The sequence below is a fragment of the Caldimonas tepidiphila genome (genome assembly GCF_003569765.1).
Classification (GTDB): Bacteria; Pseudomonadota; Gammaproteobacteria; order Burkholderiales; family Burkholderiaceae_C; genus Caldimonas; species Caldimonas tepidiphila.
In genome coordinates, this window is the sequence record NZ_QXMG01000010.1 from 54,826 (window position 1) to 109,639 (window position 54,814).

The 54,814-nt window shown below is 73.3% G+C and carries 49 protein-coding genes (1 of these 49 cut by a window edge); 21 read left to right on the forward strand and 28 right to left on the reverse strand.

Annotation, left to right across the window (positions count from 1 at the left end; genetic code table 11):
- Together D3A59_RS09420 and D3A59_RS09425 are read right to left on the reverse strand one after the other, a co-directional pair.
- Positions 1-331, reverse strand: partial view of a methanobactin export MATE transporter MbnM gene (locus D3A59_RS09420; protein ID WP_119154665.1) — the 5' portion only. The gene continues 863 nt to the left of window position 1, outside the view; the window shows 331 of its 1,194 coding nt (coding positions 1-331); the start codon lies at positions 329-331; its stop codon lies beyond the left edge, outside the window.
- Entirely contained in the window at positions 331-1,269 is a 939-nt protein-coding gene (locus D3A59_RS09425; protein ID WP_119154666.1) for an MbnP family copper-binding protein, read from the reverse strand. The genes D3A59_RS09420 and D3A59_RS09425 overlap by 1 nt, the downstream gene beginning before the upstream one ends.
- Positions 1,270-1,969: 700 nt before the next feature.
- Between D3A59_RS09425 and D3A59_RS09430 the strand changes: the two genes are divergently transcribed.
- The gene (locus tag D3A59_RS09430) at positions 1,970-2,629 is read left to right on the forward strand and encodes a DUF1028 domain-containing protein (RefSeq protein ID WP_119154667.1); all 660 of its coding nucleotides are present in this window, start codon (positions 1,970-1,972) and stop codon (positions 2,627-2,629) included.
- Between the two features lie 255 nt (positions 2,630-2,884).
- On the opposite strand, the gene D3A59_RS09435 is transcribed toward D3A59_RS09430, so the two are convergent.
- The 3 genes from D3A59_RS09435 to D3A59_RS09445 form a co-directional block, all read right to left on the reverse strand.
- Complete coding sequence (locus tag D3A59_RS09435; RefSeq protein ID WP_119154668.1) at positions 2,885-3,190, reverse strand: putative signal transducing protein; 306 nt, start codon at positions 3,188-3,190, stop codon at positions 2,885-2,887.
- Between the two features lie 61 nt (positions 3,191-3,251).
- The gene (gene fdh / locus D3A59_RS09440; RefSeq protein WP_170162330.1) at positions 3,252-6,467 is read right to left on the reverse strand and encodes a formate dehydrogenase; all 3,216 of its coding nucleotides are present in this window, start codon (positions 6,465-6,467) and stop codon (positions 3,252-3,254) included.
- Between the two features lie 76 nt (positions 6,468-6,543).
- The gene (locus D3A59_RS09445) at positions 6,544-6,798 is read right to left on the reverse strand and encodes a hypothetical protein (RefSeq protein ID WP_119154669.1); all 255 of its coding nucleotides are present in this window, start codon (positions 6,796-6,798) and stop codon (positions 6,544-6,546) included.
- Positions 6,799-7,020: 222 nt separating this feature from the next.
- Here D3A59_RS09445 and D3A59_RS26310 point away from each other — a divergent pair, with 222 nt between their 5' ends.
- The 3 genes from D3A59_RS26310 to D3A59_RS09455 are packed head-to-tail and all read left to right on the forward strand — an operon-like array spanning position 7,021 to position 9,275.
- Positions 7,021-7,572 carry a c-type cytochrome gene (locus D3A59_RS26310; protein ID WP_240636008.1) on the forward strand — a complete coding sequence of 184 codons (552 nt, stop codon included), beginning with the start codon at positions 7,021-7,023 and terminating at the stop codon, positions 7,570-7,572.
- Positions 7,569-7,979, forward strand: coding sequence for a c-type cytochrome (locus tag D3A59_RS26315; RefSeq protein ID WP_240636009.1), 411 nt, complete (start codon positions 7,569-7,571; stop codon positions 7,977-7,979). Before D3A59_RS26310 ends, D3A59_RS26315 begins: the two co-directional genes overlap by 4 nt.
- A 48-nt stretch (positions 7,980-8,027) precedes the next feature.
- Positions 8,028-9,275: a cation:proton antiporter gene (locus tag D3A59_RS09455; protein WP_119154670.1), complete on the forward strand. Its 1,248-nt coding sequence runs from the start codon at positions 8,028-8,030 to the stop codon at positions 9,273-9,275.
- A gap of 60 nt (positions 9,276-9,335) precedes the next feature.
- Here the strand turns inward: D3A59_RS09455 and D3A59_RS09460 are convergent, their stop codons facing one another.
- From D3A59_RS09460 to D3A59_RS09475, 4 genes are all read right to left on the reverse strand, one after another.
- The gene (locus D3A59_RS09460; RefSeq protein WP_119154671.1) at positions 9,336-9,887 is read right to left on the reverse strand and encodes a dihydrofolate reductase; all 552 of its coding nucleotides are present in this window, start codon (positions 9,885-9,887) and stop codon (positions 9,336-9,338) included.
- Positions 9,884-10,774 (reverse strand): DMT family transporter, encoded by an 891-nt coding sequence (locus tag D3A59_RS09465; protein ID WP_119154672.1) that lies wholly within the window; start codon positions 10,772-10,774, stop codon positions 9,884-9,886. Before D3A59_RS09465 ends, D3A59_RS09460 begins: the two co-directional genes overlap by 4 nt.
- Before the next feature lie 50 nt (positions 10,775-10,824).
- On the reverse strand, positions 10,825-11,685 hold the full coding sequence (locus D3A59_RS09470) for a thymidylate synthase (protein ID WP_119154673.1): 861 nt from the start codon (positions 11,683-11,685) through the stop codon (positions 10,825-10,827).
- Between the two features lie 677 nt (positions 11,686-12,362).
- Positions 12,363-12,704, reverse strand: coding sequence for a hypothetical protein (locus D3A59_RS09475; protein ID WP_119154674.1), 342 nt, complete (start codon positions 12,702-12,704; stop codon positions 12,363-12,365).
- Between the two features lie 289 nt (positions 12,705-12,993).
- On the opposite strand from D3A59_RS09475, the gene D3A59_RS09480 reads away from it, so the two are divergent.
- Complete coding sequence (locus tag D3A59_RS09480; protein ID WP_119154675.1) at positions 12,994-13,557, forward strand: peroxiredoxin; 564 nt, start codon at positions 12,994-12,996, stop codon at positions 13,555-13,557.
- Positions 13,558-13,605: 48 nt separating this feature from the next.
- Here the strand turns inward: D3A59_RS09480 and D3A59_RS09485 are convergent, their stop codons facing one another.
- Positions 13,606-15,534: an ABC transporter transmembrane domain-containing protein gene (locus tag D3A59_RS09485; RefSeq protein WP_119154676.1), complete on the reverse strand. Its 1,929-nt coding sequence runs from the start codon at positions 15,532-15,534 to the stop codon at positions 13,606-13,608.
- Positions 15,535-15,819: 285 nt separating this feature from the next.
- On the opposite strand from D3A59_RS09485, the gene D3A59_RS09490 reads away from it, so the two are divergent.
- Positions 15,820-16,236 carry a CopD family protein gene (locus tag D3A59_RS09490; RefSeq protein WP_119154677.1) on the forward strand — a complete coding sequence of 139 codons (417 nt, stop codon included), beginning with the start codon at positions 15,820-15,822 and terminating at the stop codon, positions 16,234-16,236.
- Here the strand turns inward: D3A59_RS09490 and D3A59_RS09495 are convergent.
- Positions 16,209-16,757 (reverse strand): DUF2231 domain-containing protein, encoded by a 549-nt coding sequence (locus D3A59_RS09495; protein ID WP_205665154.1) that lies wholly within the window; start codon positions 16,755-16,757, stop codon positions 16,209-16,211. The genes D3A59_RS09490 and D3A59_RS09495 overlap by 28 nt on opposite strands.
- A 12-nt stretch (positions 16,758-16,769) precedes the next feature.
- Here D3A59_RS09495 and D3A59_RS09500 point away from each other — a divergent pair, with 12 nt between their 5' ends.
- The 7 genes from D3A59_RS09500 (at position 16,770) to D3A59_RS09530 (ending at position 23,701) form a co-directional block, all read left to right on the forward strand.
- Positions 16,770-17,519 (forward strand): cytochrome c oxidase subunit II, encoded by a 750-nt coding sequence (locus D3A59_RS09500; protein WP_205665155.1) that lies wholly within the window; start codon positions 16,770-16,772, stop codon positions 17,517-17,519.
- Entirely contained in the window at positions 17,516-20,116 is a 2,601-nt protein-coding gene (gene ctaD, locus D3A59_RS09505; protein ID WP_119154678.1) for a cytochrome c oxidase subunit I, read from the forward strand. Before D3A59_RS09500 ends, ctaD begins: the two co-directional genes overlap by 4 nt.
- Positions 20,113-20,472, forward strand: a complete 360-nt coding sequence (locus tag D3A59_RS09510; protein ID WP_119154679.1) for a hypothetical protein — start codon at positions 20,113-20,115, stop codon at positions 20,470-20,472. The genes ctaD and D3A59_RS09510 overlap by 4 nt, the downstream gene beginning before the upstream one ends.
- Positions 20,463-21,335, forward strand: coding sequence for a cytochrome c oxidase assembly protein (locus D3A59_RS09515; protein WP_119154680.1), 873 nt, complete (start codon positions 20,463-20,465; stop codon positions 21,333-21,335). The genes D3A59_RS09510 and D3A59_RS09515 overlap by 10 nt, the downstream gene beginning before the upstream one ends.
- A complete protein-coding gene (locus D3A59_RS09520) occupies positions 21,332-22,339 on the forward strand; it encodes a zinc-dependent alcohol dehydrogenase family protein (RefSeq protein ID WP_119154681.1) in 1,008 nt (335 codons plus the stop codon). The genes D3A59_RS09515 and D3A59_RS09520 overlap by 4 nt, the downstream gene beginning before the upstream one ends.
- Positions 22,340-22,428: 89 nt before the next feature.
- A complete protein-coding gene (gene gloA / locus D3A59_RS09525; protein WP_119154682.1) occupies positions 22,429-22,965 on the forward strand; it encodes a lactoylglutathione lyase in 537 nt (178 codons plus the stop codon).
- 67 nt (positions 22,966-23,032) lie between these two features.
- Positions 23,033-23,701: a septal ring lytic transglycosylase RlpA family protein gene (locus D3A59_RS09530; RefSeq protein ID WP_119154683.1), complete on the forward strand. Its 669-nt coding sequence runs from the start codon at positions 23,033-23,035 to the stop codon at positions 23,699-23,701.
- Between the two features lie 3 nt (positions 23,702-23,704).
- Here the strand turns inward: D3A59_RS09530 and D3A59_RS09535 are convergent, their stop codons facing one another.
- Positions 23,705-24,757 carry a ribonuclease Z gene (locus D3A59_RS09535; protein WP_119154684.1) on the reverse strand — a complete coding sequence of 351 codons (1,053 nt, stop codon included), beginning with the start codon at positions 24,755-24,757 and terminating at the stop codon, positions 23,705-23,707.
- Between the two features lie 289 nt (positions 24,758-25,046).
- On the opposite strand from D3A59_RS09535, the gene D3A59_RS09540 reads away from it, so the two are divergent.
- Positions 25,047-27,470, forward strand: a complete 2,424-nt coding sequence (locus D3A59_RS09540; RefSeq protein ID WP_170162331.1) for an ATP-binding protein — start codon at positions 25,047-25,049, stop codon at positions 27,468-27,470.
- On the opposite strand, the gene D3A59_RS09545 is transcribed toward D3A59_RS09540, so the two are convergent.
- From D3A59_RS09545 to leuC, 3 genes are all read right to left on the reverse strand, one after another.
- A complete protein-coding gene (locus D3A59_RS09545) occupies positions 27,465-29,201 on the reverse strand; it encodes a methyl-accepting chemotaxis protein (protein ID WP_336470412.1) in 1,737 nt (578 codons plus the stop codon). The genes D3A59_RS09540 and D3A59_RS09545 overlap by 6 nt on opposite strands.
- Before the next feature lie 642 nt (positions 29,202-29,843).
- Complete coding sequence (leuD, locus tag D3A59_RS09550; RefSeq protein WP_119154687.1) at positions 29,844-30,497, reverse strand: 3-isopropylmalate dehydratase small subunit; 654 nt, start codon at positions 30,495-30,497, stop codon at positions 29,844-29,846.
- Positions 30,494-31,936, reverse strand: a complete 1,443-nt coding sequence (gene leuC, locus D3A59_RS09555; protein ID WP_119154688.1) for a 3-isopropylmalate dehydratase large subunit — start codon at positions 31,934-31,936, stop codon at positions 30,494-30,496. Before leuC ends, leuD begins: the two co-directional genes overlap by 4 nt.
- Positions 31,937-32,058: 122 nt before the next feature.
- Between leuC and D3A59_RS09560 the strand changes: the two genes are divergently transcribed.
- A complete protein-coding gene (locus D3A59_RS09560; protein ID WP_119154689.1) occupies positions 32,059-32,997 on the forward strand; it encodes a LysR family transcriptional regulator in 939 nt (312 codons plus the stop codon).
- 70 nt (positions 32,998-33,067) lie between these two features.
- The gene (locus tag D3A59_RS09565) at positions 33,068-34,036 is read left to right on the forward strand and encodes a CAP domain-containing protein (RefSeq protein ID WP_205665156.1); all 969 of its coding nucleotides are present in this window, start codon (positions 33,068-33,070) and stop codon (positions 34,034-34,036) included.
- 16 nt (positions 34,037-34,052) lie between these two features.
- On the opposite strand, the gene D3A59_RS09570 is transcribed toward D3A59_RS09565, so the two are convergent.
- The 6 genes from D3A59_RS09570 to D3A59_RS09595 form a co-directional block, all read right to left on the reverse strand.
- Positions 34,053-35,192 (reverse strand): lipocalin-like domain-containing protein, encoded by a 1,140-nt coding sequence (locus D3A59_RS09570; RefSeq protein ID WP_119154690.1) that lies wholly within the window; start codon positions 35,190-35,192, stop codon positions 34,053-34,055.
- Complete coding sequence (locus D3A59_RS09575; RefSeq protein ID WP_419187245.1) at positions 35,192-37,747, reverse strand: FtsX-like permease family protein; 2,556 nt, start codon at positions 37,745-37,747, stop codon at positions 35,192-35,194. The genes D3A59_RS09570 and D3A59_RS09575 overlap by 1 nt, the downstream gene beginning before the upstream one ends.
- 85 nt (positions 37,748-37,832) lie before the next feature.
- On the reverse strand, positions 37,833-38,600 hold the full coding sequence (locus D3A59_RS09580; protein ID WP_119154691.1) for an oxygen-binding di-iron domain-containing protein: 768 nt from the start codon (positions 38,598-38,600) through the stop codon (positions 37,833-37,835).
- 130 nt (positions 38,601-38,730) lie between these two features.
- Entirely contained in the window at positions 38,731-39,402 is a 672-nt protein-coding gene (locus D3A59_RS09585) for an ABC transporter ATP-binding protein (protein ID WP_119154692.1), read from the reverse strand.
- Positions 39,399-40,382 (reverse strand): tRNA (adenosine(37)-N6)-dimethylallyltransferase MiaA, encoded by a 984-nt coding sequence (gene miaA / locus D3A59_RS09590; RefSeq protein WP_119154693.1) that lies wholly within the window; start codon positions 40,380-40,382, stop codon positions 39,399-39,401. The genes D3A59_RS09585 and miaA overlap by 4 nt, the downstream gene beginning before the upstream one ends.
- Positions 40,379-41,620: a multidrug effflux MFS transporter gene (locus tag D3A59_RS09595; RefSeq protein ID WP_119154694.1), complete on the reverse strand. Its 1,242-nt coding sequence runs from the start codon at positions 41,618-41,620 to the stop codon at positions 40,379-40,381. Before D3A59_RS09595 ends, miaA begins: the two co-directional genes overlap by 4 nt.
- Before the next feature lie 162 nt (positions 41,621-41,782).
- Between D3A59_RS09595 and D3A59_RS09600 the strand changes: the two genes are divergently transcribed.
- The 3 genes from D3A59_RS09600 (at position 41,783) to D3A59_RS09610 (ending at position 43,658) form a co-directional block, all read left to right on the forward strand.
- The gene (locus D3A59_RS09600) at positions 41,783-42,199 is read left to right on the forward strand and encodes a PA2779 family protein (RefSeq protein WP_119154695.1); all 417 of its coding nucleotides are present in this window, start codon (positions 41,783-41,785) and stop codon (positions 42,197-42,199) included.
- Positions 42,196-43,149 (forward strand): PA2778 family cysteine peptidase, encoded by a 954-nt coding sequence (locus D3A59_RS09605; RefSeq protein ID WP_119154696.1) that lies wholly within the window; start codon positions 42,196-42,198, stop codon positions 43,147-43,149. The genes D3A59_RS09600 and D3A59_RS09605 overlap by 4 nt, the downstream gene beginning before the upstream one ends.
- 92 nt (positions 43,150-43,241) lie before the next feature.
- Positions 43,242-43,658 carry a PA2779 family protein gene (locus tag D3A59_RS09610; protein WP_119154697.1) on the forward strand — a complete coding sequence of 139 codons (417 nt, stop codon included), beginning with the start codon at positions 43,242-43,244 and terminating at the stop codon, positions 43,656-43,658.
- Between the two features lie 61 nt (positions 43,659-43,719).
- On the opposite strand, the gene D3A59_RS09615 is transcribed toward D3A59_RS09610, so the two are convergent.
- The 4 genes from D3A59_RS09615 to mutL all read right to left on the reverse strand — a co-directional run bounded on the left by D3A59_RS09615 (position 43,720) and on the right by mutL (position 50,028).
- Complete coding sequence (locus D3A59_RS09615) at positions 43,720-45,129, reverse strand: amidase (protein ID WP_119154698.1); 1,410 nt, start codon at positions 45,127-45,129, stop codon at positions 43,720-43,722.
- A gap of 121 nt (positions 45,130-45,250) precedes the next feature.
- The gene (locus D3A59_RS26855; RefSeq protein ID WP_205665157.1) at positions 45,251-47,014 is read right to left on the reverse strand and encodes a pseudouridine synthase; all 1,764 of its coding nucleotides are present in this window, start codon (positions 47,012-47,014) and stop codon (positions 45,251-45,253) included.
- Between the two features lie 99 nt (positions 47,015-47,113).
- Positions 47,114-48,004 (reverse strand): alpha/beta hydrolase, encoded by an 891-nt coding sequence (locus tag D3A59_RS09625; protein ID WP_119154699.1) that lies wholly within the window; start codon positions 48,002-48,004, stop codon positions 47,114-47,116.
- A 98-nt stretch (positions 48,005-48,102) separates the two neighbouring features.
- A complete protein-coding gene (gene mutL, locus D3A59_RS09630; RefSeq protein WP_119154700.1) occupies positions 48,103-50,028 on the reverse strand; it encodes a DNA mismatch repair endonuclease MutL in 1,926 nt (641 codons plus the stop codon).
- A 90-nt stretch (positions 50,029-50,118) separates the two neighbouring features.
- On the opposite strand from mutL, the gene D3A59_RS09635 reads away from it, so the two are divergent.
- Entirely contained in the window at positions 50,119-50,790 is a 672-nt protein-coding gene (locus D3A59_RS09635) for a DedA family protein (RefSeq protein WP_119154701.1), read from the forward strand.
- Positions 50,791-50,844: 54 nt separating this feature from the next.
- On the opposite strand, the gene D3A59_RS09640 is transcribed toward D3A59_RS09635, so the two are convergent.
- Both D3A59_RS09640 and tsaE read right to left on the reverse strand, forming a co-directional pair.
- A complete protein-coding gene (locus D3A59_RS09640) occupies positions 50,845-52,179 on the reverse strand; it encodes an N-acetylmuramoyl-L-alanine amidase (protein ID WP_119154702.1) in 1,335 nt (444 codons plus the stop codon).
- On the reverse strand, positions 52,176-52,673 hold the full coding sequence (gene tsaE, locus D3A59_RS09645) for a tRNA (adenosine(37)-N6)-threonylcarbamoyltransferase complex ATPase subunit type 1 TsaE (protein ID WP_119154703.1): 498 nt from the start codon (positions 52,671-52,673) through the stop codon (positions 52,176-52,178). Before tsaE ends, D3A59_RS09640 begins: the two co-directional genes overlap by 4 nt.
- On the opposite strand from tsaE, the gene queG reads away from it, so the two are divergent.
- On the forward strand, positions 52,668-53,789 hold the full coding sequence (gene queG / locus D3A59_RS09650; protein WP_119154704.1) for a tRNA epoxyqueuosine(34) reductase QueG: 1,122 nt from the start codon (positions 52,668-52,670) through the stop codon (positions 53,787-53,789). The two genes, tsaE and queG, sit on opposite strands and share 6 nt — an antisense overlap.
- A gap of 7 nt (positions 53,790-53,796) precedes the next feature.
- Here queG and D3A59_RS09655 read toward each other — a convergent pair whose 3' ends face one another.
- Positions 53,797-54,696, reverse strand: a complete 900-nt coding sequence (locus D3A59_RS09655) for an AEC family transporter (RefSeq protein WP_119154705.1) — start codon at positions 54,694-54,696, stop codon at positions 53,797-53,799.
- Positions 54,697-54,814 lie beyond the last annotated feature (118 nt).

A 54,814-nucleotide genomic window follows, 5' to 3' on the forward strand; every position in this document is an offset into this window, starting at 1 on the left:
CGCCCGTCGCTCCCAGGGAGCGAGCGAGGCCGTCGCTGAAGGCCTTCTCCTGGACATGGCAGCCGGCGCAGGCCAGCCGCCCGTTGCCCGACAGGCGCTTGTCGTAGAAGAGGTAGCGGCCGAGCTCGACCTTCTGCGCCGACATCGGGTTGTCCGCCGGCACCCGGGGCTCCGGGAACCTCGCCGGCAGCGACCAGGTCCAGGGCTCGACCGCGGTCGGGGGCTCGCCCGCTGCGCTGCCGCCGCCCCCTGCTCCGCCACCGCAGGCAGCAAGGCCGGCCACCACGGCGGCGAGCGCGGCGCCCGTGGCGATCCGGGATGCGGCCCGCATCACTTCGCCACGGCCCTGAACAGGGTCTGGGCCGCGCCGCCCGCGATCGGCCGCCCGGTGCCGCTGCCGTCGGGCTTCCAGTCGATGGCGAGCGCCTCGAACACGCGCAGGCACTCCGGGTCCGTGCCGCCGGACATGCAGCCCGGCCCGCCGCCCCGGTTGACCGTGATGTCGGTCCCCGCGAGCAGCGCCTGCAGATCGATCGCGATCCTCTGCGTGGCGGGATCGAAGTTCGCCAGCGTGAACTCCATGCGGTTCGGCGCCGCGCACGACACCGTCTCGCCGCTGGCCGGGTTGCCACTGCAGCCCGTCGAGCCGAGGTGGAAGAGGAATGAGCTCGTCGTCCAGGGGCGGGACGTGCCGGCCGGCTCGGTGAGCTCGATGTTGGCGAACTTGCGGCCGGACTGCCAGCTCCAGGCCATCCCCTGGAGGTCGAGCGGCCGGGGGGCCATGGCGTAGTCGCTGTGGTTCAGCGCGAAGGGCACGCCCATCGTCAGCTTCACCCCGGTGTAGTCGCCTGCCGGCACGGTGCCCCGGATCGTGGCGTTGGTCGCGGCGGTGCCCTCGCTGCACGCGCCGCTTCCGTCCTCCAGGTCGATCAGGGTCAGGCTGTCGCTGCCCGCGGTAAGGTTCCAGTCGTCGTTGGCGCCCAGCGCGAGGGCCACTTCGCTGCCATCGGACCTGAGCAGCCTGACGTTCGAGATGTAGAAGCGCAGGTCCTGGAGCTGCGCGTCGACGCCGCCGCTGCCCAGCCCGCTCACCAGGGTGCCGCAGCTCACCGGCGCGCTGCCGGCCCGGGCGACGAACTCCAGGGTGACGCCCTGGGCAAGGCCCTGGCCGGCCTCCCTCTCACCGCCGCCTCCACCGCAGCCGGCAAGGGCGGCGACGGTCGCGAGTGCCAGGGTCGGGAGCAGGCGGAGCTGGAATTCTTTCTTCATGGGAGGTTTCTTGTCCTGGTGGGTAGGCATCGAGGATGGGCAAGGGGCGCCGGTTCGACAGCTTGCGCCGGGCGCAAGGCTCGTTCGCCCGTGCGGCGTCCCGTCGCGCAAGCTGCGCCCGGTCGCGCCGGGCGAGACGTCAGGGCATGGGGTCCGGGGGGCTCCCGCCATCCGGGGGCGGGCGGCGCCGGACAAGGCGAGACAGATGCGAAGCTCCTGCGTTCGCGCCGCAGTGGAGTGGACGCTGCTGCGGCCGATCGGGCGCCGAATGAATGGAGAGGATCGCTCGACAGTACATCGAGGAAAGCGGCGACGGTAATCGGAATCCGCTCATGATTCCGTCTTCTCCAAGCATGGCAGGCATCGGATGAGCGTCCGATGCCTTATTACGGGAATATCGTGCAACTCCATGATTGATTCGCCTTGGCCTTGCTCGGAAACCTGCCTCGGCTGGAAGCGGGTTCCGGACGCCAATCAAAGCTGAAGGATCCCGACGTTACTTGAACGCGAAAGACGGATAGACCCCTCGTCCTGGGGTGCTCACCAATTCCGGGGGTAAGCGCCTCTCATTTGCTGCAGCGGGAAATTCCTTCGGGGCAGAGGATTCGAGGGGCGAGAATCTATACTGGGACGGCTTGGCGTGTCACGGCGAGTCTCGTGTGTGACGGAGCCGGCATTCAACCACTTCAGAATACGTCCCGTGACCTTTTCGATAGTTGCCCGGTGCGCGCGCACCAACCAGGTTGGCGTCGCGGCAGCGACTGCGGTCCAGGCGGTCGGCAAGCTCGCATGCCATGCCATCGCCCATGTCGGCGCCATTGCGTCGCAGGCGCTGACCAACCCCTACCTTGCCTACGACGGCCTGCGCCTGCTGGAGCGTGGCGCCTCGGCTGAAGAAGCCTTGCGGCGTGTGCTGGCCACCGACCCCGATGCGGACAAGCGGCAAGTCGGCGTGGTCGACATCCAAGGACGCACCGCGGCCTGGACCGGTTCCGAAGCCATTCCCTGGGCAGGCCACCTCGCGGGGCGAAACTGCTCTGTTCAAGGTAATCGACTGGCCGGGCCGCAGGTGCTCGAAAGGGCGCTGGCATCGATGCACGGTACGGAACACCTCGATCTTGCGGAGCGACTGACACTCGCCCTGCTGGAAGGTGATTCAGCGGGCGGTGATCTCAAGGGCGAGCGTTCGGTCAACGTGCTGGTCTTTTCGTCCGAGGAATACGCGCTGTGCGATATCCGGATCGACGACCACGAGGCCCCCCTGGATGAACTGCGTCGATTGTTCGCGGTGTACCAGACCAGGATATTGCCGATCGTGCGCACCCTTCCGAAGCGGTCCGATATCCCGCGGCCGGACTGAGCGGCAGCAGGCGCCGCGCATGCCGGCGCAACGCCGGCACAGGCCCGGACCGGCGCAGCCCCGGGCCTATCCGGCGATATTGCCGAGTGGCAAGTCCGCATATCGCTTGAACGACAGGCGCGTGCCCCAGGCGGCCCCTCCCGCCAAGGCACGCCGTCCTCACTGCACCCCGAGCCCGGCCGTGCGAGCGGCACGCACGCGGGCAGCCGTTCCGGGGAGGACGCATCGCGGCTTTCCGGAACGCCGCCCCGCGCCTCAGCCGGGCCGCATCGCGCCGCAGTTCCAGCACTGCTCGAACGGCCCCTCCACCGCCTCGCCGCAGCCGCGGCAGAGCCAGCGCCGCTGCGGCAGGTGGCGCAGTTCGTGCAGCAGCGCGGTGGCGCGGTCGAACTCGGCGTCGTCGAGCACCCAGACCTCGGGCTGCGCCTGGTCGGGCGGGATCTCGCCGGCGATGCCGCTGGCATAGAAGCGCTGGACCACCGCCTCGATGCCCGCCTGCGTCAGCATGTCGGCCCAGAGCGCGGCGATGGCGATGTTCGGGGCATGGATCAGACGCTTCATCGTGGGCCCATGGTGCCACGCCGGGCCGCCGGCCGCGACGCGGGCGCCACGTGCCCGGGCTTCAACCCCGCGCCAGCCGCCCCTTGTCGATGCGGCAGGTCAGCGCCTTGCCCTCGTGGATGCTGGTGTTGGGGTCCATCACGATGCTCGTCAGCGTGTTGGCGATGTCGCCGGTGGCGTAGCCCTTGTAGCCGAAGTGCCAGGGCATGCCGATCTGGAACACGCGGCGGCCGTCGATCGTGAAGGGCGTCAGCCGCTGCGTGACGAGCGCGCGGGTCTCGATCGCGCCGCGCGCGGTCGAGATCGTCACCCAGTCGAGCGAGCGCACGCCCAGCTCCTCGGCGAGCTCGGGCGGGATCTCGCAGAAGCCCTCGGGCTGCAGCTCGGCCAGCAGCGGCGCGCCGCGCGTGGGCGCCGCGCCGCAGTGGTGCTCGGTGAGCCGGTAGGTGGTCAGCACGTGCGGGTGCTGCGGGTCCGGACTCGGGTGGTAGGGGTTGTCGGGGCGCTCGCGGGTGCCGGCGGCGGGGTTGTGGCGCTGGCCGTACAGCAGGTTGCGCACCGGCGACTCCATCGGCTCGTAATGCGTCGGCAGCGGCGCGTCCTTCAGCCCCGAGGGCGCGAACAGCGCCGCCTTGCCGTCGGCCATCATCACGAAGGGATGGTGGCCGGCATGCGCGGCCATGCCGCGCGGCTTCTTGTCGTCGGCGGGCGTGTAGCCGGGCTCCTTGCTCTCGTCGAAGTCGATCTCGTCGGTGCTCTCCCACTGCTGCGCCTCGGCGTTCCACCACACCAGCTTCTTGCGCTCGCTCCAGGGCTTCCCTTGCGGGTCGGCCGAGGCGCGGTTGTACATCGTGCGGCGGTTGCCCGGCCATGCGAAAGCCCAGCCGAGGTGCGTGCCCGGGCCGCCCGGCGGGTCGGCCTGGCGGGAGCGCGCGCGGTTGTCGCGCTCGCCGGGGAAGATGCCGCTGTAGGCCCAGCAGCCGCAGGCGGTCGAGCCGTCGTCGGCCAGCTCCTTGAAGCCGGCGAGCTGCCGGCGGTCGGCGACCGTCCAGCCGTTGATCTCGCGCAGCACGTCCTCGGCGTCGGGCTCGCCGCGCTCGTCGGCCTCGCGGTAGTCCCAGGTCAGTGCCTGCAGAGCGCGGTCCTCGGGGCGGGTGCTGCCCGCATACAGCGCCTTCAGCCGCTTTGCCAGGTGGTGCATGAACCACAGCTCCGAGCGGTTGTCGCCCGGCGCGTCGACCACGTGGTCGTGCCACTGCACGAGGCGGTGCTCGTTGGTGAAGGTGCCGGCCTTCTCGCCCGCGAGCGAGGCCGGCATCAGGAAGACCTCGGTCCTGATCCGGTCGGGCGTTAGGCCCTCGGCCCGCACCGCCGGGCTGTCCTTCCAGAAGCTCGCGCTCTCGGTCTCGGAGGTGTCGCGCACGACGAGCCAGTCCAGCCGCGCCAGCCCCTGCTGCACCAGGGCCGAGTTGCTGCCGCCCATCACGACGTTCTGCCCGAGCAGGAAGAGGCCGCGGATCTGCCCGTCCTTCATCGCCAGCGTCATCGGCAGCTGCGAGTGGTCGCCGACGTTGCGCGGCAGCCAGTCGTAGCCCCAGCCGTTGGCCGGGCTGCCCGCCTCGCCGTACCAGGCGCGCATCAGGCTGACGATGTACTTCGGGAAGTGGTGCCACCAGCCGGTGTGCGTCGTCTCGGCGCGGATGTAGGACTCGAGCGTCTCGTGCGGCTTGCCGGCCTTGGGGCTTGGCAGGTAGCCGGGCAGCATGTCGTAGAGCGTCGGGATGTCGGTGCTGCCCTGGATCGAGCAGTGCCCGCGCAGCGCGAGGATGCCGCCGCCGGGCCGGCCCGTGTTGCCGAGCAGCGCCTGCAGGATGCCGGCGGCGCGGATCATCTGCACGCCATTGGTGTGGTGCGTCCAGGCCACCGCGTAGCAGATCGCGCCGGTGCGCTCGGGGCCGGAGTTCTCGGCGAGCGTGCGGGCCACCTGCACGAGCGTCGCGGCCGGGCAGCCGGTGATGCGCTCGACCGTCTCGGGCGTGTAGCGCGCGTAGTGGCGCCGCATGATCTGGTAGACGCAGCGCGGGTGCTGCAGCGTGCGGTCCTGCGCGACGGGGAAGTCGAGCTGCTCGTCGTCGGGCGCGAGCGGCCCCGAGGTCTCGACGTGCTTCTCGGCGAGCGGCGGCTTCACGAGGCCGCTCTCGTAGCGCCAGGACTCGTGCGTGTAGCCCTTCATCTCCTCGTCCCAGCCGGAGAAGAAGCCGTCGCCGTCCTCGGCGTCGACGTACTCGTCGGTGATGATGGTCGCGAGGTTGGTGTAGTTCAGCGCGTAGTCCCTGAACCACAGGTCGTGCTCGAGGATGTGGTGGATCAGCCCGCCGAGGAAGGCGATGTCGGTGCCGGAGCGGATCGGCGCGTGCAGGTTCGACAGGGCGGAGGTGCGGGTGTAGCGCGGATCGACATGGATGATCTTCGCGCCGCGCTCCTTGGCCTGCATCACGAAGCGGAAGCTGATCGGGTGGTTCTCGGCCATGTTCGAGCCCATCACCATCACCCAGTCCGAGTTCGCGAGGTCCCACTGCGCGAGGGTCGAGGCGCCGCGGCCGTAGGTGGCGCCGAGGCTCGGCACCGAGGAGCTGTGGCAGATGCGCGCCTGGTTCTCGATCCAGACCATGCCCAGGCCGCCGCCGAACAGCTTCTTGATGAGGTAGTTCTCCTCGTTGTCGAGCGTGGCGCCGCCGAGCGAGGCGAGCGCGAGCGTGTGGTTCAGCGGCGTGCCGTCCTCGCCGCGCGCGACGAAGGTCTCGTCGCGCACCTGCCTGGTGAGCTGCGCGATGCGGTCCATGGCCCAGTCGAGCGGCTTGCGCTCCCAGCGGTCGCTGTAGGGCGCGCGGTACATCACGTGGTGGATGCGCTCGGGGCTCGTCATCGTGTCGAAGGTCGCCGCGCCCTTGGGGCAGAGCGTGCCCTGGTTGATCGGGCTGCGCGGGTCGCCCTCGATGTGGATCACCCGGCCCTCTCGCGCGTAGACGAGCTGCGCGCAGCCCACCGCGCAGAAGGGGCAGATGCTGGTGCCGACGCGGTCGGCGGAATCCAGCCGCGCCTGCGCGAGCTCCGACTCCCGGCTGCGCGCGGCCTCGCGCAGCGAGTCGGCGCCGCGCATCTGGCGCGGCAGCGACCACTCGCGCCAGAACTCGGCCAGCAGCGCCGGGATGCGCTTGAGCGGGTTGCCGTTGACCGGCTCGGCGCGCGAGCCGCGGTCCTCCAGTCGCGCGCTCATTGGGGCACCCTCGCGCTGCGCGCGGTCCCTCCGCGAGGGACAGAGCGCTTCCTTCGGAGCGGCCGTGCGGAAGCGCTCATGCCCGGTCTCCTTGCGTGTCGCGCAGGCGCCAGAGCCCGCTGACCACCTGCGCCCGGGTCGTCGGCGAGGGATGCAGCCGCACGCGCACCGGCGCCGCCTCGTCCATCAGCCGCCGCAGGTCGCCGGGCCCGGCCGGCACCGAGGGCGCGAGCGTGCACTCCACGCGCTCGCCGCCCTCCTTGACCAGCTGGAATCGGTGCTCCTGCACCCGCACGATGGTGCCGTGTTCGTGGCGTTCGGATCTGCTCATGGCGTGGGCCTCGGAGAAAAGGAGGGGGCGGGAACATCGGTTGCACTGGGCGGCCATGGCCCGCTTCCTCGATGTCCGCCCCTGCCCGACGGGATCAATCGGCGTTCCCGGCAGCACGCGTGCTTTCCCGCACCGGGGCCTTGCACTTTCGTGTCAGCGCTGCGGCATGTTTTCTCATCCTTGCGGCAATGGCGCCGGCCGGCCGGCACGGCGGGACCCGCGATGAGCCGTCGCCGTCTGGTCGTGCTGACGGCACTCGCGACCACGGCGCTGCTGGGCCTGCTCGGACTGGTCGGAGCGGCGGCCTTCGTCTGGAGCGGGCTCTACAACGTCGCGGCCACGACGCAGCACCTGCAGCTCACCTACTCGGTGCTGGAGCGGGCGATGGCGCAGTCGGTGAAGCTGCGTACCGGCGACATCAAGGTGCCGCCGCTCGAGGACGAGCAGCTCGTGCAGCGCGGCGCGCTGTGCTTCCAGGCCAACTGCGTGCAGTGTCACGGCGCGCCCGGAGTCGCGCCGGATCCGATCGGCCGCAGCATGCAGCCGCTGCCCGGACCGCTCCACGTCGCGACCCAGCGCTGGAGCAGCGCCGAGCTCTACTGGATCACCCGCAACGGCATCAAGATGAGCGGCATGCCCGCCTGGGCTTTCCGCATGGAGGACGAGGACCTCTGGGCGGTCGTCGCCTTCCTGAACCGGATGCCCGAGTTGCGGCCCTCGGAGTACCGGGCGCTGGTGGCGCCGATGGCGGGGATGCAATGCCGGCGCGAGTGAAGAGGGCGACAAGGGGCGCGTGGCCCGGCGGCCGGCGCCTGCCGTTGCGGCTCGGCGCGGCGCTGCTCGCGGCGGCGCTGGTCGCCGGCTGCGGCAAGCCGCCGATCGACGATCCCCGCGCAGGCCAGGGAGACCCGGAGCGCGGCATGCTCGTGATGCACCAGCACGCCTGCAACGCCTGCCACGTGATCCCGGGCGTCACGGGGCCGGACATCCATGTCGGGCCGCCGCTCGAAGGCATGGCGCGCCGCCAGAACATCGCCGGGGCGATTCCCAACACGATCGAGAACATGGTGCGCTGGCTGCGCGACCCGCAGGCCATCGACCCGAAGACCGCGATGCCCGACATGGGTCTCACCGAGAACGACGCGCTCGACGCGGCGGCCTACCTGGCCACGCTGCACTGAACCCGCGCCGGGGCCGCCCGCGGCCCGGCTGGACCTGCCGGAGGCACGATGAACGACTTCAACGTGATCGTCACCCTGCTCGGCGGCACGATCCTGCTGCTGGGGCTGGCGTCAAAGCGGCTGGCGGCGAGCCCCTTCCCGCCGACGCTGCTGGCCCTGCTGCTGGGCGTCGGCATCGGGCCCGAGGCGCTGAACCTGATCGATCTCGACCGGCTCGGCGACCGGGCGGACCTGCTGGAGAAGGCGGCGCGGCTTGCGCTGGGCATCGGGCTGGTCGGCGTGGCGCTGCGCATCCCGTCCCGGTTCCCCCGCGAGCACTGGCGCTCGATGCTGACCCTGATCGGCCTGGGCATGCCGCTGATGTGGGCGATCAGCGGCCTGCTGGTCTACCTGATCCTCGGGCTGCCCTTCTGGCTGGCGGCGCTCATCGGCGCGGTGATCACGCCCACCGATCCGGTCGCCGCCAGCCCGATCGTCACCGGCCCGGTCGCGGAGGAGAACATCCCGGACCGCGTCCGCCACGCGATCTCCTTCGATTCGGGCGCCAACGACGGGCTGGGCTACCTCTTCGTCTTCCTGGCCTACCTGATGCTGACCCGGCATGCGGGGGAGGCCCTGTCGCACTGGGTGCTGACGACGATGCTGTGGGAGGTGGGTGTGGCGACGCTGTCCGGCCTGCTGCTCGGCTACGTCTGCGGCAAGCTGCTCAGGGCCGCCGAGGGGCTCGGCTCCATCAAGAGCGACTGGCGCCTCGTCTACACGGTGGCGCTCGGTTTCCTCGCCGTGGGCGCCGGCAAGCTGATCCACAGCGACGAGGTGCTCGTCGTGTTCGCCGCGGCCGCGGCCTTCGACCAGGTGGTGAGCGCGCAGGACCGCAAGAACGAGGAGCAGGGCCAGGAGGCGGTCAACCGCTTCTTCGCGATCCCCATCTTCGTGCTGCTGGGCGTCGCCATCCCCTGGGGCGGCTGGCAGGCGCTCGGCTGGAAGGGCGCGCTGCTCGCGGTCGCGGTGCTGCTGCTGCGCCGGCCGCTGACGCTGCTCCTGCTGCGGCGTTTCCTGCCGGAGGTCCGCAACGTCAAGGACGCGCTGTTCGTCGGCTGGTTCGGCCCGATCGCCGTGGCCGCCATCTACTACGCGTCGCTGATGGAGAAGAAGCTGGGCCAGCCGCTGGTCTGGGACGTGGTGAGCCTGGTGGCCTGCGCCTCCGTCGTGGCGCACGGCCTCACCGGCGCGCCGCTCACGCGGCTGTACGGGCGCGTCGCCGGCAAGCGCAGCAAGGCGGGTCCGCAGGCTTGATCACGACCACGACCACGACCACGACCACGACCACGACCACGACCACGCCCGGCATGCCCCTCAAGGCGCCTCGGGGACCGTCCTGCGCCGGTAGGTGACGAAGGCGTAGCCGAAGCCGTGCGGCGCCTCGGCCTCCCGCACCTCGCGCGAGACCTCGTCGAATGCCTCGCGCGGCCACGCGGGGAAGGCGGCGTCGCCGTCGAAGTCGCGGTCGAGCTCGGTCAGCACCAGCTCGTCGGCGCGCGGCAGCGCCTCGGCGTAGAGCTGCGCGCCGCCGATCACGAACACGCGCGGCTCCTGCGCGACGAGCGCGAGCGCGGCCTCGATCGAGTGCGCCGCCTCGGCGCCCGGGGCCTGCCACTGCGGGTTGCGCGTGACGACGATGTTGCGCCGCCTGGGCAGCGGGCGGAACGCGTCGGGCAGCGAGTCCCAGGTGCGCCGGCCCATGATCACCGGGCAGCCGAGCGTGACGCGGCGGAAGTGCTTCATGTCCTCGGGCAGGTGCCACAGCAGCGCGTTGTCGCGGCCGATCACGCCGTTGCGCGCCACGGCGGCGATCAGCGCCACGACGGGGCGGGCGGCGGGGGAGGTGTTCGGGGCGTCGGGGTTCATGAGGGAACTTTCTTTCTTACGGGCAGCAGCGCGCTGGCGATCGCGATCGTGATGCAGGCGGCGGCGGCATGGTCGAGCGCGTGCGGCACCTCGCCGACGATTCCCGCCGCCGAGAGCGTGCCGACCAGCGGCACCGCCATGATCGAGAAGGCGCTCGCCGCCGGCGGCAGCCGGCGCGCCATGCCGAACCAGATCACCTGCGCCCAGCCGTAGTTCAGCAGCACGCCGTAGGCGAGCGAGCCCCACATCGGGCCGCTGAAGGCGCGCGGATCGGGCAGCGGCTCGGTCGCGAGCGCGGCGAGCCAGAAGCCGGCCGCGCCCATCGCCATCATCCACACCGTCACCGCCTCGGTCGGCATTGCGAGCTTCGTGCGGCGCATCATCAGCGTGCCGGCGGCCCAGCTGAGCGCGGCAAGCTGCATCAGCACGACGCCGACGGGGCTGCCGGCCAGCCGCGCGAGCTCCTGCGCCGACAGCAGCCCGACCGCGGCCAGCGCGGCCGCGACCGACAGAAGCACGCGGGCGGTGAGCCGCTCGCCGGTGAGCAGCACCGCGAGCAGCACCGTCCACACCGGCATCGTGAAGCCGAGGATCGCGGCGCGCCCCGACGCGAGCTGCGCGAGCCCGAGGATCGAGAACAGGTGCCAGCCGAGGATGTTGGGCAGCGCCAGCCACGCCACCGCGCCGCGCGAGCCGCGCGGCAGCCGCATGTCGGTGCCGCGCCAGCGGAAGAAGAGGTAGAGCAGCAGCGCGCCGCCGCTCATCGTGACGGCGCGGAAGTACAGCGGCGTGAGCTCGCGCAGCGAGAACTTCATCATCGGCCAGTTCACCCCCCACATCAGCGTGAGCGCGACGAGCAGGCCGATGTCGCGCGGCCGCATCAGCATGGCGCGGCCGGGCGGCGACGGGCCGCGGCCGGTGCGGCGGCGCGCCGCACCTACACCGCCACCGGCGCCTTGATGGCCGGGTGGTGCTGGTACTCCAGCACCTCGAAGTCCTCGTACTCGTAGCCGAAGATCGAGTCCGGGCGGCGCCTGATGTTCAGCACCGGGTAGGGGTAGGGCGTGCGGGTGAGCTGCGTCGCGACCTGCTCGGCGTGGTTGCTGTAGATGTGGCAGTCGCCGCCGGTCCAGACGAAGTCGCCCACGTCCATGTCGCACTGCTGGGCCAGCATGTGCGTGAGCAGCGCGTAGCTCGCGATGTTGAAGGGCACGCCGAGGAAGATGTCGGCGCTCCTCTGGTAGAGCTGGCACGACAGCTTCGGGCGCTCGCCCTCGGCTTGCGGCGGCGCGACGTAGAACTGGAACAGCGCGTGGCAGGGCATCAGCGCCATCTTCGGCAGGTCGGCGACGTTCCAGGCGCTGACCAGGATGCGGCGCGAGTCGGGCTGCGTCCTGAGCAGCCGCACGGCCTCGGCGATCTGGTCGATCTGGCCGCCGTCAGGCGTCGGCCACGAGCGCCACTGCACGCCGTAGACGGGGCCCAGCTCGCCGTCCTCGCGCGCCCATTCGTCCCAGATCGTGCAGCCGCGCTCCTGCAGCCACTTCACATTGCTGTCGCCGCGCAGGAACCACAGCAGCTCCAGGATGATGGACTTCAGGTGCACCTTCTTGGTCGTCACCAGCGGGAAGCCCTCGGACAGGTCGAAGCGCATCTGGTGGCCGAACACGCTCTTCGTGCCGGTCCCGGTGCGGTCGGTCTTCTGCACGCCGTTGTCGGCGACGTGGCGCATGAAGTCTTCGTACTGGCTGCGCACCGGGCGCGAGCGGGGATGGTGGTCGGTGGTCACTGCGGTCATTCGGTGGGAGGGTGGGTCCGGTGCGGCCGCCGCGGGAGGCGGGCCGCGGATCCGGCGGGGGGCGCGGCACCTTCCGGAAGGCCGGGGGCATCGCGACGCGCCGGGGAGCACCCGGGGCCGGACAAGCGCCCGATTCTAGGCGGCGGCGGCCGTGTCCCGGGGGCGGTCGGGGAAGAGGGCCTGAAAGCTGCGGGCGAGTTCCGGAGAGGCCGCGCCGTGCCGGGAGGTGCAGGCGCCGGGTCCGGGGGACGCCTCTGCGGCATGCGCCGTGCGGGATTCGCCAGGCCGCTGCCTGTGGCCCTCGATGGGCCGGAAGGAAGCGGCACGCGAGGAGAAACAGCATGTGTCTCATTCCTGCAGGGATTATCCAGGCTGCCTTCCATTTCAGATGGAGCGGGCGGAGTGAAGGAAAACTCCCCGGTGGAAAGGTGATTTCTGCTGCAGCATTTCTCCTGGCGGAGCAGCAGAATGAAATGTCTGGTTGCGCAAGTAGCAGGGGGTCTCGTTTTCTATTTGAATTCTTACGAAGGCGAGGTAATGCGGTCTTTTCCATCCCGGCGCTCTGGAGGGCGCGATCGCCTGCACCGAATCGCGTCCTGCCGAGGTTTTCCGCTTCGGCATAAAAAGCGCCCCGGCGCGGAATCGCTACCGGGGCGCGGTCGGAGGAGGGAGGGAACTTAGTTGCGGTCGGCGCGTGCAGCGCGTGCGTTGCGCTCGCTCTCGACCTCGGTCGTCGTGGTGGTCGTGGTCGTCGCGGAGGTGGACGTGTCGGAGCGGGCGGCATCGGTGCTGCGCTCCGCGGCACGCTCCGTCGAGTTAGCGGCATTGCCGGCCGCATCCCGGGCTTCACGGGCTTCCTCGCGCACTTCCGCGCCGGCTTCACGGGTTTCCTGCCGCACTTCCGCCCCGGCTTCGCGCGCATTCTGGGCGGCGCTATCGGAGGTGGAGGACTGACCGAAGGAGAAGGTCGAAACGGTCACGGTGGCTGCGGCGATGATCAGGTTGCGAAGGGAAGTCATGGTATCGGACTCCGGTTGTTGAGGATGCAGGTTTACAGCAATCGACGTGCCGAAGCCGGCTCGGCTGCAGAAGATCCAGGTAAGGACCGAGTTGCTCCCGGGCGGCCCGCATTCGAGAAACCCGGGGCGGATCGAATCAAGTAACGGCTGACCCCGGTTTTTCCGGAGGCCTTGCCGCATATTCGACACGGGCCGGGTGGAACCTGCGGCAGGTGCCGCGAAGATGCTTCAGAATCCCTGCATCACGCCGCGTGAAAGCCGCGGCGCCTCCGAGAAAGGAACCGCCGCCATGCCCACCCGCCGCCAGGCCCTCGCCGCCTCCCTTGCGCTTGCCGCCGCCGCGCTCGGCCCGGCCGGCGCCGCCCGTGCCGCGCTCGCGGTCGGCGCTGCCGCGCCCGACTTCAGCGCCGAGGCCGCCGTCGGCGGCGAGGTGTTCCGCTTCACGCTGTCCGAGGCGCTGAAGCAGGGGCCGGTGGTGCTCTACTTCTATCCCAAGGCCTTCACCAGCGGCTGCACGATCGAGGCCAAGCTCTTCGCCGACGCGAGCGAGGACTTCAAGGCGCTCGGGGCGACCGTGATCGGCATGTCCAACGACCCGATCGACACGCTCCGGAAGTTCTCGGTGGAGGCCTGCCGCAGCAAGTTCGCGGTGGCGGCCGACCACGGCGCGAAGGTCATGAAGGCCTACGACGCCGCGCTGCGCATCGTGCCCGGCATGGCCGACCGCATCTCCTACGTGATCAGCCCGCAGGGCCGCGTGCTTCACGTCCACGACAGCATGAGCCCCGAGGGCCATGTCACGAGCACGCTGAAGGCCGTGCAGGCTTGGAAGGCGGGCACCGCGACGCGCTGAGGCGCTGCGGCCCCGCGAGGCCGGCGCGGGCGCCGGGGCCGGGCGGCTTCAGCCGTCCTCGTCCGGCGGCTCCAGCCCGAACTGCATCTCGGCCAGCCGCGCGTAGAGGCCGCCGCGCGCGACCAGCTCGGCGTGCGTGCCGCTCTCGGCGATGCGGCCGTGGTCGAGCACGACGATGCGCCCGGCGCGCTGCACGGTGGACAGCCGGTGCGCGATGATCAGCGTGGTGCGGTGCCGCATCGCCGCCTCCAGCGCCGCCTGCACCATGCGCTCGCTCTCGGTGTCGAGTGCGCTGGTGGCTTCATCCAGCAGCAGCAGCGGCGGGTCCTCCAGCATCGCGCGCGCGATCGCGATGCGCTGGCGCTGCCCGCCCGACAGCCGCACGCCGCGCTCGCCGAGGAAGGTGCGGTAGCCCTCGGGCATGCGCTCGATGAAGTCGTGCGCGAAGGCGGCGCGCGCCGCGGCGACCACCTCCTCGTCGCTCGCCTCGGGGCGGCCGTAGCGGATGTTCTCCATCACGTCGGCGGCGAAGATCGTGCTCTCCTGCGGCACGATGCCGATGCGCCGGCGCAGTTGCTTCGGGTCGGCCTGCGCCACCGGCACGCCGTCGATCTCGACGCGGCCGGACTGCGGGTCGTAGAAGCGCAGCAGCAGCTGGAAGACGGTGCTCTTGCCGGCGCCGCTCGGGCCGACCAGCGCCACCGTCTCGCCCGGTTGCACCTCGAGCGTGAAGTGCGACAGCGCGCGGTGCTCGGGCCGCGAGGGGTAGTGGAAGCACACGTCGTGCAGCACCAGCGAGGAGCCGCCGCGCGCCGGCGGCAGCGGCCGCGGCTCGGCCGGCGGCTCGAGCTTGCTGCGCAGCGCGAGCAGCTCCATCAGCCGCTCGGTGGCGCCTGCGGCGCGCAGCAGCTCGCCGTAGACCTCGGACAGCACCGCCACCGCGCCGACCAGGATGATCACGTAGACCACGGTCTGCCCGAGGTGGCCCGCGCTGATGCGGCCCGCGACCACCGCCTGCGTGCCCTGGTAGAGGCCCCAGAGCATCGCGGCGAAAGTGGCGGTGATGATGAAGGCGACCAGCAGCGACCTCGCGCGCGTGCGCTTCACCGCGGTGCGGAAGGCGACCTCGGTCGCCTCGGCGAAGCGCCGCGTCTCGCGCTCCTCCTGCACGTGGCTCTGCACCACCGGCACCGCGGCGAGGATCTCGGCGGCGATCGCGCTCGAGTCGGCGACGCGATCCTGCGCCTCGCGCGACAGCCGCTGCACGCGCCGGCCGTAGATTGCCGAGGGCAGCACGATCAGCACCACGATGCCGAGCACCTGCGGCATCACGGTCGGGTTGGTCCACACCAGCATGCCGAGCGCGCCGATGCCGGTCACGAGGTTGCGCAGCCCGAGCGAGAAGCTCGACGTGACCACCGTCTGCACCACCGTCGTGTCGGTGGTCAGCCGCGACAGCACCTCGCCGGTCTTGGCGGTCTCGAAGAACTCGGGGCTCTGCTGCAGCACGTGGCGGTAGACGGCCTCGCGGATGTCGGCGGTGATGCGCTCGCCGAGCCAGGTGACGACGTAGAAGCGCGCCGCGGTGAACACGCCGAGCGCGACGCCGACGCCGAACAGCGCGAGGAAGTGGTCGCGCATCGCCATCACCCGCGCGCCGGGGTCGCTCGCGATCAGCCCGCGGTCGATCAGCATGCCCATCGCCACGGGGAAGGCGAGCGTCGCCGCCGCCGCGAGCATCAGGAACAGCGCCGCGAGCAGCAGCACGCCGCGGTAGGGGCGCATGAAGGGCAGCAGCATGCGCAGCGTCAGGAAGCGGCGCCGGCCGTTGGGGGGCTGCGCGTCGGCGGGGGGACTCCCGGCGCGGTCGAGCGCGTCGAGCGGCGTGTGCGCCGGCTGCGGCGCCGCCTGCCGTGGCGCCTGTTGCGGCGCGGGCGCCACCGGCTCGATACGGTGCGGAATCTCGGTGCGTCTCATCGTGGCAGCTTAGCGGCAGGCCTGCCGCGGTCCGCTGCGGACCCGGCGCCGGCCGGGCGCAGGTGGCTCTGTGGGGCAGGCGCCATGCCCGGAGCGCGTCGCCGACGCGGCCCGGCCCGGTCTGCACCTCGCTATCCCGCGCGGCCAACCCGGCAGCGACGCCGCGACCGGGGCGCATGAAGGGGGTGGGTGGCGATGGCCCCCGCGGGTATCGAACTTGCCTGCACCGGGCAGGCGTCCGTCGGTTTCCTGCGGCGGTCGTGCCGACCCGCCCCGGAGGAAACCATGCCCTGGCTGAAAGTCGTCCACATCATCGCGCTGGTGAGCTGGAGCGCCAGCCTCATCTACCTGCCGGCGCTGGTCGCAGCCCAGACCGGCCGCGGCGATCACGCGATGGCGCAGCCCTTCGGCGGCTCGCTGATCCGCGACGTGTTCACGCTGGTGGCGACGCCGCTGGCGCTGCTGACGATCGCCTCGGGCACCGCGCTCTTCCTCGTCGAAGGCGCGCTCGGCCTGTGGCTGATCCTCAAGCTCACGCTGGTGGCCGGCATGGTGCTGCTGCACGTGTGGTGCGGCGCGCTCATCCTGCAGGCCGAGCACGACCCGGCGATGCCGCTCGGCGGCCGCTGCGTCATGATCGGCGTGACCACGGCGCTGCTGATCTCGGGGGTGCTCTACCTCGTGCTCGACAAGCCGGCATGAGGGGCGGCGTCCTCCTGGCCGCTCGGCGCGCCGACATGGACGCCGATCGCGTGCTCGTAGACCAGGCGCCCGCCGAGGTAGCTGGCCACGCTGACCAGCGCCGCGACCAGCAGCGACAGGTAGAGGCCCCACGGCAGGATGCCGGCCTGCGCGTCGTGCAGGCGCAGCACCCAGTTCAGCGACCCGAGCGACAGCATCATCACCGCGATGATCGAGTGGCTCCAGCCGGTCACGAGGCGGCGGATGTTCCTCACCATCACCAGGTCGTAGAGGCCGAACAGGCTCGCGCCCCAGCCGCCGAGCGCGCCCACGCCCGCCAGCCACAGCCCGGCGCGCGCCCAGAACGGGTCGCGGGTCCACCACCATGCCAGATCGGTCGCCACCAGGCCCAGCAGCGCGGCCAGCGGCAGGTGGATCAGCATCGGGTGCAGCGGGTGGCCACGGATCGCGGCGCGGCTGTGGATCGGCTCGGGCACCGCCTTGCTCATCTCGGCTTCGCGTTCGGTCGGGCTCTGGCTCATCGGCATCTCCTGGTGGCGGGACTCGTCGCGGCTTCGGCGCCGCTGCTCGGGGGCTGCGAGGGCGTGCAGTCGACGCTGCACCCGGCCGGCCCGGCCGCACGCGCGATCTCGTGGCTGTGGTGGGGCATGTTCGCCGCCTTCACCGCGATCTCGATCGGCGTCGTCGCGCTGTGGCTGCACGCCCAGCGCCGGCGAGCGCGCGACTGGTCCGAGGAGGAGGCGCGCCGCGCCGGGCGACGCTTCGTCGTCGCGGGCGGCCTGCTGCTGCCGGGCATCAGCGTCGCGGTCATCTTGGCATTCGGCATACCTATCGGGAACCGGCTGCTGCCGCAGCCGCTGGCCGCGGGCGCGCCCGAGCCGCTGCGCATCGTCGTGACCGCGCGGCAGTGGCAGTGGGAGGTGCGCTACCCGGAGACGGGCGAGGTGCTGTTCGACGAGCTGCACCTGCCGGCGGGCCGGCCCGCCGACGTGCAGGTGCGCAGCGAGGACGTCATCCATTCCTTCTGGGTGCCGCGGCTGCACGGCAAGATCGACGCGGTGCCGGGGCGCACGCACGTCGTGCGGCTGCTTGCCGAGGCGCCGGGCGAGATGGGCGGGCAGTGCGCCGAGTTCTGCGGCCGCGACCACGCGCACATGGTGCTGGCGGTGCGGGTGCACCCGGCCGAGGTCTTCGAGCGCCGCCTCGCCGAAGCCGCCGCAGCGGGCAGGCCGCCGCGTCAGGCGGCAGTTCCTGCCGAGACGGCGACGGAGGTTCGGCAATGAGCACGCCGCCGCACCCGGCCGGCGCGCTCCGGCACGCCGAATCTGCAGTCCCCGCAGTCCCCGCCGACCGGCTCGACGCCGGGGCACCGCGCGGCGCCCCCGAGGCCGAGCGGCTGCACGAGCAGTTCGAGCGCGTGTGGGGCAACCCGCGCGGCTGGCGTGCGCTGACGATCGTCAACCACACCACGATCGGCCGGCGATTCATCGTCACCGGCGTCGGCTTCTTCCTCGTCGGCGGCCTTCTCGCGATGCTGATGCGCTCGCAGCTCGCGATGCCCCTGCACGACTTCATGGACGCCGAGGCCTACAACCAGGCCTTCACGATGCACGGCACCGTGATGATGTTCCTGTTCGCGGTGCCGATCCTGGAGGGCCTGGCGGTCTACCTGATCCCGAAGATGATCGGCGCGCGCGACCTGGTGTTCCCGCGGCTGTCGGCGCTCGGCTACTGGTGCTACCTGTTCGGCGGGCTGATCCTGCTGTCGAGCCTGTTCCTCGGCATCGCGCCCTCGTCGGGCTGGTTCATGTACCCGCCGCTGTCGAGCGAGTACACGCCGGGGCGCAACAACGACTTCTGGCTGCTGGGCATCACCTTCGTCGAGATCTCGGCGGTGGCCGCCGGCGTCGAGCTCGTCGTGTCGATCCTGCGCACGCGCGCCGCCGGCATGGCGCTGCACCAGATGCCGCTGTTCGCCTGGTACATGCTCGTGACGGCGCTGATGATCGTGATCGGCTTCCCGCCGCTGATCCTCGGCTCGATCCTGCTCGAGCTCGAGCGCGCCGCCGGCTTCGCCTTCTTCGACACGGCGCGCGGCGGCGACCCGATCCTGTGGCAGCACCTGTTCTGGCTCTTCGGCCACCCGGAGGTCTACATCATCTTCCTGCCCGCGGCCGGCATCGTCTCGACGGTGCTGCCGGTGTTCGCGCGCCGGCCCATCCTCGGCTACCGCTGGGTGGTGCTGGCGGCGGTGGCCACCGGCTTCATCAGCTTCGGGCTGTGGGTGCACCACATGTTCGCCACCGGCATCCCGCACCTCTCGCTCGCCTTCTTCTCGGCGGCGAGCATGGCGGTGGCGATCCCGACCGCGGTGCAGTTCTTCATCTGGATCGCGACGCTGTGGACCGGGCGGCCGCGCTTCTCGCTGCCGATGCTGTGGCTGTTCGGCTTCGTCGTCACCTTCGTGCTGGGCGGACTGACCGGCGTGATGCTCGCGCTGGTGCCCTTCGACTGGCAGGTGCACGACACGCACTTCGTCGTCGCGCACCTGCACTACGTGCTGATCGGCGGCATGGTGTTCCCGCTGATCGCGGGGCTGTACTACTGGCTGCCGCACTTCTCGGGCCGCATGCCGTCCGAGCGGCTCGGCCGCTGGGGCTTCTGGCTGAGCTTCGCGGGCTTTCACCTGACCTTCCTCGTGATGCACTGGACCGGGCTGCTCGGCATGCCGCGGCGCGTCTACACCTACGACCCCGGCCTCGGCTGGCACCTGCCGAACCTGCTGTCGTCGATCGGCGGCTTCATCTCGGCGGCAGGCTTCGCCATGGTGATCCTCGACGTCTGGCTGCACTTCCGCCGCGGCCCGAAGGCGCCGCCCAATCCCTGGGAGTCCGACGGGCTGGAGTGGGCGATGCCGCTGCCGCCGCCGTCCTACAACTTCGCGAGCCTGCCGCGCGTGAGCAGCCGCAACCCGCTGTGGGACGAGCCGCGGTTGCTGCACGGCATCCGCGCCGGCGAGCACGGCCTGCCCTCGGTCGCGCACGGGCGGCGCGAGACGATGGGCACCGACGCCGTCAGCGGCGAGCCGCGCGAGGTGATCCACCTGCCCGGCAACTCCTGGCTGCCGCTGTGGGTGGCGCTGTCGCTGGCGGTGATGTTCGTCTCGCTGCTCGCGAAGTTCTACTGGGTGGCGCTGGCCGGCGCGCTGCTGGCCTTCGCCTTCACGCTGCACTGGAGCTGGGTCAACGGCGCGCACCCGCTCGCGGTGCCGCAGGGCGAGACCTCGCCGGGCGAGCCGCCGCTGCACTCGCGCACCTTCGACAGCCCCGGCCGCTGGGGCATGGGCGGCACGCTGCTGGCCGACGCCTCGCTCTACCTGTCGCTGGTGTTCGGTTGGTTCTACCTGTGGACGGTGGGGCCCGGCTGGAATCCGCCGCAGCGCAGCCCGCTCGACGGCACGCTGCTCGCGCTCGACGGCGCGCTGCTGACGGCGGCGGCGCTGTGGTTCGGCCGGGTGCTGCGGCGGCTGCGCCGCGGCGACGGGCGCGGCCTCGCGCTGCAGCTGGGCGGCATCGCGCTGCTCGGCCTCGCGCAGCTCGCGCTGCTGCTGTGGCTGCTGATCGAGCCGCCGCTCGCGCCGCGCCGGAACGCGCACGACGCGGTGCTCGCGGTGATGCTCGGCTTCCTCGCCTTCCACGGCTTGCTCGCCACCGTCGCCACCGCGCTGCAGGCCTGGCGCGCGCGCATCGGCTACGTCAGCCCGGCCACGCCCTACGAGCTGCCGGTGCTCGCGCCGCTGTGGCACTTCAACCTCGCGACCTTCTGGATCGGCTACGCCTCGCTGATCCTGTTCCCCGCGAGCTTCGGGAGCCTGCGATGAGGCGCGTGCCCGTCCCCTCGCACCCGGCGCACCTGGTGCTCGGCCTGCTGGTGTGGAGCGTCTGGTTCGTCGTAGTCTACGGCGGCGTCACGGTCGGCTGCGTGCTGCTCGAGCCGGACCCGGCGCTCGGCGCGCGCACGCCGGTCAACCTGCTGCTGGCGGCGCTGAGCGCCGGCGTGGCGCTGGCGCTGGGGCTCGCGGCCTGGCTGTGCTGGAAGGCGGCGCGTGGCCCGCTCGCCGGCGGCCCGCGCCGCGAGCTCTTCATCGCCCGCACCTCGGCCGCGCTCTACCTGATCTCGGCCGCGTCGACCGCCTTCGTCGGCTGGCCGCTGCTGATCCTGCCGCCATGCCTCTGACGCGCCGTCTCCCCGTGCCGGCGCTGGCGGCGGCGCTGCTGCCCGGCGCAGCGCAGGCGCACGGCCTCGCGCTCGACGGCCACCTGCCGGAGGCGCCGACGCTGCTGAACGCGCTGCTGCTCGCGCTCGCCTGGGCCGGCTGGGGATTCGGCGCGCGGCGCGTGCCGCCGCGTCGCGGCGAGCGGCTCGCGCTGCACGCCGCGGCGGGGCTGTCGGCGCTGGCGCTGTTCGGGCCCTTCGACGACGGCGCGCCGGCGCTCGGGCTCGCGCCGGGCGCGGCGCTGCACATGGCCCAGCACATGCTGCTGATGGTCGTGATCGCGCCGCTGTGGGTGATTGCGCGGCCGCTGCCGCAGTGGCGCGCGCTGCTCGGGGCGCGCGCCGACCCGCTGTGGAAGGCGGCGCTGCGGCCGGCGCGCAGCCCGATGGCCTGCGCGGTGCTGCACGGCGCGGCGGTCTGGGCCTGGCATGCGCCGGCGGTCTACGACCTCGCGGTCACCGGTCCGTGGTGGCACCTGGCCGAGCACGCCTGCTTCCTGTTCACCGCGTGGCTCTTCTGGTGGTCGGTGCTGCGCGCGCCGGCGCGGCGGCAGGCGCAGGCGCTGTTCGCGCTGCTGTTCACGCTGATGCACACCGGCATGCTCGGCGCGCTGCTGAGCTTCGCGCGCGCGCCGTTCTACCTCGACGCGCCCGACCTCGCCGACCAGCAGCTCGCCGGGCTGCTGATGTGGGTGCCGGGCGGTCTGGCCTATGTCGGCGCCGCCGCGGGGTGCGGCTGGCGCTGGTTCTCGCGGCTCGAGGCGCGCGGCCTGCGGCCGGCCCCGGGCCCGCATCGCAAACCGAACCTGGAGAGACATTCATGAAAGGTATTTCCCTGCGCGCCCCCGGCGGGCTGGACCGGCTGGAGCGGGTGGAGCTGCCGGACCCGGGCGCGCCCGGGCCGGGCGAGATCCGCGTGCGGCTGCACGCCAGCTCGCTGAACTTCCACGACTACGCCGTCGTCAGCGGCCGCATGCCGGCCGCCGACGGCCGCATCCCGATGTCCGACGGCGCGGGCGTGGTCGAGGCGGTGGGCGAGGGCGTCACGGAGTTCGGCGTCGGCGAGGTGGTGGTGTCCTGCTTCTTCCCGACCTGGCAGGACGGCCCGCCCACCGTGGGCGACTTCTCGACGGTGCCGGGCGACGGCGTGGACGGCTACGCGCGCGAGGCGGTGGTGCGGCCCGCGGACTGGTTCACGCGCGCGCCGGCGGGCTTCAGCCCCGCCGAGGCGGCCACGCTCACCACCGCCGGCCTCACCGCCTGGCGCGCGCTGGTCGTCGACGGCGCCCTGAAGGCGGGCGACAGCGTGCTCGTGCTCGGCACCGGCGGCGTGTCGATCTTCGCGCTGCAGCTCGCCAAGGCGATGGGCGCCACCGTCATCGTCACCTCCTCGTCCGGCGAGAAGCTCGAGCGCGCGCGTTCGCTTGGCGCCGACCACACCATCAACTACCGCGAGCAGGCCGACTGGGGCGTGCTCGCGCGCGAATGGACCGGCGGGCGCGGCGTCGACCACGTCGTCGAGGTCGGCGGGCCGGCGACGCTGCCGCAGTCGATCGCGGCGGTGCGCGTCGGCGGGCACATCTCGCTGATCGGCGTGCTGACCGGCGCCGCGGGCCCGGTGCCGACCGCGGCGCTGATGGCGCGGCAGGCACGGCTGCAGGGCTTGATCGTCGGCAGCCGGCGCGAGCAGGCCGACTTCGTGCGCGCGATCGAGGCGACCGCGCTGCGGCCGGTGATCGACCGCGCCTTCGCGCTCGACGACATCGCCGCGGCCTTCCGCCACCAGGAGTCGGGCGCGCACTTCGGCAAGATCTGCCTGGAGTTCTGAAGAACCCGGCTCCGGCAGCCATCGCCGCGGCCGGACAGAATCCGGCCCCCATCAATCCTTTCCTTCCTCCCCACCAGAGGACGCATCCCATGAGCTTCGACTCCGAACAGCACCCCGGCGTCGCCGCCGAGGCGCCCGCCGCCACGCGCGGCTTCACCCTCAACCACTCGATGCTGCGCGTGAAGGACCCGGCGGTGTCGCTGGCCTTCTACAGCGGCGTGCTGGGCATGCGCGTGCTGCGCAAGCTCGACTTCCCCGAGATGAAGTTCTCGCTCTATTTCCTGGCCCACCTGCCCGAGGGCGAGGCGGTGCCCGAGGACGAGGGCGAGCGCACCGCATGGACCTTCGCGCAGCGCGGCGTGCTCGAACTCACGCACAACTGGGGCACCGAGTCGGACCCCGAGTTCAGGTACCACGACGGCAACGCGCAGCCGCAGGGCTTCGGCCACATCTGCATCTCGGTGCCCGACCTCGACGCCGCGATGGCCTGGTTCGATGAGCACCAGGTGCCTTGCGTGAAGCGCCCGGAGCAGGGAAAGATGCGCGACGTGGCCTTCATCAAGGACCCCGACGGCTACTGGATCGAGATCGTCGAGCCGGGGCGGCTGAAGGCGCTGGGGCGCTGAGCGGCGGGGGTGGCACGGCCGCTGCGGATAGCATCGGCGCGTTCCGTCCCGACGTTCCACGCGCTCCATGGTGCCTCTTCAAACCTTCCATCGCCTCCTCGCCGGCCGCCGCGCCGGCGCCTCGCTCGCCGCCGCGGCGCTGCTGCTCGCGCTGGCAGGCTGTTCCACCTCGCCCCCGGCCCCTTCGGGGGCCTCGCGCCCGGCTCCCCCGGGCGGCGCGCGCGACCTCGACGGGGCCCCGGACGCGGTGCCGCGCATCGAGCCGTTCGCCGACGGCCCGAACCGGCCCTATGCGGTGCTCGGGCGCACCTACGTGCCGCAACTCGCCGACCGGAGCTACCCGCAGCAGGGCATGGCGTCCTGGTACGGCGGCAAGTTCCACGGCCGCAAGACGAGCAGCGGCGAGGTCTACGACATGTACGCGATGACGGCGGCGCACCCGACGCTGCCGATCCCGAGCTACGCGCGCGTGCGCCACCTCGGCTCGGGCAAGACCGTCATCGTGCGCATCAACGACCGCGGCCCCTTCGTGCGCGACCGCATCATCGACCTGAGCTACGTCGCGGCCCGCAAGCTCGGGCTGCTGCAGAAGGGCAGTGCGATGGTCGGCGTCGAGCGCATCACGCACGCCGAGATCCGCGCCGGCAGCTGGCGCTTCTCCCAGGTGCCGGGCGAGGCCGAGGAGTTGGCCTTCGCTCCCGAGGGAGAGGGCACGTTGCCGGGCGAGGGCGGCTGAGCCTCAGGCGGGGCTGGCGGGCGCTTCGGCCTCTCCTGCCTGCGCCGCGCCGCCCCACGCGGCGCGCGCCTCGGCGACGAGCTCCCCGGTGCGGCCCTGGTAGCGCGGCGAGAAGTGGAAGGGCACCAGCGCCCGCGCGCGCAGCCGGCGCGCGATCTCGCCGGCCTGGCGTGCCGTCAGGTGGTTCTTGCGCAGCGCGTGCGCGCGGTCCTTGTCGAGGAAGACGCTCTCGATGTAGAGCAGGTCGACTCCGTCGAGCAGCCGCGACAGCTGCTCGACGTTGTCCTCGCTGCCGCGCAGGTCGGTGACGTAGCCGATGCGGCGTCCCGGCACCACGTCGAGCACCAGCGGGCGCAGCTCGGCGACGCTGCGCACCGTCGCATGCTCGCCGTCGCGGTCGCGCCAGCGCAGCTCGATCGGCGTCTCGTCCGGCGCGCCGGCGAGCACCGCGTGCTTGAGCTCGCGCAGCCAGGCGCCGGTGGTCACGCCCATCGCCGCGAGCCGCTCGGGCGCGACGCGCACGCGGGCCTTCTCCTCGATCGCGTAGGCGAGCACCGGCATCTCGTGGTCGACGAAGCGGGCGCGCACGCGGAAGGTGGTCTCCTCGTGCAGCACGTCCCCGTCCGCCATGTCCGCGGGCGGCAGCTCGGTGCGCGCGAAGGCGCTCGCGCTGTCGAAGCGCGCCCGGCGCCGGCGGCCGTCGGGCCGGATCTCGCAGGCCTCGATCGCCAGCGGCGTCTCGTAGCGGTGCACCACGTTCCAGGTGTAGGCGCGCAGCTTGTGCTCGACCTGCGCGACGAAGTCCGGCCCACCCCATAGCACCAGCCGCGGCATGCGCCCGAGCCCGACCGCGAGCAGGTGGTCGAAGCCGGCGAAGTGGTCCATGTGGGTGTGCGTGACGAAGGCGTGCGAGACGCGCAGCAGCACGCGCGGCGGCAGCATGCCGAGCTCGCCGAGGTCGAACAGCAGCGCGCGCCGCTCGTCGCGCACGTCGACGACCAGGCCCGGCTCGTTCGACGACGGGTCCATCAGGCGGGGTTCGAGCAGCGTGCGCATCGGTGCGGCGGCGGTGCCGCGTCGCACGGGACGCCGGCGGGGCCTCGGCGCATTATCGAAGGGCCGCGGTACGCGGCGCGCGGTGCGGCTTTGCACCGGCCCGCCCCCGGTGCGCGAGCCGGGCGCGGGCCCCATCCCGGCGACGGCATCTATGATGCGGTTCCTTGCAGAAACTGCGCGGCCCCGGCCGTCTCGCGTGCCGTTCCTCCCAGCGATCCGGATCCCATCCCTTGCGTCCCCCCGCCCGGGCCGGGCCGCCCTGGCGGTCGCCGCCGGCGTGGCGGGCGGCATGGGACTGCGCGCGCTGCTCGATCCCTGGCTGGGGGAGGCGATCCCCTTCCTGCTGGCCACGCTGGCCGTGCTCATGGTGCAGATCCGGGCGGGGCGCAACGCCGCCCTCGCGACGGTGCTCGGCTGCATCGCCTGGACCCTGCTGCCCGGCGCGGCGCCCGCAGCGTCGTGGGTGCATCGGCTGATCTTCCTGCTGGCCGCCGGCGCCACCGTGCTGCTGCTGGAGCATGTGCTGCGCAGCGGCAGCGATGCCGTGAACCTGGAGGAGGGCGAGGCGCACGACCCGCTGCGCTGGCTGCGCGCGTCGATCGCGCTGTCGCTGATCCTGCCCGGCGCCTTCTTCCTCAGCATCGCGTGGTTCGGGCACGGGCAGGCGCAGGAGCAGGCGCAGGAGCGGCTCGCCCGGACGGCGCGGGTCGCGGAGGAGCACGCGGCGCGCGTGATCGAGACCAACGGCGTGATCGCGCGGCAGCTGCTGCAGCAGCTCGGCCACGACGGCGACGACGCGATCCGCGCACGGCGACGTGAACTCCACCGCATGCTCGCCGAGGTGGCGGGGCCGCTGCGCCAGGTCCAGTCGGTCTGGGTCTGGGACCGGTACGGCCGGCCGCTGGTCTCGAGCCTGTTCGAGGAGGTGCCGGCGGCGCTGGACGTCTCCGATCGCGACTACTTTCTCCAGTGCCTCACGAAGCTCGACGGCTGGTACGTGTCGAGACCTGCACTCAGCCGCTCGACCGGCGAGCCCTTCTTCAACCTGAGCCACTGCCGGCAGGCCGCGGACGGCAGCTTCGCCGGCGTGATCTCGGTGTCGCTGCGGCCGGAGTACTTCGCCGACTTCTACGCCGGCCTCGCGTCGGCCGAGCCGGGCCTGGCGGTGACGCTGCTGCGCGAGGACGGCACGATCCTCGCGCGCCATCCGGCGCCCGGGCGCGAGGACAGCCGCCTCGCGCCGCACAGCCAGACGCTGGCGCTGATGCGCCAGGGCGTGGCCCAGGGGCGCTTCGAGGGCAAGTCCACGGTGGACGGGGTGCGTCGCTCGGTGCTGCTGCACCGGCTCGAGCACTACCCGCTCTACATCGCCACCGCGATGGAGCGCTCGAGCGCGCTCGCGGCCTGGCAGACCCAGCTCGCGGTGCTGGCGGCCGTGACCTTCCCGGCGAGCCTGGCGCTCGCCTACCTGACCTCGCTGGCGCTGCGGCGCGCCCGGCGCGAGACCGAGGCGCTGCGGCGGCTGCGCGCCGAATCCGAGCAGCGCATGCGCGCCGAGCAGGCGCTGCGGCAGGCGCAGAAGCTCGAGGCGCTGGGCCAGCTCACCGGCGGCGTCGCGCACGACTTCAACAACCTGCTGATGGTGGTCAACACCAATGTCCACCTGCTGGGACGCCAGCATCCGCAGCTGCAGCAGAGCAAGCAGCTCGGGGCGATCCAGCGCGCGGTCTCCTCGGGGGCGCGGCTCACCCGGCAGCTGCTCGCCTTCTCGAGGCGGCAGGCGCTGCGGCCCGAGACGCTGCGCCTGCCGGAGCTGCTGCCGAGCCTGGCCGAGCTGCTGCGGACCTCGGTCGGCAGCGGCGTGAAGCTGGAGCTGCGGCTGGATCCCGCCACCCGTCCCGTCACCGTGGACCCGGCCGAGCTGGAGGTGGCGCTGCTGAACCTGGCGATCAACGCGCGCGACGCGATGCCCGGCGGCGGGCGGCTGACGATCGAGGTGCGCAACGCACCGGCGGCCGCCGGGGAGGCGGCGGGTCGGGAGGCCGAGCCCGGCGTCGAGATCGCGGTGACGGACACCGGCGAGGGCATCCCGGACGAGCTGCGCGAGCGGGTGTTCGAGCCCTTCTTCACCACCAAGGAGCCGGGGCGGGGCACCGGCCTCGGGCTGAGCCAGGTGTACGGCTTCTGCACGCAGGCCGGCGGCTCGGTGCGCATCGAGTCGGAACCGGGGCAGGGCACCACGGTGCGGCTGCGCCTGCCGGCCAGCCCCGCGCCGCTCGCGTGCCGGGCGGCGGAGACCGTGGCGGCGCCTCCCGCCGCGCCGCTGCGCGCCCGCGTGCTGCTCGTCGAGGACAACCCGGACCTGGCGGAGGCGACGCAGGCGCTGCTGCGCTCCTTCGGCTGCGAGGTCGAGCATGCCGGCGACGCCACCGCCGCGCAGCAGCGGCTCGGCGAGCCGGCGCGCCGCTTCGACCTGCTGCTCAGCGACATCCTGATGCCGGGCGGGCTCAGCGGGATCGGGCTCGCGGGCCGGGTGCGGGAACTGTGCCCGGGGCTGCCGATCCTGCTGATGACGGGCTACACGAAGGAGCTCGACCGCGCCGTCGAGCAGGGCTTCGAGGTGCTGCCCAAGCCGCTGGAGGCGCAGACGCTGGAGCAGGCGTTGCGCCGGGCGCTGGCGGACGCGGAGGACAGGGCCCCCGGCCGCTCATGAGGCGGCGGGTCCGGTCTTGCCGAGCCGGAACACCGAGACCGCCTCCACGAGGCGGTCCGCCTGCGCCTTCAGGCTCTGCGCTGCCGCGGCGCTCTGCTCGACGAGCGCGGCGTTCTGCTGCGTGGACCGGTCCATCTGCGCGACGGCCTCGCCGACCTGGGCGACGGTATTGCTCTGCTCGCCGCTGGCGTTGCTGATTCCACCCATGATCTGCGTGACCCGCTCGATCGAGGCCACGATCTCATCCATCGTCGCGCCCGCCCGGTCGGCGAGCACCGTGCCTTGCTGCACCGTCTCGACGCTGCCGGTGATCAGGTCCTTGATTTCCTTGGCTGCCGTGGCGCTGCGCTGGGCGAGGCCGCGGACCTCGCCCGCCACCACGGCAAACCCGCGGCCCTGCTCCCCGGCGCGCGCGGCCTCGACCGCGGCGTTGAGCGCGAGGATGTTGGTCTGGAACGCGATCGCATCGATCAAGCCGATGATCTCGGCAATCTTGCGGGAGCTGTCGTCGATGCCCCGCATCGTCTCCACGACCTGCCCGACCACTTCGCCACCGCGCAGCGCGATGGAGGTGGCGGCCTGTGCCAGCTCGCTCGCCTGGCGCGCATGGTCCGCGTTCTGCCGGACGGTGGCATTGAACTCCTTCATCGAGGCCGAGGTCTCCTCCAGCGCCGAGGCCTGCGCCTCGGTGCGCTGGCTGAGGTCCAGGTTGCCCTGCGCGATCTGCGTGCTGGCGGCCGCCACGCCTTCGGCGTTCTGCCTCACGTCGCCCACGATGCGGGCGAGCCGGTCCCTCATGAGGGACAAGGCCTGCAGCAACTGCGCGATCTCGTCCCGACCCCGGGCATCGACCCTCACCGACAGTTCGCCGTCGGCGACCGCACGGGCGACGTCCATTGCCTGGGCGAGGGAGCGGGTGATCGAGCGGCTGAACAGGAAGGCGCCGACCCCGGCCGCCGCGGACACGGCCAGCATGAGCGCGAGGCTGCCGAGCGTGGCGCGCCGGCCGTCCGCGTCCGCCTCCGCAGCGGTGGCCGCGCCGGTGGCGGCGATCCCTTCGCTGGCTTCCTCGAGCAGCCTGGCGGGCTCGCGGTCCATGCCCTTCACCGCGGCGTCCCCGACGCTGGCGTCGAAGCCGGAGGACTTGAACGCCTCGAAGGCGCGGCGGTAGCCCTCGCCCATCTTGAGATGCGCCTGCGAGAACCGTTCCACCAGGGCCTTGCTTTCGCCCTCCGGCAGGGATGCGAGCAGCCGCCGGGTCCCCTCCGCCGTCTCGCGCTCCAGCTTGCCGAAGGCGCTCCAGTGCTTGTCGAGCTGCTGGGGATCCTTGCCGCGCAGCAGCGTGTTCTTCCACTCCTGCACCTGCAGCTTGAACGCAATCGAGATGTCCTGGACGGCACGCACGTTCTCGTGCGTGCTCCGCACCTCGCCGGAGTAGGTGTCGAGCACCTGGTTGAGCCGGTGGAGGCCGAAGAGGGCTGCGCCGACGACGAGAAGCAGTGCTGCGAGGAAGGCCAGTGGCAGCTTGAGGCGGAGATTCATCAGGATCGTTCTTCTTGGGGTTGGACGGTATGCGCGAGCCGCGGAGCGGCGGAGCTCCTGCGCTCCCTGGTGCGTCGGCGTGCCGCAGTCGTTCGGAACCGCAGCCCCGGCCTTCCCGGGCAGGCGCCCGACGACCTGCCGCGGCGTGGACGCCGTTGCCGCTTGTCGGGAAGGGGCTTCCTGCTGCATTCACCGCTGCGCTCGGACGCGGCGCTGGAGCGCCGGGTCCGCTCGGGGCAGCCGTCGCCGGAACGATCACCGCCGGTCCTGTTGCGGCAGGGAAGCCTTGGTACCGAGACGGCTTCGGGCAGGGCGCTCGGAGCGTCAGGAGGCACCTCATGGGGTTCCGGAGGAGGCGCGGCCTGACGGAACGCGGGGCTGCGCCCGGCCTGCACCGAGGAGGCAGGAGTACAGGTTTGCACTGTAGGTGCGGGCGCTGTTCGGCGAGAGGCGAAAAAGGCGGGAAAGGAGCGCCTTTTCCGCAGCCGGCCATCCGCACGGCAGGCTCGCATCCGGGCCTTGCGGATAGTGGCAGTTCGCTCGAGCGGTGGCCCCAGGACGGTCGGCTCCCCGCCGTCCCGGCCTCCCAGCACGGTTTTGCCGACACCGGCCCATGCTTGGCGGGCGCGATGTCATCGCGCCGCTGCACAAGCACTCCGATCGCCTCGCGACCCCTCGGGCGGCCCTGCGGGAGAGGAGCGGCGCTTCGCCCGGGCTGCCGCCGGTGCAGGGGGCGGATTGACGGCGAGTCGGGCGCGACACTTCCGCGAGGGATGGCGGGGGTCCGTGCCCGCGTACGGCGGCCGCCGGAGAGCCGGCCCGCAGCAGGGCTCAGCGGCCGCCGGCGAACAGCCAGGGCTCGGCCTCGCGGCGCCGGCGCTCGTAGGCGCGGATCGCGTCCTCGCGCGCGAGCGTCAGCGCGATGTCGTCGAGCCCCTCGAGCAGGCAGTGCTTGCGGTGCGCGTCGATCTCGAAGCCGATCGCGCGGCCGTCGGGCGTCGTGACCGTCTGCGCCGCGAGGTCGATGGCGAGGCGGTAGCCCGGCGAGGCCGCGACCTCGGCGAAGAGCCGGTCCACCGTCGCCTCGTCGAGCACGATCGGCAGCATCCCGTTCTTGAAGCAGTTGCCGAAGAAGATGTCGGCGAAGCTCGGCGCGACGAGCGCGCGGATGCCGTGGTCGCGCAGCGCCCAGGGCGCGTGCTCGCGGCTCGAGCCGCAGCCGAAGTTGCCGCGCGCGAGCAGGATCGAGGCGCCGGCATAACGCGCCTGGTTCAGCGCGAAGTCCGGGTTGCGCGGCCGGCGGCTGCAGTCCTGCCCCGGCTCGCCGCGGTCGAGGTAGCGCCACTCGTCGAACAGGTTGTCGCCGAAGCCGGTGCGCCGGATCGACTTCATGAACTGCTTCGGGATCAGCGCGTCGGTGTCGACGTTGGCGCGGTCGATCGGCACGACCAGGCCGTCGTGCGTCGTGAAGGGATGCTGGCTCATGCTGGGGACTCGGTGGTGATGTCGACGAAGCGTCCGGCGACCGCCGCGGCGGCGGCCATCGCGGGGCTGACGAGGTGGCTGCGCCCGCCCGCGCCCTGGCGGCCCTCGAAGTTGCGGTTCGAGGTCGAGGCGCAGCGCTCGCCCGGCGCGAGCCGGTCCTCGTTCATGCCCAGGCACATCGAGCAGCCGGGCTCGCGCCACTCGAAGCCGGCGGCAGTGAAGATGCGGTCCAGCCCCTCGGCCTCGGCCTGCGCCTTCACGAGGCCCGAGCCGGGCACCGCGAGCGCGAGCTTGACCGACGGCGCGATGCGCCGGCCCTCGAGCACCGCGGCGGCGGCGCGCAGGTCCTCGATGCGGCCGTTGGTGCACGAGCCGATGAAGACCTTGTCCGGGCGGATCCCGGTGATCGGCACGCCGGCCTCCAGCCCCATGTAGGCGAGCGCGCGTTCCATGCCGGCGCGGCGCACCGGGTCGGCCTCGGCGGCGGGGTCGGGCACCGTGGCGCCCACCTCGACCACCATCTCGGGCGAGGTGCCCCAGCTGACCATCGGCCGCAGCCGCGTCGCGTCGATCTCGAGCACCTCGTCGAAGGCCGCGCCCTCGTCGCTCACCAGCGTGCGCCAGTAGGCGACGGCCTGCTCCCAGTGCCCGTCCCGCGGTGCGTAGGGGCGGCCCTTCACGTAGTCGATCGTCTTCTGGTCCACGCCGATCAGGCCGACGCGCGCGCCGGCCTCGATCGCCATGTTGCACAGCGTCATGCGGCCTTCCATCGACAGCGCGCGGATCGTGCTGCCGGCGAACTCGATCGCGCAGCCGGTGGCGCCGCCGGTGCCGATGCGGCCGATGATCGCGAGGATCAGGTCCTTGGCGGTGACGCCGGCGGGCAGCGCCCCCTCGACGCGCAGCAGCATCGTGCGCATGCGGCGCATCGACAGGCACTGCGTCGCGAGCACGTGCTCGACCTCGGAGGTGCCGACGCCGAAGGCGAGCGCCGCGAAGGCGCCGTGCGTGCTCGTGTGCGAGTCGCCAGCGACCACCGTCATGCCGGGCAGCGTCGCACCCTGCTCGGGACCGACCACGTGGATGATGCCCTGGCGGCGGTCGCGCAGCCCGAAGCCGGTGATGCCGAAGTCGGCGCAGTTGCGCTCGAGCTGCTCGACCTGCAGGCGCGACAGCGGGTCGGCGATGCCGCCGCCGGGGCCGCGCTCGCGCGCCGTGGTCGGTACGTTGTGGTCGGCGCTGGCGAGCACCGTCTCGCGCCGCCAAGGCTGGCGGCCGGCGAGGCGCAGGCCCTCGAAGGCCTGCGGGCTCGTCACCTCGTAGACCAGGTGGCGGTCGACGTAGAGCAGCGCGGCGCCGCCGGGCTCCTCGTGCACCACGTGGCGCTGCCACAGCTTCTCGAACAGGGTCAGGGCGCCCGCGCCTCGTTCAGCACTCATCGGAAGGTCTCCTCCCTCGTGGGGGTCCGGGGTCGTCATGGACGCCGATTCTGGGGAGCGCGGCGGGGCTTCGGTTCGTAAGTTGTTGACGGGGCCTCAACTTCCGGTTGAGGATGGCGCCCATGTCCTTCCCGCCCAACCTCGGACGCTTCGATCTCGCGTCGCTGCGGCTCTTCCTGTTCACGGTCGAGGCGGGCAGCCTCACGGCCGGCGCCGAGCGCTACGGCATCTCGCTCGCGGCGGCCAGCAAGCGCATCGCCGAGCTCGAGGCGCGCGTGGGCCTGCCGCTGCTCGAGCGCAGCAAGCGCGGCGTGGTGGCCACGCCCGCGGGCCAGACGCTGCAGCGCCACGCGATCGAGCTCGTCGCGCGCCTGGAGCAGCTCGCGGTGTCGATGGCCGACTTCCACCGCGGCACCGAGGGCCACTTGCGACTGTGGGCCAACGCGTCCGCCTTCATGCGCTTCCTGCCGGCGGCGCTGGCCGCCTACTCGGCCGCCCACCCGCGCATCAAGATCGACCTGGAGGACGTGTTCAGCGACGACGCGGCGCGGGCGGTGGCGCGCGGCACCGCGGAGCTCGCGGTCATCGACGAGCACACGCTGGCCGAGGGGCTGCAGACGCTGGTGTGCGACGTCGACGAGCTGCTGCTGGTGGTGCCGCCACGGCACCCGCTCGCGGCCTGCCGCGCGGTGCCCTTCGCGCAGGCGCTGGAGCACGAGTTCGTGGCCTTCGGCCGCGCCACCTCGCTGACGCGCCAGATGGCCGCCGCGGCCGAGGCCGCCGGGCGCAGCCTGACGATCCGCGTGCAGATCCGCAGCTTCGACGCGATGTGCCGGATGGTGGGGGCGGGGCTGGGCATCGGGCTGCTGCCCGGCGCGGCGGCGGTGCCCCACGCCGCGGCGATGGGCCTGCGCCTCGTGCGCATCGAGGGGCCGCTCGCGCAGCGCCGCCTGCTGCTCGCGATGCGCGAGCGCGGCGCGCTGTCGCCGCCGGCCGAGGCCTTCGTGAGGCTGGTCGAGCGGCAGCGGCTCGAGGCGGCGCGCGAACCCGCCTTGCGCTGAGCCGGGCCGCCCCCGGTCGCGGGCGGTCGAGCACGCGGCTTGCCATGTCGGGTTCGCATCGGGAGCCGCGGTGGACATCTCTGCCAACCTCGTCGACATCCTTCTGGGCCTCGTGATCCTGCTGGGGCTGTGGGCCGGCTGGCGCCACGGCTTCCTGTCGGCCGCGTCGGGGCTGCTCACGCTCTTCGCCAGCCTGGTGCTGGCCTTCGCGGGCTACCGGCCGCTGGCGGGGCTGATCGAGCGCCATGTCGTGGCGCTCGGCGTCTGGGGGCCGCCGCTCGCCTTCGTGCTCGCGCTCGTGCTGGCGCGGCTGCTCGTCGGCAGCCTGATGCAGCGCGCGCTCGACGCGCTGCCGCGCGCGGCCCACGTGCACCGCGCCAACCGCGTGCTGGGCCTCGCGCCCGGCCTCGTCAACGGGCTGATCAACGCGACGATCCTGGCGCTGCTGCTGCTCGCGCTGCCGCTGTTCGACGGGCTGAGCGCCCGCGCCCGCGACAGCGTGCTGGCCGGGCGGCTCGCGGTGCCGGCGGAGTGGCTGGAGGCGAAGCTGGCGACGGTGTTCGAGGAGGCCGCGGGCGCCGCGCTGGACACGCTGACGGTGCGCACCGGGCCGCGCGACACGGTCAAGCTGCCCTTCACGGTGCCCGATCCTCGGGTGCGCGAAGACCTGGAGGCGCGGATGCTGGAGATGCTCAACGAGGAGCGGCGGGCGCAGGGACTGCAGCCGCTGAAGGCCGACCCGGAGCTGGCCGAGGTGGCGCGCGCGCATTCGCGCGACATGTTCGCGCGCGGCTACTTCTCGCACGTCACGCCGGACGGCCGGGACCCCTTCGACCGGCTGCGCGCGAGCAAGGTGCGCTTCCTGACCGCGGGCGAGAACCTCGCGCTCGCGCGCACGCTGCCCACCGCGCACCAGGGGCTGATGGACTCGCCCGGCCACCGCGCCAACATCCTGCGTCCCGCCTTCGGGCGCGTCGGTATCGGCGTCCTCGACGGCGGCCGCCACGGCCTGATGGTGACGCAGAAGTTCCGCAATTGATGCCGCCGCCCGGGCGCTACAGCCGCAGCCGCCCGGCGTAGCCGGTCATCTCGAGGTAGCCGCCGCCGACGCGCCGGCCCTGCACGTCGCGCAGCTCGCTCAGGCCTTCCCAGTAGACCGCGCCGGTGCTGGCGCGGCTGTCGAGCTCCTGCGCGTCGAGCAGCGCGTGGACCTCGAACGCGCCCCCCGGGGTGCGCACGCGCCAAGCGACCGGGTAGCTCGCGCGCGTGGCCGGGCTGGTCCAGCGGCGCAGCGGCTCGAACACCACCTCGTCGGGGCCGAAGCTGCGCGCCGTGCCGCCGGCCGGCCGGAAGCTGCCGCCGGCCCACAGCGCGCTGCCGTCGGCGCGGCGCAGCCGGAAGGCGGTGAGCGCGCCGCCGTCGTCGAGGTTCATGCCGATCCAGTCCCAGCCGACCGCCTGGGTGTCGAGCAGCGCCTCGCTCCATTCGTGGTCGAGCCAGGCGCGGCCGCGCACCTCGCGCTCGTGCCCGCCCAGCGTCAGCCGGCCGGCGACCGCGAGCTGGGGCTTGGAGTAGTAGTGGCTCGCCTGCACGGGGTGCGGGCCTTTCTGCGAGTAGCCGGCGCGGCCCTGCAGCAGCAGCGGCTGGGTCTCGAGGCATTCGAGCGCGAAGGCGAAGCGCGTGGCCTGCACCCGCGTCGCGTAGCGGCCGGCATCGACCGGGCCGCTGCGCGCGAGCGTCCAGTCGCGCAGCTTCACCGCGGTGTCGCCGCCGGCGGCCTCGGCGATGCCGAAGCCGGCGCGCGCGATGCGCTGGTCGTGCAGCAGCTCGCCGGCGGCGAGGTCGGTCACCGCGGCATGCGCGAACACCAGCTGGCGCGCGGCGAAGCGGCTCGGGTGCTCCGGCGGCACGCTGGTGCGCGAGCGGAAGAAGGTGACCTGGAAACCGAAGCGCTCGCCGCCGCCGGCCTCCAGCGCGCCCGTCACGTACCACCACTCGGTGCGGAATTCGGGGTGGGCGCCGAAGTCGCGCGGGAAGGCGAGCACCGTGCCGGGCCGGATGACGGGCGGCTCTGGCGCGGGGACGGGCGGGACGCCGGCGGCGGGACCGCCGGACGCCGGCTTCTGCGCTTGCGCGCCTGCCGCGGCGAGCAGCGGCGGCAGCGCGGCGAGGCCGAGAAACGGTCGGCGCTTCATCACCAGTCCTCCCTGACCGCCTGCACCGCGTCGCGTCCCGCGGCGGCGCGGCCCGCGACCAGCGCGGTGACGGTGCCGGCGGCGACGACGCCGGCGCACAGCAGCGCCAGTCGATCCCAGGGCAGCAGCATCTCCATCGTCCAATGGAAGCTCTGCGGGTTCACGACATGCACCAGCACCAGGCTCACCGCAAGGCCGAGCGCGAGGCCGAGCAGCGCGCCGACGCCGGTGAGCGCGGCGCCCTCGCCGCCGACGATGCCGAGCAGCTGCGCGCGGGTGAAGCCGAGGTGCGACAGCAGCCCGAACTCCTTGCGGCGCGCCAGCACCTGTGCGGAGAAGCTCGCCGCGACGCCGAACAGGCCGATGCCGATCGCCACCGCCTGCAGCCAGTAGGTGACCGCGAAGCTGCGGTCGAAGATGCGCAGCGAGGTGGCGCGGATCTCGCGCGGCTCGGCGAACTCGATCAGCGCCGGGTCGTCGCTCAGGCGGCGCACCGCCTGCTGCACGTCGGCGGTGCGCGCGTCCTCGCGCAGCCACAGCGCGAGGTCGTTGACGCGCGTGTCGCCGGCCAGGCGCACGAAGTCGGCCGCGTCGATCGTCACCGCGCCGTGCTGGCGCGCGTAGTCGCGCCACACGCCGCGCACGCGCGTGGCGACCGGCGGCTCGCCGGGGCGCAGCGGCAGCGCGAGCACGCTGCCGACGCGCGCGCCGTAGAGATCGACCATCGCCTCGCTGACCCAGACCCCGACCTCGCCCGGTGCGGCGGGCGCGGGCGTGCCGACCAGCGGCAGCGTGCGCTCCGGGTCCGCGAGCGGGCGGGCGATCAGCGCGACCGACGGGCGCTCGGGGTCGAGGCTCAGTGACACGAGGCGCAGCGTGTCGAGCCGCGTCACCTGCGGCAGCGCCGCCACCGCGCGCACGAGCGGCGGCGGCAGGAAGGCGCTGTCCGCGGCGGCGCTGCCGGTGGCCGTGCGCACGTACAGGTCGGCCGGCAGCACCACGTCGAGCCAGCGCGCCACCGAGTCGCGGAAGCTCGCCACCATCACGGTGAGCGCCACCGCGAGGCTCAGGCTCACGACCACGCCGGCGACGGCGAGCGTCGCGCCGTGGCGCATGCGGCGCGCGCGCTCCAGCGCCAGCAGCCCGACCGGGTGGCGCGCGAGCGGCGCGAGCAGCGCGAGCACCGCGCCGGCCGCGGGCGGCACGCAGGCGATGCCGCCGAGCAGCAGCGCGGCGACCGACAGGTAGGCGAACAGCGGCACGCCGCCGAGCGGCGGCAGCAGCGCCAGCAGCGCGCCGAGCGCGAGCAACGCCGGGCCGAGCGCGCGCGCCGCGCCGTCGCGCCGGCCCGCGTCAACCAGGCCCTGGCCCTTGAGCGCCTGCGCGGGCGGCAGCCGCTGCATCGCGCGCGCCGGCAGCCAGCCGCCGGCGAGCGCCGCGGCGATGCCGAGCGCGCCGTAGACGGCCGCCGCGGCCCAGGAGAACTGCAGGCTCGGCGCGACCCCGGTGAAGTAGCCGCCGCCGAGGTCGCCGCCGAGCAGGCGCAGCGCGAGCCCGGCGAGCACGGTGCCGAGCGCGAGCCCGAGCACGCTCGCGAGCACGCCGAGCAGCGCGCTCTCGGCCAGCACCAGCAGCAGCCGCTCGCGCGCGGTCAGCCCCAGCACGCCGAGCAGCGCGAACTGCTGCTGGCGCTTGGCCACCGACAGCGACAGGATCGAGAACACGAGGAAGGTGCCGGTGAAGAGCGCGACGAGCGCGAGCACCGTCAGGTTGACGCGGTAGGCGCGCGAGACGTTGGAGATGCGCTCGGCGGCGTCGTCGGGCGCCACCGCGCGCACGCCGGGCGGCAGGCCGAGCTCCGCGAGCACCTCGCGCGGCGCGGCGCCCGCGACGAACTGCAGGTCGATGCGCGTGAGCCGGCCGAGCGAGCCGAACAGCTCCTGCGCGCCGGCGATGTCCATCACCGCGAGCGGCGAGCCGCCCGCGGCGACGCTGCCGACCACGCGCAGCTCCCGCAGCGCCAGGCCCGCCTGCAGCCGCAGCGTGTCGCCCGGCGCGAGGCCGAGCGCCTGCTGCGCCGCGGCGTTGAGCGCGAGCGCGTCCGGGGCGAACAGGTCGAGCCGCTCCTGCCCCTCGGCGAGCTGCGGCACCAGCCCCGGCGCGAGCGGCGCGGCGACGAGCGCGTCGATGCCGAGCACGCGCAGCGGCTGGCGCCGCCCGGCCGCGTCGAGCGCGTAGCTCTCCGCCTCGACCACCGGGCTGGCGCGGGCGATGCGGGGGTGCGCGGCGACGCTGCCGTAGAGCGCCTCGTCGAGGCCGGCGCCGGTGGCGCCGCGCAGGCTCAGGTCGGGCTGGCCGTTGATGCTGCGCACCGCGGCGCTGAACTCGCTGAGCGCCGAGCGGTTGATCAGGTGCACCGAGAAGGCGAGCGCGACGCCGAGCATCACCGCGAGCACGGCGAGCGCGTTGCGGCCGGCATGGTGGCGCCATTCGCGCCAGGAGAAGCCGCGCAGCAGCGCGGGCAGCGGGGAGGGGAGGGCGGCGGGCGGCGTCACGCGCCCATTGTGGCCAGGGCCGGCGCGTCGTGCCGGGCCCCGGCCGAACGGCCCGCGCAGCTGGCGGGCCGGCGGCGGGCGCGGCTCAGTCCGGGATCGTGTAGTGCGCGTCGGTCATCAGGTCGATGCCGCAGCTCAGGTGCTCGGCCCACTCGATGAACTCCTTGACCGCAGGGCCGGTCATCGGCGCGCCGTGCTGCGGCACGATCATGTCGATCGGCAGCTGCCGCACCATGCGCGCCCACAGCCGCAGGATCTTGTTGGAGACCATGTAGCGGCGGTGGAAGCCTTCCATGCGCGGCAGCGCGTCCTGCAGCGAGGTGATCCAGTTCTGCGCCTGCGCGCCGGTGCCCAGCGACACGCCCAGGTCGCCCGAGAACAGGATCTTGCCGATCGGGTCGTAGAACTGGAAGTTGCCCTCGGCGTGCAGGAAGTGCGCCGGCAGCGCGACGAGCTCGCAGTTGCCGATCGGGATGTGCATGCCGGGGTCGGGGATGCCGACGACGCGGCCCTCGGTCTTGCCGGGCTTGCAGAAGTGCGGGATGAAGCGCTCCCACACCTTGGAGATGTAGACGGGGCAGCTCGTCGCGGTCATCCAGCGGTCGAGCGAGGCGATGATGTCCGGGTCGGCATGCGAGGCGATGATCGCCGACAGCCGGTTGGGCGGGAAGTGCTTGGTCATGCCCAGGTAGAGCTCGCTGTACGCGAGGTTGCCGCCCGGGTCGATGATCGCGCCGGTGTCGTCGTTGACCACCAGGAACTGGTTGGCCTGAACCGCATCGCCCGACTCCGAGCTGAGGTCGGTGAACATGAGGCACACGTGGCCCTTCTTGCGGAACAATTCGACGGACATGATCGACCCCTGAAAATATGCTGTCACTATAGTGTCACGGCATGTATCCGCCCTTGACGTTCATCAAGGCGCAGGGGATCAGGTGCCGACGGGGCGCGGCAGGGGCCCGGCGCGGTCCCGCTGCGGCGGATCACGCGTCGAGCACGCCCTGCGCGCTCAGCCGCAGCACGCGGTCGGCGCGCGCCGCGGCGGCCTGCGAGTGCGTCACCATCACGCAGCCCGCACCGTAGCTGCGCACCTGGCACGCGAGCGCATCCATCACGCGTGACGCGGTGCCGGGGTCAAGGTTGCCGGAGGGCTCGTCGGCGAGGATCAGCGCCGGGCGGTGGATCAGCGCGCGAGCGATCGCGACGCGCTGCAGCTGCCCGCCCGAGAGCTGCTGCGGCAGCCGCGCCTCCAGGCCCTCGAGGCCGACCTCGGCCAGTGCCCGCGCGACGCGCCCCTCGTCGGGCTCGCCGAGCAGCGTCAGCGGCAGCGCGACGTTCTGCGCCACGCTCAGGTGCGGCAGCACGTGGAAGGCCTGGAACACGAAGCCGAGGTGCCGGCGCCGGAACAGCGCCTGCCGCGTCTCGTCGAGCGCGGTGAGCTCGGTGCCGAGGATGCGCACGCGGCCCGCGTCGGGCCGGTCGAGCCCGGCGATGCAGTTCAGCAGCGTCGACTTGCCCACGCCCGACTCGCCGAGCAGCGCGACGAACTCGCCCGGCGCGAGCGCGAGCGCGACGCCGCTGAACACCGGCGTGTCGCCGTAGCGCCGCTCGAGCCCCTCGACCTGCAGCAGTGGCGCGGTCGTCGCCCCGTTCATGCCGCCCCCAGCCGCCGCGCCTGCGCCTCGAGCGTCGCGACGGTCCGTGCCAGCGCGTCGGGTGCGTCGCAGGGGACGCTCAGCCGCTGCGGCATCGAGCGCAGCCAGGTGAGCTGGCGCTTGGCGAGCTGGCGCGTCGCGGCGCTGCCGCGCTCGTGCAGCAGCGCCCGCTGCGTCGCGTCGAGCGTGTCGCGCCCGGCGGCCTGCGCGGCGTCGAGCGCCTCCCACGCCTGCCGATAGCCGACCGCGCGCATCGACGGCAGCTCCGCGTGCAGGTCGCCGCGCGCGCGCAGCCGCCGCACCTCGTCGACGAGGCCGGCGTCCAGCATCTGCGCGAAGCGCTGATTGATGCGCGCGTGCAGCCAGCCGCGCTCGGCGGGCTCGAGCGACACGATCACCGCCTGCGGATGCGCGCGCGGGGCCTGGCCGAAGCGGTCGCTGTGGAAGGACGACAGCGGCCGCCCCGACACGCGCCAGACCTCGAGCGCGCGCTGGATACGCTGCGCGTCGTTGGGCGCGAGCCGCGCGGCGGCGGCGGGGTCGACCCGGGCCAGCTCGGCGTGCAGCGCCGGCCAGCCGCGCGCGGCGGCCTCGCGCTCGAGCGCCGCGCGCACCGCGGGGTCGGCCGCCGGCAGCGCGTCGAGTCCGTCGAGCAGCGCCTTGAAGTAGAGCATCGTGCCGCCCACCAGCAGCGGCAGGCGGCCGCGCGTGGCGATCTCGCCGATCAGCCGCGTCACGTCGGCGACGAACTGCGCCGCCGAGTAGGCTGCGCTCGGCTCGATCAGGTCGATCAGGTGGTGGGGCGCCGCCGCGCGCTCCTCGGGCGTGGGCTTGGCGGTGCCGATGTCCATGCCGCGGTAGACCAGCGCCGAGTCGACGCTGACGATCTCGACCGGCAGCTCGCGCGCGAGCGCCAGCGCCGCGGCGGTCTTGCCCGAGGCGGTCGGGCCGGCGAGGCCGATCCAGTGCGGCGTGCTCATGCCGCGCGGGCGACCGAGGGGTCGCCGTGGCGCTGCACCAGCGTCCACGCGACGAGCGCGGTGACGGCGGCCCAGAAGCCGAGCGTCAGCACCATCGGGTAGACGGTGCCGTTCATCGCGACGCCGAGCCAGCCGCCGACCGCGAAGGCGCCGACCGCGAGCAGGAAGCCCGACAGCGCCGAGGCCGCGCCCGCGTTGCCCGGGAAGGGGCCGACCGCGCCGGCCTGGCCACAGGGCTGGTGGATGCCGTGGCCGAAGGCGTAGAGCCACTGCGGCACGATCACGGCCCAGATGCCGTGCACGCCGGCGAGCGCGAGGCCCGCCATCGCCGCGCCGCCTGCCAGCGTGAACACCGCGCCGCGCGCGACGGTGCCGCGCACGCCGTGGCTCCGGAGGCCGCGGCGGCACCAGAAGGTGCCGGCGAGGTAGGCGACCGAGCTCGAGGCCATCAGCAGGCCGTACTCGATGCGCGTCGTGCCGAGCACGTCGATGAAGACGAAGGACGAGCCGGCGAGGAAGGTGAAGAGGCCCGCGTAGGTGCCGGTGGTGAGCGCGGCATAGGCGAGGAAGGTCGGGTGGCGCAGGATGCGGCCCCAGGTGGCCAGCAGCGGCGCCAGCCGCGTGGCCTGCGGGTTGCGCTGCGGCAGCGTCTCGTCGAGCCGCCACGCGATGAAGGCGAGCGCCGCCGCGGCGAAGAGCCCCGGCACCAGCAGCGCCGCGCGCCAGCCGAGCGTCGCGGCGACCACGCCGCCGATGGCCGGGCTGCTGAGCGCGATGACGCCGAGGCCGGACATGCCCTTGGACATCACCCGCATGCCCTCGTGCGGCTCGAACAGGTCGCGCACCAGCGCACGGCCGCACACCACCGCGGCGGCGAGCGCCGTGCCCTGCACGACGCGCCACAGCACCAGCATCTCGATCGTCGGCGCCAGCGCGCCGAGCACGCTCGCGAGCACGTAGAGCGCGAGCCCGGCGAGCAGCACCGGGCGGCGCCCGCAGCGGTCGGACACCGGGCCCCACAGCAGCTGGCCGAAGCCGAAGGCGATGATCAGCCCCGACAGCGTCAGCTGCGCCGCGGCCATCGGCGCCGCCAGGTCCTGCGTGAGCGCCGGCAGCGCGGGGAGGTAGAGGTCGGTGGTGACGGGCTGGATGCCCAGCAGCAGGGTCAGCGCCAGCGCGATGACGGCGGGGTCGCGCGCGGCGGCGGCCGGTTCGCCGGCCGTGGTTCTTGTCGTCATCCCGCAAGCGTAGCAGGCCCGGGAAAACACCCGTTGCCGGCATGCGACGGCGCCGCGCCCAGTGCCTTCCCCCTGTTTGGGCACCCCCCGCTCGCCGGGCACGGGGCTAGGATGAATGCAGCCCGGCGTCGTCGGGCCTCTAACCGAGAGAGAGGAGTTCCCATGAACCGTCGTCCCTCACGCTGGCTGGCCACCCTGGCCGCCGCGAGCATCGGCTTCGCGAGTGTGATGCCCACCGCGCAGGCCGCGATGATCGGCACCGAGCAGGTCGCCGCCGCGCAAGGCATGGTTTCCGTGGATGTCGGCGCCGCCGAGCAGCGTGCGCGCCTGAACGCGCTGCTGGAGCGCGAGGACGTGGCCGCGGCCCTCGTCGAGCGCGGCGTCAGCGTCGAGCAGGCGCGCGATCGCGTCGCGGCGCTCGCCGACGCCGAGGTCGCGGCGCTGGCGCAGCAGATCGACCAGGCGCCCGCCGGCGCGGCCTCCGCGCTCGGCATCGTCGTGGTGGTGCTCGCGGTGCTGGTCGTGACCGACATCCTCGGCTACACGAGCATCTTCCCCTTCACCAAGTCGATGCGATGAGCCTGCGGCGCGCGGGCCTCGGTCCGGCGCTGCTGCTCGCGGCGGCGCTGGCCGGCGGCTGCGCGTCGTTCGTGCCGCCGCAGACCGCGGCGCTGCGGGAGGCGGCGCCGGCGGAGCTGAGGCAGCCGGTCGAGCTGCACGCCGTGCCCTTCTTCCCGCAGACCGCCTACCACTGCGGTCCGGCGGCGCTCGCCACCGCGCTCGGCGCGGCCGGCCTGAAGGCCGACCCGGCGCTGCTCGGCGAACAGATCTTCCTTCCCTCGCGCCAGGGCACGCTGCAGCTCGAGATGCTCGGCGGCGCGCGACGCCACGGGGCGCTCGCGATGCGCATCCCGGGCGAGCTCGATGCGCTGCTGCGCGAGGTCTCGGCCGGACGGCCGGTGGTGGTGCTGCTGAACCTGAGCCTGCCGATCAGGCCGCTGTGGCACTACGCGGTGGTGGTGGGCCACGACCTCGTGCGCGGCGAGCTCGTGCTGCGCTCGGGCACCACCGAGCGCGAGGTGATGAGCCTGCGCACCTTCGAACACACCTGGGCGCGCTCGGGGCACTGGGCCTTCGTCGCGGTGCCGCCGGGCGAGCTGGCGCGCACCGTCACCGAGCGCGAGGCGACCGCGGCGACGGTGGCCTTCGAGCGCGTCGCGCCGCCCGCCGACGCCGTCCGGGCCTACCGCGCCGCGCTCGCGCGCTGGCCCGGCAGCCTGACGCTGGCGATGGGCCTGGGCAGCGCGCTGCACGCGCAGGGCCTGACGGCCGACGCCGCCGCGGTGCTCGAGGCCGCGGCGCGGCAGCACGACAGCGCCGCCGCCTGGAACAACCTCGCGCGGCTGCGGTCGCTGCTGGGCGAGCGCGACGCGGCGCGCGACGCGGCCGAGCGCGCGCTGGCGCGCGCCGAGGCGGCCGAGCCGCAGTGGCGCGAGGCGGCGCAGGCCACGCGCGCCGCACTCCGATGATGATCGCCGGCCGGCGCCGTCGGGGGCGCCGGCCGGCGTGCCTTGCGGCCCGGCATCAACGGGCCCCGATCCCGAACTGAAGGAGCAGAAGAATGAACCGTCGTCCCTCACGCTGGCTGGCCATGCTGGTGGCCGCCAGCATCAGCTATGCAGGCGCCCTGCAGACCGCGCAGGCGGCGCTGATCGGCACCGAGCAGGTCGCCGCGGCCCAGGGCATGGTCGCCGCCGATGCCGGCGCGGCCGAGCAGCGCGCGCGCCTGAACGCGCTGCTGGAGCGCGCCGACGTCGTGGCGGCGCTGACCGAGCGCGGCGTCGACGTCGGCCAGGCCCGCGAGCGGGTCGCTGCGCTCGCCGATGCCGAGGTCGCGATGCTCGCGCGCCACATCGACGAGGCGCCCGCGGGCGCCGCCGACATCCTCGGCACCGTCGTGTTCATCTTCGTGCTGCTGCTGGTGACCGACATCATCGGCTTCACGAAGGTCTTCCCCTTCACCCGCTCGATCCGCTGAGCGCAGCAGGCCGCGGCGCAGACGCCGCGGCGCGGCTTTGCCGCCGGCGGGCCGGCGCCCGCTACGGCGGCGGGCGCCTGCGCCCGATCCCCGTCGCCTGCTCGAAGGCGTGCGCGAGCTGCAGCAGCTCGAACTCGCCCCGGTGGCGGCCCACGATCTGCAGCCCGATCGGCAGGCCCTCGTCGCTGAAGGCGCAGGGCACCGAGATCGCCGGATGCGTCGTCGCGCTCACCAGGTAGCACGAGCGCATCCAGTCGATGTAGCTCTCCATCGCGACGCCCTCGATCTCGCTCACCCAGGGCTGCTCGACGGGGAAGGGCAGCACCTGGTTCACCGGCAGCACGACGAAGTCGTGGCGCTGCATGAAGCGGTGCAGGCGCTGGAACAGCGCGCTGCGCAGCCGCTGCGCCTGCGCCAGCTGCGCCGCGCTCATGCGCCGGCCCTGCTCGATGTTCCACACGATGGTGTCCTTCAGCATGCCGGGATGGCGGTCCATCAGCGGGCCGAGCCCGCACTCGAAGGCATGGGCGCGCAACGCCATGAACACCTCGTGCGCGTCGCGGAAGTCGGGGCAGGCGTCGTCGAGCTCGCAGCCGAGCGACTCGAACACTGCGCGCTGCGCCTCGATCGCCCGCACGACGCGCCGATCCACCGGCAGGCCGCCGAAGTCCGGGCTCCAGGCGATGCGCACCCCGCGGAAGTCGCGCGCGAGCGGCACGCGAAAGCGCGCGCCGTCCTCCGCGATCGACAGCGGGTCGCGCGCGTCGGGCCCCGCCATCACAGACAGGAGCAGCGCCAGGTCCTCCACGCTGCGCGCCATCGGCCCGGTCACCGACAGGCTGTCCCAGGCATCGACCGCCGGCACCTGCGGCACGCGGCCGACCGAGGGCCGCAACCCGACGACGTTGCAGAAGTTGGCCGGGCAGCGCAGCGAGCCGCCCATGTCGGTGCCGTCGGCGAGCGCCACCATGCCGGCGGCGAGCGCGACGGCCGAGCCGCCGCTCGAGCCGCCGCAGGTCTTCGTCGGGTCGTAGGGGTTGCGCGTCGCGCCGAACACCTCGTTGAAGGTCTGCGAGCCGGCGCCGAACTCGGGCGTGTTGGTCTTGCCGACGCTGATCGCGCCGGCCTGCTGCTGGCGCTCGACCGCGAGCGCGCTGCGTGCCGGCACGTGGCGCGCATGGATGCGCGAGCCGAAGGTGGTGCGCATGCCCTTCGTCGCCAGCAGGTCCTTGTGCGCGACGGGCAGGCCGTGCAGCGGCCCGAGTGCTGCGCCGCGCGCCTGCGCCTCGTCGGCCGCCGCAGCGGCGGCGAGCGCCTGCTCGGCATGCAGCGTGACGATCGCGTTGAGCCGCGGGTTGACGCGCTCGATGCGCGCGAGGTGCGCCTGCATCGTCTCGCGCACCGACAGGCGGCCGGCGCGGATCTCGCGCGCCATCTCGGCAGCGCCCAGCTCGCAGATCTCTTCGCTCATGGGGACTCGGCGATGTCGGGGACGGGGGAGGGTGCCCGCCCCGGAGCGCGGCGCCGCAGGGTCGCCGCGCCGGGCCGCGCCGGGAGCCATCCCGGCACGGGGGACGGACGCTGCGCGGCGCTCAGAAGCGCTCGTCGGCGCGCAGGAAGCGCCACTGCCCGGCCGGCAGGTCGCCGAGCACGACGCGGCCCATGCGGATGCGCTTCAGGCCGACCACCTCCAGCCCGACCTGCTCGCACATGCGCCGGATCTGGCGCTTCCTGCCCTCGCGCAGCACGAAGCGCATCTGCTCCTCGTTCTGCCACGACACGCGCGCCGGTCGCAGCGGCACGCCGTCGAGCGACAGGCCGTGGCGCAGCAGCTCCATCTGCTCGGCCGGGAAGGTCTGCGACAGCGGCAGCTCCTGCGCGCGGCCCGGGTCGGCCCAGCGCACGCGCACGAGGTACTCCTTCTCGATCTCGCTGTCGTCGCCGATCAGCTGGCGCGCGACGCGGCCGTCCTGCGTCAGCACGAGCAGCCCGGTGGAGTCGATGTCGAGCCGGCCGGCCGGCGCGAGGTGGCGCAGGTGGCCGGGCGCGAGCTTCAGCCGGCTGCGGTCGCCGCTCCACTGGTTCTCGCGCTTCACGAGCACCACGGCCGGCTCGTAGCCGTCCTCGGCCTGGCCGCTGACGTAGCCGATCGGCTTGTTGATCAGGATCGTGACGCGCTGCGCCTGCTGCTGGCGCGCCTGCGGGTCGATCGTGATCTGCTGCTCGGGGCGCACGCGGGTGCCGAGCTCGCTGACGATCTCGCCGTCGACCAGCACCCAGCCCTGCTCGATCCACTCGTCGGCCTCGCGGCGCGAGGCGAGGCCGAGCTCGCTCATGCGCTTGGACAGGCGCACGCCTTCGGTCGGCGGCGCAGCGGGCGCGTCCTGCCCGGCCAGCGGCGGCGCGTCGGGGCCGAAGCGGCGCGGCGCGCGCTCAGGCATCCCGCCCGGCTGCTCCCGGTGCGCCTCAGGACGGTTGCGCTCGTCGCGGCTCGCTCCGTGCGCAAGACGCTGGAGGGCGCGTTCCGCCGGGCCTGCCCGCTGGGCGCGGGGATCGGGACGACGGTGCTCGTCGGCATGGCGCGGACGGCGCTCGTCCTCGCGCGGCGTGCGGCGCGGGTCGTCCCGGAACGTGCCGCGGGGATCGGGGCGGGGGCCGCGCCGGTCCTCGCTCCGCGGCGGTCCGCGCCGATCATCGGCACGGAAGGGCGGATGCCGGTCCGCCCCCTGGGGACGGCGATCGTCGCGCTGGAAGGGACGGGCCTCGTCCCGGCGCGCCGGAGCGCGACGGTCGTCACGGCCCGCACCAGTGGGCGGACCACGGCGGTCATCGGCACGGAAGGGCGGATGCCGGTCCGGCCCCGGGGGACGGCGATCGTCGCGCTGGAAGGGACGGGCCTCGTCCCGGCGCGCCGGAGCGCGACGGTCGTCACGGCCCGCACCAGCGGGCGGACCGCGGCGGTCGTCGGCACGGAAGGGCGGATGCCGATCCGGCCCCGGGGGGCGGCGATCGTCGCGCTGGAAGGGCCGGGCCTCGTCCCGGCGTGCCGGGGCGCGACGGTCGTCGCGGGCGGGAGCCGGGCGTGCGCCCTTGGGCGCCTTGCCGGGACCGCCCGGCGGGGCGTGGCGCGCATCGCGCGCCGGGGGGCGCTCGCGCCCGCGAGCTGCGCCGGGGTCGTCGCGGTGCGTGCCGCGCTGCGCGGCGGGCGTCTCGTCCGGTGCGGCCTCCGGGGCGGGCGGGCGGGGACGGCGGTCGCGCGGCGCGTTGCCGAAGCCGCGCACCGGCGGGCGGGCCTTCTTGCTTGCGGCGCTGCCGGCCTTCGCGGCGGGCAGCGAAATCTTGGGTCGGGTGCTCATTGAACCTGCTCTGATCAGGCCGGCATTGGACCATGAGCCCGAGGGCCGTGGCGCGAACCCCTTGCGTGCGCACGAGGCTCGCGCGGCTTTTCCGTCTCCTCAGGCTCCGTCGGCCGCCGCCGCCGTGGGGGCCGGACCCGGCAGGGGACCGAACAGCGTGCCGATCGCCTCGCGGTACTGCTCGAGCCCGAGCGAGTTGGTGTTGTGGTGCGTGCCGCCCTCGACCAGCAGCCAGCGCTTGGGCGCGGAGGCGCGCTCGTAGAGGGCCTGGCCGAGCTCGGGCGGGATCAGCCGGTCCTCGCTGCCGTGCGCCACCAGCACCGGGGCGCGCACGCGCTCCATCGCGCGCGCCGCCTCGAAGCGCTGGCTGATCAGCGGCCCGAGCGGCAGCCAGCCCCAGCGGAAGGTCGAGACCACCTCGCGGATCGACGGGAAGCTGTTCTCGACGATCAGGCCCGCGGCGTCCGGCACGTCGGCCGCGAGGTGCACCGCGATCGCCCCGCCGAGCGAGTGGCCGAAGATGTAGCGCGGGCGCTGGGGGTGCCTCTGCGCGATCCAGTCCCACGCGGCCCGCGCGTCCTCCAGCGCGGTGGCTTGCGAGGGCAGCTCGTCCCCGCTGCGGCCGAAGCCGCGGTAGTCGACCGCCAGCACGTGAAAGCCCAGCGACTGCATGCGGCGGATGCGCGAGGCGCTGCCGGTCACGTCCCAGCGCGCGCCATGCAGGTAGAGCAGCACCGGTGCTTCGGCGTGCTCCGAGGGGTGCCACAGCGCATGCAGCCGAGTGTCGAGCCCCGTCACGCGCGAGCGGAACTCGATCCACTGGTCCTGCATGTCCTCGACCGCCCGCGGGCCGGCCCAGGGCGTCTCGTGCGCCGGCTGGAAGATCCAGCGGCGCTGCTGGGTGTCGAGCGCGTTGCAGCCGCCGGCCAGCGCGCCGCACAGGGTAAGCAGGCCGACGATGCGCCAGTGGCCCGGGAAGGAGATCCTCATGGACGGCAATGATCGCGTCCCGGGCGGAAAGTTCACGCATCTGCCGGTAACAGCGTCCACCTCTGCCGATTCCTGCGCGAACTTCGCCGCGCTTGCGGTCAACGCCCGCGCATGAAGAGCGCGTCGAGCTCCTTGACCGTGAGCTGTCGCCAGGTGGGCCGCCCGTGGTTGCACTGGTCGGCGCGCTCGGTGCGCTCCATGTCGCGCAGCAGCGCGTTCATCTCGTCGAGCGTCAGGCGGCGGTTGGCGCGCACCGCGCCATGGCAGGCCATGGTCGCGAGCAGCTCGTGCTGCGCGCGCTCGACGACGTTGCTCGCGTCGTACTGCGCCAGTTCCGCAAGCACGCCGCGCGCGAGCTCGACCATGTCGGCGCCGGCGAGCGCCGCGGGCCGCGAGCGGATCGCGAGCGTCGTCGGCGACAGCGGCGTGAGCTCGAGCCCGAGCGCGAGCAGCGCCTCGGCCTGCGCCTCGGCGGTCGCGACCTCCTGGGGCGTTGCGGCGAAGGTGGCGGGGATCAGCAGCGGCTGTGCCTCGATGCGCTGCGCGCCGAGCGAGGCCTTCAGTTGCTCGTAGACGATGCGCTCGTGCGCCGCGTGCATGTCCACCACCACCAGCCCGCGGGCGTTCTCGGCCAGGATGTAGATGCCGCCGATCTGGCCGATCGCCCGGCCGAGCGGCCACTCCTCGCCGGCGGGCAGCGCCGGGGTAGCGTCCTGGCGCGGCGTCCCGGCGGCTTCGCCGGCCGCTCCGGGCGAATCCGCGGCCCCGGCGGCAGGGGCCGGCCCGGGCGCGCCCGGCCGCGTTCCCGCGCCGGCGGCGGCGCTGCCCGCGGCGGGCAGCGTCCAGCGCGGCGCGCCTTCCTGCGCATAGAGCGCCTCGGCCTGGCGCAGCCCGAGCGCGCCCTGCACCTGCGGCCGCGGCGGCCACTGCGGCAGCGGCGGGCGGACGGCGGGCGCGGCAGCCGGGGCCGGCATCGCGAGGCTTTCCTGCGCGGGCGCCTCGGCGGCGCCGGTCGCCGAGCGCGACGCGGCGAGCGCGTCCTCGACCGCGTGGCGCACCGCCTGGTGCACCTCGCGCGAGTCGCGGAAGCGCACCTCGATCTTGGTCGGGTGCACGTTGACGTCGACGCGCTCGGGCGCAATCTCGACGAACAGCACGTAGCTCGGCTGGCGCGCGCCGTGCAGCACGTCCTCGTAGGCCGAGCGCGCGCCGTGCGCGAGCAGCTTGTCGCGCACGAAGCGGCCGTTGACGTAGCAGTACTGCATGTCGGCGCGCGCGCGCGCCGCGTCGGGCAGGCCGGCGCGGCCGTGGACGCGCATCGGGCCGATCTGCGCCTGCACCGCGCGGCTGTGCTCGATGAACTCGTCGCCGAGCACGTCGCGGATGCGCTGCTCGGCCGCGGCGCGGCGCCACTGCGCGACGAGCTTGCCCTCGTGCCAGACCGAGAAGGCGACGTCCGGGCGCGCGAGCGCATGGCGGCGCACCGCGTCGAGGCAGTGCGCGAGCTCGGTCGCGTCGGTCTTCAGGAACTTGCGCCGCGCCGGCGTGCTGAAGAACAGCTCGCGCACCTCGACGCTGGTGCCGGTGGCGCGCGCGGCCGGGCCGAGCTCGCCCGAGCGCGCGTCGAGCCGCCAGGCGTGCGGCGCATCGGCGGTTCGGCTGAGCAGGCTCATCTCGGCCACCGAGCCGATCGCCGCCAGCGCTTCGCCGCGAAAGCCCATCGTGCCGACGTGCTCCAGCTCGGCGAGCGACGCGATCTTGCTGGTGGCGTGGCGCTTGAGCGCCAGCGGCAGCTCGGCCTGCGGGATGCCGCCGCCGTTGTCCTCGACGACGATCGAGCGCACGCCGCCGGCCATCAGCTTGACGGCGACCTCGGTGGCGCCCGCGTCGAGCGCGTTGTCCACCAGTTCGCGCACCACCGAGGCGGGGCGCTCGACCACCTCGCCGGCGGCGATCTGGCTGATGAGTTCGTCGGGGAGTTCGCGGATGGGGCGGCGGGGCGCGTCGGACAGCACGGCGTTCATCGGACGATTGTAGGAGCCCCCGGATCGCGGGCGGCAGGCCCCTGCCTGCGTCGGGGGAAGCGGGCGCCGCGCCGTCGATAATCGCGTCCCATGGACGCTCTTCTCTTCCTGATCGACTTCATCCTGCACGTGGACCGGTACCTCGCCGAGTTCGTGCAGGCCTACGGCACCTGGGTCTACGCGCTGCTGTTCGCGATCGTCTTCGTCGAGACGGGGCTGGTCGTGATGCCCTTCCTGCCGGGCGACTCGCTGCTGTTCGTGGTGGGCACGCTGTGCGGCGCCGGGCTGATGAGCCTGCCGCTGGCGATGGGGCTGCTGGTGGTGGCGGCGGTGCTGGGCGACCAGACGAACTACACGATCGGGCGCTACTTCGGCCCGAAGGTGTTCCGCTGGGAGCAGTCGCGCTTCTTCAACAAGCAGGCCTTCGACCAGGCGCACGCCTTCTACGAGCGCCACGGCGGGGTCACGATCGTGATCGCGCGCTTCATGCCCTTCATCCGCACCTTCGCGCCCTTCGTCGCGGGCGTCGCGGAGATGGACCGCGCGAAATTTACCGCCTACAACGTCGGCGGCGCGCTGCTGTGGGTGGTGGGCCTGACGCTGGCCGGCTACCTGTTCGGCAACCTGCCCTTCGTGCAGCAGCACCTGAGCAAGATCATCTGGGCGCTGATCATCGTGCCGGGCCTGATCGCGATCTTCGGCGCGTGGAAGTCGCGCCGCGCGGCCGAGCGCTCCGAGCAGCTCGCCGCCGGCTCGCGCTGAAGGCGGCGAGGCGCGCCCGGCGGCCTGGGAAGGCCGGCCGGGCGGAGCGCCCGCTCAGGTGGTGCGGTTGCGCGGCATCGGCGGGTTCTTCGCGAAGTAGCGCATCACGCCGGCGAAGAGCGCGTCGACGAGCTGGCGCTGGTAGCCCCGGTCGGCGAGCAGCGCCTCCTCCTCGGGGTTGGAGATGAAGGCCGTCTCGACCAGGATCGAGGGGATGTCCGGCGCCTTCAGCACCGCGAAGCCGGCCTGCTCGACGCGCGGCTTGTGCAGCCGCCCGACCTGGCCGATGTGCTGCAGCATCTCGCTGCCGAGCCGCAGGCTCTGGTTGATCTGCGCGGTGGTGCTCATGTCGAGCATCGTGCGCAGCAGCGTGGCGTCCTGCACCTTCACGTTGACGCCGCCGACGACGTCGGCCGCGTTCTCCTTGTCGGCCAGCCAGCGCGCCGCGGTGCTGGTGGCGCCGCGCTCGGACAGCACGAACACCGAGGCGCCGCGCGCCTCGGGGCGCGTGAAGGCGTCGGCGTGGATCGAGATGAACAGGTCGGCCTGCACGCGGCGCGCCTTCTCGACGCGCTGGCCCAGTGGCACGAAGAAGTCCGCGTCGCGCGTCATCATCGCGCGCATGCCCGGCTGCGCGTTGATGCGGTCGCGCAGCTGGCGCGCGATGGACAGCACCACGTCCTTCTCGCGCAGCCCGTTGGGTCCGATCGCGCCGGGGTCCTCGCCGCCGTGGCCGGGGTCGAGCGCGACGACGATCAGCCGGTCGGTGTCGCCGGGCGCGAGCGGCGGCGGCTCGTCGGCCCGTGCCACCGGCGGCTGCGGCGAGCCGCGGCGCGCCGGGGGGCGCCGGTCCATGTTGCCGATGAAGTCGCCGAGCGCGTCGTTCATCGCCTGCGCGGCCTGCTGCTCCGACTGCTCCCGGTCGCGGATCAGGGCCAGCAGCGGATCGGGGGCCACGACCGGGTGGAGGTCGAACACCATGCGGTGGCTGTAGGCCGCCACCGGCTGCAGCGTGAAGACCTGCGGCCGCGTCGGCTGCTTCAGGTCCAGCACCAGGCGCACCACGCGCGGCTGGTTCTGGCCGACGCGCACGCCGCCGAGGTAGGGGTCGTCCGGCCGCACCTTGCCGACGAGATCGCGCAGCGTGGGGGTCAGCTCCAGCCCCTCGATGTCGATCACGAGCCGCTCCGGGCCGGTGGTCATGAAATGGCGCGCCGCGAGCGGCATGTCGCTCTCGAGCGTGATGCGGGTGTAGTCCTGCGCGGGCCAGACGCGCACCGCGAGGATGCTGGCGCCGTGCGCGAGCATCGGGGCGGAGAGCAGCAGCACCAGGATGCCGCCGCCCTTGAGCAGGCGGCGGCGCGGCAGGTGGACGGCCGGGGCGCTCATCGGGCGCCGGAGCCCGCGTCGAGCGAGCCGATCAGCGCCACGCCAGTGGGGGTCAGTGCTTCGAGTTTCACGTGCCGGAGACCTTGGGATGTGGGCGAAAGTACCATTTTCACATCCGGCAGTGGCATCAGGCCTGCGGCTTTCTCGGGCCATTCGCACAGTTTCAGCCCGGGGCTCGCGAACACGTCGCGGAATCCCGCGTCCTCCCATTCGCGGGGGTCGCCGAAGCGGTAGAAGTCGAAGTGCCAGGCCTTCAGGCCGGGCAGATCGTAGGGTTCCATCACCGCGTAGGTGGGGCTCTTGATGCGGCCGGTGGCGCCGAGCGCGCGCAGCAGGTGGCGCACGAAGGTGGTCTTGCCGGCGCCGAGCGGACCGTGCAGCTCGATGCAGGCGTCGCGCAGCTCGCCGCGCTGCGCAAGACCCTGCGCGAAGGACTCGCATGCGGCCTCGTCCGGCCAGTCGAGCCGGCGGGTTTCTAGAATCGGTGGATGCATCAAGCGGGAAGTCGCACCGTGGAGGTGGACGCATTGTGGCGCGCGTTGCGCGCCGGGTCGAAAGAGCTCGGATTCTCACAGATCGGGGTCGCCGGCATCGACTTGTCGAGTGCCGAGCCGGGCCTGCTCGCGTGGCTGGCCGCGGGCTTCCACGGCGGCATGGACTACATGGCCGCGCACGGCCTCAAGCGGGCGCGACCGGCCGAGCTCGTGCCGGGCACCGCGAGCGTGATCACCGTGCGCATGGACTACCTGCCGCGCGACACGCCGCCCGACTGGCGGGCGGTCGAGTTCGCGCGGCTGGCCCAGCCCGCGCAGGCCCAGGTATCGATCTACGCGCGCGGCCGGGACTACCACAAGGTGCTGCGCCAGCGGCTGCAGAAGCTCGCCGATCGCATTGCGGAGGCGATCGGGCCCTTCGGCCACCGCGTCTTCACCGACTCGGCGCCGGTGCTCGAGGCCGAGCTCGCGAGCCGCAGCGGCCTGGGCTGGCGCGGCAAGCACACCCTGCTGCTGTCGCGCGACGCCGGCTCGACCTTCTTCCTCGGCGAGATCTACGTCGACCTGGCGCTCGAACCCACGGAGCCGACGAGCGCGCACTGCGGCTCGTGCAGCGCCTGCCTCGACGCCTGCCCCACCGGCGCGATCGTCGCGCCGCACCGGCTCGACGCGCGCCGCTGCATCTCCTACCTGACGATCGAGCACGACGGCCCGATCCCGATGGATCTGCGCGCGTCGATCGGCAACCGCATCTACGGCTGCGACGACTGCCAGCTGGTGTGCCCATGGAACCGCCACGCCCGGCGCAGCGCGCTGCCGGACTTCGACGTGCGCGGGCCCTTCGCCGCGCCGACGCTCTTGCAACTCTGGGCCTGGAGCGAGGCCGAGTTCCTGCGCCACACCGAGGGCAGCCCGATCCGGCGCATCGGCCACGCGCGCTGGCAGCGCAATCTCGCGGTCGCGATGGGCAACGCGCTGCGTGCGCCGCTCGAGGCGGAGACCGCCCGGGCGATCGAGGCGGCACTGCGCGAGCGGCTGCCGCAGGCATCCCCGCTCGTGCGCGAGCACATCGAGTGGGCGCTGGCGCAGCGGCGCGCGCTGCCCGCCGCGGCCTGAAGCCCCGTCACAGCGCGCGCAGCGCCGCGAGCCACAGCGGGATCGAGGCCATGCCGAGCAGCGTCGAGACCGTCACGAGGCCTGCGACATAGGGGCCGTTGCCGCCCATGCGCGCGGCGAGCACGTAGCAGCTCGACGCGGTCGGCATCGACGCGAAGGCGACCACGATCGCCTGCTGCGCGGGCGGCAGCCCCAGCAGCATCACCAGGCCGAGCGCGAGCAGCGGCAGCACCGCGTGGCGGATGCCGAGCAGCGCCGACGCGAGCCCGGGCGACTCGCGCAGGCCGCCGAGCTGCAGCCCGGCGCCCACCGCCATCAGCCCGAGCGGCAGCGCCGCCTGGCCGATGCGGTTGAGCGCCGGGCCGACCGGGTCCTCGAGCCTCAGCCCGAGCAGGTTGGCCGCGAGGCCGCCGAGCGTGCTGATGATGAGCGGGTTGCGCGCGATCTCGCGCCAGAAGCCGTGGCCGCCGTGGCGCGCGAGCGACCAGACCGCGCCGAAGTTGCACAGCGGCACGCACACCGCCACCAGCATCGCGGTCCAGGTCACGCCGGCCGCGCCGGCGAGCTTGTCGGCGAGCGCGAGCGCCACGTAGGAGTTGAAGCGGAACGCGACCTGCGCGCCGGAGGCGTGCATGCGCGCGTCCACCCCCGGCAGCCGCGCCAGCGACAGGCTCAGCACGATGCCCGCTGCGACCACCGCGAGCCCCGACAGCGCCAGCGGCGCGGTGCTGCCGAAGTCGAGCGGGCTGCGCAGCACCGACGTGAACAGCAGCACCGGGAACAGCAGGTAGTAGACGAGCCGCTCGGCGCCGTCCCACACGCTGCGGTTGAGCGCCGTGTAGCGGCACAGCACGAAGCCGAGGACGATCAGCAGGAAATCGGGCAGCAGCAGGCGGGCGTCGGACATCGGCAGGGGCGGGCGGGGGGAGGCGCGAGTGTGCCAGCGCGCGGGCATTCCCGCCGGTCGTCGCCCGGGCATGCCCGGTGCTGCAACAGGTTCCCCACCGGGCACAAGGCGGGCTTGC

Excerpts from the sequence above, each read along its gene's own strand:
- D3A59_RS09425 (WP_119154666.1), bottom strand. The coding sequence starts at position 1,269 with ATGAAGAAAGAATTCCAGCTCCGCCTGCTCCCGACCCTGGCACTCGCG.
- D3A59_RS09435 (WP_119154668.1), bottom strand. The coding sequence starts at position 3,190 with ATGAAGCGTCTGATCCATGCCCCGAACATCGCCATCGCCGCGCTCTGG.
- fdh (WP_170162330.1), bottom strand. The coding sequence starts at position 6,467 with ATGAGCGCGCGACTGGAGGACCGCGGCTCGCGCGCCGAGCCGGTCAAC.
- D3A59_RS09445 (WP_119154669.1), bottom strand. The coding sequence starts at position 6,798 with ATGAGCAGATCCGAACGCCACGAACACGGCACCATCGTGCGGGTGCAG.
- D3A59_RS26310 (WP_240636008.1), top strand. The coding sequence starts at position 7,021 with ATGAGCCGTCGCCGTCTGGTCGTGCTGACGGCACTCGCGACCACGGCG.
- D3A59_RS09455 (WP_119154670.1), top strand. The coding sequence starts at position 8,028 with ATGAACGACTTCAACGTGATCGTCACCCTGCTCGGCGGCACGATCCTG.
- D3A59_RS09460 (WP_119154671.1), bottom strand. The coding sequence starts at position 9,887 with ATGAACCCCGACGCCCCGAACACCTCCCCCGCCGCCCGCCCCGTCGTG.
- D3A59_RS09465 (WP_119154672.1), bottom strand. The coding sequence starts at position 10,774 with ATGCTGATGCGGCCGCGCGACATCGGCCTGCTCGTCGCGCTCACGCTG.
- D3A59_RS09470 (WP_119154673.1), bottom strand. The coding sequence starts at position 11,685 with ATGACCGCAGTGACCACCGACCACCATCCCCGCTCGCGCCCGGTGCGC.
- D3A59_RS09475 (WP_119154674.1), bottom strand. The coding sequence starts at position 12,704 with ATGACTTCCCTTCGCAACCTGATCATCGCCGCAGCCACCGTGACCGTT.
- D3A59_RS09480 (WP_119154675.1), top strand. The coding sequence starts at position 12,994 with ATGCCCACCCGCCGCCAGGCCCTCGCCGCCTCCCTTGCGCTTGCCGCC.
- D3A59_RS09485 (WP_119154676.1), bottom strand. The coding sequence starts at position 15,534 with ATGAGACGCACCGAGATTCCGCACCGTATCGAGCCGGTGGCGCCCGCG.
- D3A59_RS09490 (WP_119154677.1), top strand. The coding sequence starts at position 15,820 with ATGCCCTGGCTGAAAGTCGTCCACATCATCGCGCTGGTGAGCTGGAGC.
- D3A59_RS09495 (WP_205665154.1), bottom strand. The coding sequence starts at position 16,757 with ATGAGCCAGAGCCCGACCGAACGCGAAGCCGAGATGAGCAAGGCGGTG.
- ctaD (WP_119154678.1), top strand. The coding sequence starts at position 17,516 with ATGAGCACGCCGCCGCACCCGGCCGGCGCGCTCCGGCACGCCGAATCT.
- D3A59_RS09510 (WP_119154679.1), top strand. The coding sequence starts at position 20,113 with ATGAGGCGCGTGCCCGTCCCCTCGCACCCGGCGCACCTGGTGCTCGGC.
- D3A59_RS09515 (WP_119154680.1), top strand. The coding sequence starts at position 20,463 with ATGCCTCTGACGCGCCGTCTCCCCGTGCCGGCGCTGGCGGCGGCGCTG.
- D3A59_RS09520 (WP_119154681.1), top strand. The coding sequence starts at position 21,332 with ATGAAAGGTATTTCCCTGCGCGCCCCCGGCGGGCTGGACCGGCTGGAG.
- gloA (WP_119154682.1), top strand. The coding sequence starts at position 22,429 with ATGAGCTTCGACTCCGAACAGCACCCCGGCGTCGCCGCCGAGGCGCCC.
- D3A59_RS09530 (WP_119154683.1), top strand. The coding sequence starts at position 23,033 with ATGGTGCCTCTTCAAACCTTCCATCGCCTCCTCGCCGGCCGCCGCGCC.
- D3A59_RS09535 (WP_119154684.1), bottom strand. The coding sequence starts at position 24,757 with ATGCGCACGCTGCTCGAACCCCGCCTGATGGACCCGTCGTCGAACGAG.
- D3A59_RS09540 (WP_170162331.1), top strand. The coding sequence starts at position 25,047 with ATGGGACTGCGCGCGCTGCTCGATCCCTGGCTGGGGGAGGCGATCCCC.
- D3A59_RS09545 (WP_336470412.1), bottom strand. The coding sequence starts at position 29,201 with ATGCAGCAGGAAGCCCCTTCCCGACAAGCGGCAACGGCGTCCACGCCG.
- leuD (WP_119154687.1), bottom strand. The coding sequence starts at position 30,497 with ATGAGCCAGCATCCCTTCACGACGCACGACGGCCTGGTCGTGCCGATC.
- leuC (WP_119154688.1), bottom strand. The coding sequence starts at position 31,936 with ATGAGTGCTGAACGAGGCGCGGGCGCCCTGACCCTGTTCGAGAAGCTG.
- D3A59_RS09560 (WP_119154689.1), top strand. The coding sequence starts at position 32,059 with ATGTCCTTCCCGCCCAACCTCGGACGCTTCGATCTCGCGTCGCTGCGG.
- D3A59_RS09570 (WP_119154690.1), bottom strand. The coding sequence starts at position 35,192 with ATGAAGCGCCGACCGTTTCTCGGCCTCGCCGCGCTGCCGCCGCTGCTC.
- D3A59_RS09580 (WP_119154691.1), bottom strand. The coding sequence starts at position 38,600 with ATGTCCGTCGAATTGTTCCGCAAGAAGGGCCACGTGTGCCTCATGTTC.
- D3A59_RS09585 (WP_119154692.1), bottom strand. The coding sequence starts at position 39,402 with ATGAACGGGGCGACGACCGCGCCACTGCTGCAGGTCGAGGGGCTCGAG.
- miaA (WP_119154693.1), bottom strand. The coding sequence starts at position 40,382 with ATGAGCACGCCGCACTGGATCGGCCTCGCCGGCCCGACCGCCTCGGGC.
- D3A59_RS09595 (WP_119154694.1), bottom strand. The coding sequence starts at position 41,620 with ATGACGACAAGAACCACGGCCGGCGAACCGGCCGCCGCCGCGCGCGAC.
- D3A59_RS09600 (WP_119154695.1), top strand. The coding sequence starts at position 41,783 with ATGAACCGTCGTCCCTCACGCTGGCTGGCCACCCTGGCCGCCGCGAGC.
- D3A59_RS09605 (WP_119154696.1), top strand. The coding sequence starts at position 42,196 with ATGAGCCTGCGGCGCGCGGGCCTCGGTCCGGCGCTGCTGCTCGCGGCG.
- D3A59_RS09610 (WP_119154697.1), top strand. The coding sequence starts at position 43,242 with ATGAACCGTCGTCCCTCACGCTGGCTGGCCATGCTGGTGGCCGCCAGC.
- D3A59_RS09615 (WP_119154698.1), bottom strand. The coding sequence starts at position 45,129 with ATGAGCGAAGAGATCTGCGAGCTGGGCGCTGCCGAGATGGCGCGCGAG.
- D3A59_RS26855 (WP_205665157.1), bottom strand. The coding sequence starts at position 47,014 with ATGAGCACCCGACCCAAGATTTCGCTGCCCGCCGCGAAGGCCGGCAGC.
- D3A59_RS09625 (WP_119154699.1), bottom strand. The coding sequence starts at position 48,004 with ATGAGGATCTCCTTCCCGGGCCACTGGCGCATCGTCGGCCTGCTTACC.
- mutL (WP_119154700.1), bottom strand. The coding sequence starts at position 50,028 with ATGAACGCCGTGCTGTCCGACGCGCCCCGCCGCCCCATCCGCGAACTC.
- D3A59_RS09635 (WP_119154701.1), top strand. The coding sequence starts at position 50,119 with ATGGACGCTCTTCTCTTCCTGATCGACTTCATCCTGCACGTGGACCGG.
- D3A59_RS09640 (WP_119154702.1), bottom strand. The coding sequence starts at position 52,179 with ATGAGCGCCCCGGCCGTCCACCTGCCGCGCCGCCGCCTGCTCAAGGGC.
- queG (WP_119154704.1), top strand. The coding sequence starts at position 52,668 with ATGCATCAAGCGGGAAGTCGCACCGTGGAGGTGGACGCATTGTGGCGC.
- tsaE (WP_119154703.1), bottom strand. The coding sequence starts at position 52,673 with ATGCATCCACCGATTCTAGAAACCCGCCGGCTCGACTGGCCGGACGAG.
- D3A59_RS09655 (WP_119154705.1), bottom strand. The coding sequence starts at position 54,696 with ATGTCCGACGCCCGCCTGCTGCTGCCCGATTTCCTGCTGATCGTCCTC.